Origin of the sequence: Rhizobium sp. CF142, assembly GCF_000281145.1 — a bacterium.
Lineage (GTDB): Bacteria > Pseudomonadota > Alphaproteobacteria > Rhizobiales > Rhizobiaceae > Rhizobium.
Window position 1 is genome coordinate 1 of sequence record NZ_AJWE01000029.1, and the last position, 45,228, is coordinate 45,228.

At 60.7% G+C, this 45,228-nt stretch carries 40 protein-coding genes and 3 pseudogenes; 24 read left to right on the forward strand and 19 right to left on the reverse strand.

Annotation, left to right across the window (positions count from 1 at the left end; translation table 11 throughout):
• Nucleotides 1-531: GNAT family N-acetyltransferase (locus tag PMI11_RS08750; RefSeq protein ID WP_007815699.1), on the reverse strand; the 531-nt coding region annotated here is incomplete at its 3' end.
• A 270-nt stretch (nt 532-801) separates the two neighbouring features.
• On the opposite strand from PMI11_RS08750, the gene argE reads away from it, so the two are divergent.
• The 6 genes from argE (at nt 802) to PMI11_RS08780 (ending at nt 7,390) form a co-directional block, all read left to right on the forward strand.
• Nucleotides 802-1,932: an acetylornithine deacetylase gene (gene argE, locus PMI11_RS08755; protein ID WP_037070997.1), complete on the forward strand. Its 1,131-nt coding sequence runs from the start codon at nt 802-804 to the stop codon at nt 1,930-1,932.
• A gap of 21 nt (nt 1,933-1,953) precedes the next feature.
• Nucleotides 1,954-2,877: a 2-hydroxyacid dehydrogenase gene (locus tag PMI11_RS08760; protein ID WP_007815703.1), complete on the forward strand. Its 924-nt coding sequence runs from the start codon at nt 1,954-1,956 to the stop codon at nt 2,875-2,877.
• A 24-nt stretch (nt 2,878-2,901) separates the two neighbouring features.
• A complete protein-coding gene (locus tag PMI11_RS08765) occupies nt 2,902-3,264 on the forward strand; it encodes a cupin domain-containing protein (RefSeq protein ID WP_007815705.1) in 363 nt (120 codons plus the stop codon).
• A 133-nt stretch (nt 3,265-3,397) separates the two neighbouring features.
• Entirely contained in the window at nt 3,398-4,861 is a 1,464-nt protein-coding gene (locus tag PMI11_RS08770) for an aldehyde dehydrogenase family protein (RefSeq protein WP_007815706.1), read from the forward strand.
• Between the two features lie 13 nt (nt 4,862-4,874).
• Nucleotides 4,875-5,915, forward strand: coding sequence for a tartrate dehydrogenase (locus PMI11_RS08775; protein ID WP_007815708.1), 1,041 nt, complete (start codon nt 4,875-4,877; stop codon nt 5,913-5,915).
• A 17-nt stretch (nt 5,916-5,932) separates the two neighbouring features.
• Nucleotides 5,933-7,390, forward strand: coding sequence for an NAD-dependent succinate-semialdehyde dehydrogenase (locus PMI11_RS08780; protein ID WP_007815712.1), 1,458 nt, complete (start codon nt 5,933-5,935; stop codon nt 7,388-7,390).
• Between the two features lie 84 nt (nt 7,391-7,474).
• Here PMI11_RS08780 and PMI11_RS08785 read toward each other — a convergent pair whose 3' ends face one another.
• Nucleotides 7,475-8,749 (reverse strand): NAD(P)/FAD-dependent oxidoreductase, encoded by a 1,275-nt coding sequence (locus PMI11_RS08785; protein WP_007815714.1) that lies wholly within the window; start codon nt 8,747-8,749, stop codon nt 7,475-7,477.
• Nucleotides 8,750-8,766: 17 nt separating this feature from the next.
• Nucleotides 8,767-9,435, reverse strand: coding sequence for a haloacid dehalogenase type II (locus PMI11_RS08790; RefSeq protein ID WP_007815716.1), 669 nt, complete (start codon nt 9,433-9,435; stop codon nt 8,767-8,769).
• 325 nt (nt 9,436-9,760) lie between these two features.
• Between PMI11_RS08790 and PMI11_RS08795 the strand changes: the two genes are divergently transcribed.
• From PMI11_RS08795 to PMI11_RS08825, 7 genes are all read left to right on the forward strand, one after another.
• Nucleotides 9,761-10,597, forward strand: coding sequence for a GNAT family N-acetyltransferase (locus PMI11_RS08795; RefSeq protein ID WP_007815718.1), 837 nt, complete (start codon nt 9,761-9,763; stop codon nt 10,595-10,597).
• A gap of 13 nt (nt 10,598-10,610) precedes the next feature.
• Complete coding sequence (locus PMI11_RS08800) at nt 10,611-11,987, forward strand: aspartate aminotransferase family protein (RefSeq protein ID WP_007815720.1); 1,377 nt, start codon at nt 10,611-10,613, stop codon at nt 11,985-11,987.
• Between the two features lie 240 nt (nt 11,988-12,227).
• A complete protein-coding gene (locus tag PMI11_RS08805; protein WP_037070998.1) occupies nt 12,228-12,941 on the forward strand; it encodes an HAD-IA family hydrolase in 714 nt (237 codons plus the stop codon).
• Nucleotides 12,942-13,021: 80 nt separating this feature from the next.
• Nucleotides 13,022-14,629 (forward strand): ABC transporter substrate-binding protein, encoded by a 1,608-nt coding sequence (locus tag PMI11_RS08810; protein WP_007815725.1) that lies wholly within the window; start codon nt 13,022-13,024, stop codon nt 14,627-14,629.
• 123 nt (nt 14,630-14,752) lie between these two features.
• Nucleotides 14,753-15,703, forward strand: coding sequence for an ABC transporter permease (locus PMI11_RS08815; protein ID WP_007815726.1), 951 nt, complete (start codon nt 14,753-14,755; stop codon nt 15,701-15,703).
• On the forward strand, nt 15,700-16,548 hold the full coding sequence (locus tag PMI11_RS08820; protein WP_037070999.1) for an ABC transporter permease: 849 nt from the start codon (nt 15,700-15,702) through the stop codon (nt 16,546-16,548). Before PMI11_RS08815 ends, PMI11_RS08820 begins: the two co-directional genes overlap by 4 nt.
• On the forward strand, nt 16,549-18,204 hold the full coding sequence (locus tag PMI11_RS08825; RefSeq protein WP_007815730.1) for an ABC transporter ATP-binding protein: 1,656 nt from the start codon (nt 16,549-16,551) through the stop codon (nt 18,202-18,204).
• Between the two features lie 43 nt (nt 18,205-18,247).
• On the opposite strand, the gene PMI11_RS08830 is transcribed toward PMI11_RS08825, so the two are convergent.
• Nucleotides 18,248-18,724: an Lrp/AsnC family transcriptional regulator gene (locus PMI11_RS08830; RefSeq protein WP_007815732.1), complete on the reverse strand. Its 477-nt coding sequence runs from the start codon at nt 18,722-18,724 to the stop codon at nt 18,248-18,250.
• 247 nt (nt 18,725-18,971) lie between these two features.
• Here PMI11_RS08830 and PMI11_RS08835 point away from each other — a divergent pair, with 247 nt between their 5' ends.
• Nucleotides 18,972-20,300 (forward strand): NAD(P)/FAD-dependent oxidoreductase, encoded by a 1,329-nt coding sequence (locus tag PMI11_RS08835; protein WP_007815734.1) that lies wholly within the window; start codon nt 18,972-18,974, stop codon nt 20,298-20,300.
• 59 nt (nt 20,301-20,359) lie between these two features.
• Complete coding sequence (locus PMI11_RS08840; protein WP_037070991.1) at nt 20,360-21,265, forward strand: LysR family transcriptional regulator; 906 nt, start codon at nt 20,360-20,362, stop codon at nt 21,263-21,265.
• 9 nt (nt 21,266-21,274) lie between these two features.
• Here the strand turns inward: PMI11_RS08840 and PMI11_RS08845 are convergent, their stop codons facing one another.
• Genes PMI11_RS08845 through PMI11_RS08860 form a run of 4 tightly spaced genes read right to left on the reverse strand, consistent with a single transcriptional unit; the run spans nt 21,275 to nt 27,038 of the window.
• Nucleotides 21,275-22,648, reverse strand: coding sequence for an FAD/NAD(P)-dependent oxidoreductase (locus PMI11_RS08845; protein WP_202803143.1), 1,374 nt, complete (start codon nt 22,646-22,648; stop codon nt 21,275-21,277).
• Complete coding sequence (locus PMI11_RS08850) at nt 22,639-22,962, reverse strand: (2Fe-2S)-binding protein (RefSeq protein ID WP_037070992.1); 324 nt, start codon at nt 22,960-22,962, stop codon at nt 22,639-22,641. Before PMI11_RS08850 ends, PMI11_RS08845 begins: the two co-directional genes overlap by 10 nt.
• On the reverse strand, nt 22,959-24,947 hold the full coding sequence (locus tag PMI11_RS08855; protein ID WP_007815744.1) for a hydantoinase B/oxoprolinase family protein: 1,989 nt from the start codon (nt 24,945-24,947) through the stop codon (nt 22,959-22,961). Before PMI11_RS08855 ends, PMI11_RS08850 begins: the two co-directional genes overlap by 4 nt.
• A 6-nt stretch (nt 24,948-24,953) precedes the next feature.
• A complete protein-coding gene (locus PMI11_RS08860) occupies nt 24,954-27,038 on the reverse strand; it encodes a hydantoinase/oxoprolinase family protein (RefSeq protein WP_007815746.1) in 2,085 nt (694 codons plus the stop codon).
• A gap of 213 nt (nt 27,039-27,251) precedes the next feature.
• On the opposite strand from PMI11_RS08860, the gene PMI11_RS08870 reads away from it, so the two are divergent.
• The 3 genes from PMI11_RS08870 to PMI11_RS08880 all read left to right on the forward strand — a co-directional run bounded on the left by PMI11_RS08870 (nt 27,252) and on the right by PMI11_RS08880 (nt 29,652).
• Nucleotides 27,252-28,373, forward strand: a complete 1,122-nt coding sequence (locus PMI11_RS08870; RefSeq protein ID WP_007815749.1) for an NAD(P)/FAD-dependent oxidoreductase — start codon at nt 27,252-27,254, stop codon at nt 28,371-28,373.
• A 188-nt stretch (nt 28,374-28,561) separates the two neighbouring features.
• A complete protein-coding gene (locus PMI11_RS08875; RefSeq protein WP_037070994.1) occupies nt 28,562-28,990 on the forward strand; it encodes a thiol-disulfide oxidoreductase DCC family protein in 429 nt (142 codons plus the stop codon).
• On the forward strand, nt 28,987-29,652 hold the full coding sequence (locus PMI11_RS08880) for a saccharopine dehydrogenase NADP-binding domain-containing protein (protein WP_051034547.1): 666 nt from the start codon (nt 28,987-28,989) through the stop codon (nt 29,650-29,652). Before PMI11_RS08875 ends, PMI11_RS08880 begins: the two co-directional genes overlap by 4 nt.
• Nucleotides 29,653-30,129: 477 nt before the next feature.
• Here PMI11_RS08880 and PMI11_RS08890 read toward each other — a convergent pair.
• The 9 genes and pseudogenes from PMI11_RS08890 to PMI11_RS08925 form a co-directional block, all read right to left on the reverse strand.
• Nucleotides 30,130-30,447 (reverse strand): annotated as a pseudogene (locus tag PMI11_RS08890) (nuclear transport factor 2 family protein); the annotation flags it as partial.
• Nucleotides 30,448-30,469: 22 nt separating this feature from the next.
• Nucleotides 30,470-30,763 (reverse strand): type II toxin-antitoxin system RelE/ParE family toxin, encoded by a 294-nt coding sequence (locus PMI11_RS36400; RefSeq protein ID WP_081493229.1) that lies wholly within the window; start codon nt 30,761-30,763, stop codon nt 30,470-30,472.
• A complete protein-coding gene (locus PMI11_RS08895) occupies nt 30,760-31,068 on the reverse strand; it encodes a type II toxin-antitoxin system RelB/DinJ family antitoxin (protein ID WP_007815759.1) in 309 nt (102 codons plus the stop codon). The genes PMI11_RS36400 and PMI11_RS08895 overlap by 4 nt, the downstream gene beginning before the upstream one ends.
• 183 nt (nt 31,069-31,251) lie before the next feature.
• The gene (locus tag PMI11_RS08900; RefSeq protein ID WP_007815761.1) at nt 31,252-31,914 is read right to left on the reverse strand and encodes a flavin reductase family protein; all 663 of its coding nucleotides are present in this window, start codon (nt 31,912-31,914) and stop codon (nt 31,252-31,254) included.
• Between the two features lies 1 nt (nt 31,915).
• Nucleotides 31,916-33,340 carry a Xaa-Pro peptidase family protein gene (locus PMI11_RS08905; RefSeq protein WP_007815763.1) on the reverse strand — a complete coding sequence of 475 codons (1,425 nt, stop codon included), beginning with the start codon at nt 33,338-33,340 and terminating at the stop codon, nt 31,916-31,918.
• Between the two features lie 33 nt (nt 33,341-33,373).
• Nucleotides 33,374-34,207: an ABC transporter permease gene (locus tag PMI11_RS08910; protein WP_007815766.1), complete on the reverse strand. Its 834-nt coding sequence runs from the start codon at nt 34,205-34,207 to the stop codon at nt 33,374-33,376.
• Nucleotides 34,200-35,027, reverse strand: coding sequence for an ABC transporter permease (locus tag PMI11_RS08915; RefSeq protein ID WP_007815768.1), 828 nt, complete (start codon nt 35,025-35,027; stop codon nt 34,200-34,202). The genes PMI11_RS08910 and PMI11_RS08915 overlap by 8 nt, the downstream gene beginning before the upstream one ends.
• Nucleotides 35,028-35,037: 10 nt before the next feature.
• Nucleotides 35,038-36,081 carry an extracellular solute-binding protein gene (locus PMI11_RS08920; RefSeq protein WP_007815771.1) on the reverse strand — a complete coding sequence of 348 codons (1,044 nt, stop codon included), beginning with the start codon at nt 36,079-36,081 and terminating at the stop codon, nt 35,038-35,040.
• 47 nt (nt 36,082-36,128) lie between these two features.
• Nucleotides 36,129-37,241, reverse strand: coding sequence for an ABC transporter ATP-binding protein (locus PMI11_RS08925; protein ID WP_007815772.1), 1,113 nt, complete (start codon nt 37,239-37,241; stop codon nt 36,129-36,131).
• Nucleotides 37,242-37,816: 575 nt separating this feature from the next.
• Between PMI11_RS08925 and PMI11_RS08930 the strand changes: the two genes are divergently transcribed.
• The 5 genes and pseudogenes from PMI11_RS08930 (at nt 37,817) to PMI11_RS08950 (ending at nt 42,923) form a co-directional block, all read left to right on the forward strand.
• Nucleotides 37,817-38,749, forward strand: a complete 933-nt coding sequence (locus PMI11_RS08930; protein ID WP_007815774.1) for an ABC transporter substrate-binding protein — start codon at nt 37,817-37,819, stop codon at nt 38,747-38,749.
• A gap of 5 nt (nt 38,750-38,754) precedes the next feature.
• Nucleotides 38,755-39,630: an amino acid ABC transporter permease gene (locus PMI11_RS08935; RefSeq protein ID WP_007815775.1), complete on the forward strand. Its 876-nt coding sequence runs from the start codon at nt 38,755-38,757 to the stop codon at nt 39,628-39,630.
• 70 nt (nt 39,631-39,700) lie between these two features.
• On the forward strand, nt 39,701-40,831 hold the full coding sequence (locus PMI11_RS08940) for a sugar phosphate isomerase/epimerase family protein (protein WP_007815777.1): 1,131 nt from the start codon (nt 39,701-39,703) through the stop codon (nt 40,829-40,831).
• A 166-nt stretch (nt 40,832-40,997) separates the two neighbouring features.
• Complete coding sequence (locus PMI11_RS08945; RefSeq protein ID WP_007815778.1) at nt 40,998-41,741, forward strand: GntR family transcriptional regulator; 744 nt, start codon at nt 40,998-41,000, stop codon at nt 41,739-41,741.
• Nucleotides 41,742-41,883: 142 nt separating this feature from the next.
• A pseudogene (locus PMI11_RS08950) lies at nt 41,884-42,923 on the forward strand (IS110 family transposase).
• A gap of 373 nt (nt 42,924-43,296) precedes the next feature.
• Here PMI11_RS08950 and PMI11_RS08955 read toward each other — a convergent pair.
• Nucleotides 43,297-44,520: an ATP-binding protein gene (locus PMI11_RS08955; RefSeq protein WP_037071004.1), complete on the reverse strand. Its 1,224-nt coding sequence runs from the start codon at nt 44,518-44,520 to the stop codon at nt 43,297-43,299.
• A gap of 355 nt (nt 44,521-44,875) precedes the next feature.
• Between PMI11_RS08955 and PMI11_RS38025 the strand changes: the two are divergent.
• A pseudogene (locus tag PMI11_RS38025) lies at nt 44,876-45,055 on the forward strand (ProQ/FINO family protein); the annotation flags it as partial.
• Here PMI11_RS38025 and PMI11_RS37925 read toward each other — a convergent pair.
• On the reverse strand, nt 45,037-45,228 hold a 192-nt coding region (locus PMI11_RS37925; protein WP_210161446.1), incomplete at its 5' end, for a hypothetical protein. The pseudogene PMI11_RS38025 and the gene PMI11_RS37925 overlap by 19 nt on opposite strands.

The following is a 45,228-nucleotide window of genomic DNA, read 5'->3' on the forward strand; positions in this document are numbered from 1 at the left end:
CTGGGGGGGAGCCGCACCGAAAGCCGGTGCGTCGAGCGCGATGATCGCTTCCAGATCGCCGCGATCGAGCCGCCGCAGGGCAAGCCCGGCCTCGATGGGCGCAATCGGCGCCGGCGCAAGCGCGGTTCCCTGGCACTGATAGACCGTGCCCTTGGGAATGAAGCCGAGTGAGACATAAAGCCGCCGGGCTTCGCGCGTGGAGTTCAGCCGGAGACAGTCGTGACCGCAATCGGTCATGATCCGCTGCATCAGCCATTTGGCCGCGCCATTGGCTTGCAGCCTGGGTGAGGTGACCAGCATTCCGAAGGTAGCGAAACTTTCGCCATGGGGAAACCACATGGCGGAGGCACCGACCCGACCAATTTCGTCCAGCGCGACATAGCCTTTGCCGATATCGAGCAGATGCTGCCAGTCGGCAGCCCGGTGCGGCCAGCCGACGGAAATCGACAGGGCCTGCAACTGGGAGATCTCAACATTCGCGACGTCGGCGAAGCGCATCTCGAAATTATCGACATTCAATGTCCGTGGCACATTGCTATCCATCATTCACCCAGCCGAGACGGCACACGCTCTTCCGGATCGTACGCCCGGATATCCCGATGGTCATCCTAACCACCATTCGGCGAAACATTTCACCGCTGAAGCGCGATGCAGCACAAGATTTGACCGTATCCCTTCCGCTTTCGGCAGCCATTTCATCTGCATCGCTCTAACCTTGATCCTTGAGATTGGTTCACCTGCTCCGCGCAAGCCCGGTTTGCGGAGGCAAGTTCACACTGTCTGGAGGCAGAAAAGATGGCGATGCGCGCCCTGGACATTCTGGAAAAGCTGGTCGGCTTTCCGTCCGTCGTCGGCACGCCGAATGGCGAGATCGTCGAATGGATCGCCGATTATCTCAAATCCTCCGGTATCCGGGCGCATGTCTTGCCGGGTCCGGAAGGCGACAGAGCGAATGTCTTTGCGACGATCGGACCGGATGACAGACCAGGTTACATCCTCTCCGGCCACATGGATGTCGTGCCTGCCGCCGAGGCGGGATGGAACAGCGATCCCTTCCGCATGCGGATCGAGGACGGCAGGATTTATGGCCGCGGCACGACCGACATGAAGGGATTTCTGGCGGGCGTTCTTGCTTCCGTGCCGACGATGGTCTCCAGGCCGCTTTCCCGTCCCATCCATCTCGCTTTCTCCTATGACGAGGAATCCGGTTGCCGCGGCGTGCCGCATCTGCTGACCCGCCTGCCCGATCTTTGCACGTCTCCCCTAGGCGCCATCATCGGCGAGCCGAGCGGAATGAAGGCAATCCTCGCGCATAAGGGCAAAGCCGCTGCCAGGTTGACGCTAAAAGGCCGTTCCGGCCACTCCTCCCGGCCGGATCTCGGCCTCAATGCGATCCATGCCATGACCGAAGTGCAGCAGGCTGCCGTTACCGCGGCCGAAACGCTGACCCGAGGCCCGTTCGAGGCGGAATTCGAACCGCCCTATTCGTCGCTCTCGATCGGCAGGATCAGCGGCGGCCAGGCCGTCAACATCATTCCCGAGCTTTGCAGCATCGAATTGGAAGCACGCGCAATCTCTTCCGCCGACCCGGAAACCCTGCTCCAGCCGGTGCGCGCCGCAGCCGAAAAGCTGGCGGCAAAGGGTTTCGACGTCGATTGGCAGATCTTGAGCAGCTATCCGGCGCTGCTTCTGCCTCCCACATCGCCGCTTGCCGGCCTCCTGCAGGATCTGACGGGATGCGCGCCGCTCGCCGCCGTCAGCTATGGAACCGAGGCCGGCCTTTACCAGCGGGCGGGCGTGGATGCGATCATCTGCGGCCCCGGCGACATTGCGCGGGCACACAAGCCGAACGAGTTCATCGAGACCGGCGAACTCACCGCCTGCCAGGCAATGATCGATGCCCTCGGCGACAGGTGCCGTGCCGAAACCTGACGCCCAGAACCGGAGCACAGAATGACATTCCTCTTCAACTCGGACACTGCCCGCGGCCAGGTCTTTCGCGACGTCTTCGCCCGCGAACTGCCGGGCCTGCCGTTTTCCATGGATGCCGCTTCGGTCGATCCGGACGCCGTCCGCTACATCATCACCTGGACGGTGCCTTCCGATCTGGCCCGCTACCGCAACCTGGAAGTGATCTTTTCGATCGGCGCCGGCGTTGATCAGTTTCAGGCAGCCAAGATCCCCGATCATATCCGGATCGTGAGGATGATCGAGGACGGCATCATCCGCATGATGCAGGAATATGTCACGCTCGGCGTGCTGGCCCTGCACCGCAACCTGCCCGTCTATATCCAGCAGAAAAAGACCGAGCTCTGGCAGTCCCTACCGCCGGTGCAGGCCAGCGACCGCCGGGTCGGCATATTGGGACTCGGCAGCCTGGCCCAGGCATCTTTTGACCGATTGAAGCCTTTCGGCTTTCCGCTTGCCGGCTGGAGCCGCTCGGCCCGCGAGATCGATGGGGTGCGCTGTTTCAGTGGTCCGGCCGGCCTGACGGCGATGCTGGCCGAAACTGATATCCTGATCTGCCTTCTTCCCCTCACCGACGAGACCCGCGGCTTCCTCAATGCCGATCTTTTCCGCCAGCTGCCGAAAGGCGCCGGCCTCGTTCAAGTGGGGCGCGGACCACAGCTGGATCACCAGGCGCTTCGGGATGCACTCGATAGCGGGCATCTGTCCGGCGCCGTCATCGACGTCACGGACCCGCAGCCTCTCCCGCCCGGTCATCCGCTCTGGCGGCATGAGCGGATCATCATCACGCCCTATACCGCCAGCGTCACCCAACCCCAGACCGCAGCCCTTACCGTCGCGGACAATATAAAGCGGCTTCGCGCCGGGCTCGATCCAGTCGGCCTCGTCGATCGCCAACGCGGCTATTGAACACTCAACCCCAAAGGAACAGCAATGTCGCTTCTCAAGACCATCGAACACGATCCGTCCTTCGCGCCGCGGGAAGACAAGCCGACAGCCGAACGGCTGATCTCCGGCAGCCCGGAATTCAAGACCTGGGCACAGGACGAGTCCCATGACGAACTCGTCCGCACCGGCGTCTGGGAGGCAACACCCGGCCTCACCCATTCGATCAAGGGAACCACCTTCGAATTCTGCCACATCATTTCGGGCGTCGTGGAAATCACGCCGACGGATGGCGAGCCGGTGATCTACAAGGCAGGCGACAGCTTCGTCATGAAGCCAGGCTTCGTCGGCACCTGGAAGACAATCGAAACGGTACGCAAGATCTACCTCGTCGTGACGCCCGAGGCTTGATCCGGCGGCTTGCCAAACAATACGTCGTATGGTGCGGCTAAAACGGATTTTTTAGCCGCGCCAATTCCCTCTACCGGATCACGCAGATGTGCCGATACGGTAGCATTCCCGTCAGATGACCGGAGATGGACCAATGAGCCTGAGTTTCGATCCCGACAGCCTTGCATTGCCGATGGGGCATTTCATCGACGGCCGGCTCCTGGCCGCCGAGGGCAGCATTCCGATGCATCGGCCCTCCGATGGCAAGGCTTATGCCGATTGTCCGATCGCCGACGCCGATCTGGTCGATCAGGCCATACAGACGGCCAAAAAGGCCCTGAAGGACAGCAATTGGGGCGGAATTCGCCCGCGCGAGCGGCTGAAGGCATTGCATCGCTGGGCGGATCTGATCGAACAGAACGCCGTGGAGATCGCAAAACTGGAGGCAGTCTCCTCGACGCGACCTGTCGGCCATCTGGTCGATGGCGACATCGGTATTTCGGCCGAACAGATCCGCTTCTTCGCGGAATTCGCCGACAAGGAAGGGAGCGCTCTCGTTCCGACCGATGACGGCAACCTCGGCATGATCATGACCGAGCCTTATGGCGTCGTCGGCGCCATCACGCCCTGGAATTTCCCGATCAACATGGCCGCCTGGAAGCTCGGCCCGGCGCTTGCGGCCGGCAATGCGGTCGTGCTGAAACCGTCCGAGATGACACCCTTCTCGACGCTTCGACTGGCGCAGCTTGCCGTAGATGCCGGCATTCCGGCCGGTCTGATCAATATCGTGCTTGGCGACGGCATGACGACCGGCAATGCGATGACCGGCCATCCGGATATCGCCAAGGTCAGCTTCACCGGTTCCACCCGCGCCGGCTCGGCGATCATGGAAAACATCGCCCGCACCGGTATCAAGCCGATGACGCTGGAGCTTGGTGGCAAGAGCCCGCAGCTCGTTTTTGCCGATGCCGATATCGACAAGGCCGCCGCGGCGGTGACCGCAAGTATCACCAGCAATGCCGGTCAGGCCTGTGTCGCCGGATCACGCCTGATCGTTGAGAAAAGCGTCGCACCCCAGTTGATCGAGGCCATCTTGAAGAAGATGGCCGGCATCGTTCCAGGCCCGACCTGGGATGCGGCGAGCCAGTATTCGCCGATCATTTCCGAGAGGCAGCGCCAGCGGATCGACGACATTATCGGCGCCTCGGTTTCCGCCGGTGCCGAATGCCTGACGGGCGGGCGCTCCATGGACGTGCCGGGATATTTCTATTCGCCGACGCTGATTGCCGGCATCGACCAGAATTCTCCTGCCGTCATCGAGGAAATCTTCGGACCCGTGCTGACGCTCCAGACCTTCGAAGACGAAGACGAGGGAATGAGCCTTGCCGACCATCCGAGTTATGGACTTGCCGCCGGCCTCTTTACCAGCAACCTGTCGCGCGCCATTCGCCTGACGCGAAGGCTGCAGGCCGGTACGATCTGGGTCAACCGCTACGGCCGCTCGCGCGACCACATCCTGCCGACCGGCGGCTACAAGCAGTCCGGCATCGGCAAGGATCTCGGACGGGAGGCTTTCCAGGCCAACCGCAAGAGCAAAAGCGTCCTGATCAGCCTTTGAGGATTTTGAAAACATGACAACACACAAGATTGCCCTCATCCCTGGCGACGGGATCGGCCACGACATGGTTTCCGCGGCATGGTCCGTGCTGGAGAAAGCCGCCGGCGCGCATGGCTTCGGCCTCGTAGGCACGAATTTTCCGTGGTCCTGCGCCTTCTACAAGGAAACCGGCGCGATGATGCCGGCAGACGGGATCGAGACGCTGCGCAGCTTCGACGCCATCCTGCTTGGCGCCGTCGGTTGGCCCGCGGAAGTGTCGGACTCGGTCTCGCTGCACGGCCTGCTCCTGCCGATCCGCAAGAGTTTTGTCCAATATGCGAATATCCGCCCGCACCGGCTGCTTTCCGGCGTCGAAGGACCGCTGAAGGCAACCGCTTTCGACATTCTCTGCATCCGCGAAAACACCGAGGGCGAATATTCCGGCGCCGGCGGCCGCATCCATCAGGGCAGCACGGACGAAGTGGCGGTCGAAACCTCGATCTTCACCCGCAAGGGCGTCGAGCGCATCCTGCGCTTCGCCTTCGAGCAGGCGCGCACACGGCGCAAGAAACTGGCCTCGGTCACCAAGTCGAACGCCCAAAAGTATTCGATGGTGTTTTGGGATGATGTGACGAAGCAGCTTTCGGCCGAATATCCCGATGTCGAGGTCACCAGCTATCACATCGACGCCATGGCGGCGCGCATGGTGATGGCGCCGGAAACGCTTGACGTGATCGTCGCCTCCAACCTGTTTGGCGATATCCTGACTGATCTCGGCGCGGCGATCCAGGGCGGCCTTGGTTTTGCAGCCTCGGCCAATATCAATCCGGAGCGCAATGCGCCGTCGATGTTCGAGCCGGTACATGGTTCGGCGCCGGATATCGCCCATCTCGGCATCGCCAACCCGATCGCCACCGTCTGGTCCGGCGCCATGATGCTCGATCATCTTGGTGAAAAGGATGCTGCCGCCGCCGTCATGAAGGCAATCGAGACCGTGACCGCCAGCGGCATCGGCACGGTTCCCGGCAAGGACAAGACGGACGCCATCACCGCAGCACTGCTCGCTGCGCTCTGAACTCGAGGAACGGATCCATGCAGAATTTGAAACTTGCCTCCCTGTTCCGCCAGCAAGGCCTGATCGGCGGCAACTGGCTTGCCGCCGGTTCCGGCAAGACGGTCGATGTTCTCGATCCCGCCAGCCAGACGGTGATCGGCACCGTGCCCGACATGGGCGGTGACGAGACCCGCGCAGCGATCGAGGCGGCCAACAGGGCCTATCCGGCATGGAAGAAGAAGACCCATGCCGAGCGCGCCGCGCTGCTCGAAACCTGGTACTGCCTGATGCACGAGCATCTGGAAGATCTCGCGCTGATCCTGACGACAGAGCAAGGCAAGCCGCTCGACGAGGCGCGCGGTGAAATCCGTTATGGCGCCTCCTTCGTCAAATGGTTCGCGGAAGAGGCGCGCCGCATCGGCGGCTCGACCATTCCCTCGCCAACGCCCGACCGCCGCATCATCGTTCTGAAGGAACCGGTCGGTGTCTGCGGCATCATCACGCCCTGGAACTTTCCGAATGCGATGATCACAAGGAAAATCGCGCCGGCGCTCGCAGCCGGGTGTACAGTGGTGGTGAAACCCTCGGAATTCACGCCCTATTCGGCGCTGGCGCTCGGCGTCCTCGCTGAGATGGCGGGCATTCCCGCCGGCGTCATCAATATCGTCACAGGCATGCCGAAGGAAATCGGCAACGAGATCATGGTCAATACGACGGTCAGAAAAATCTCGTTTACTGGTTCGACGCCGGTCGGTTCGCTGCTGATGCATGGGGCTGCCGACAGCATCAAGCGTCTGTCGCTCGAACTCGGCGGCAATGCGCCCTTCATCGTTTTCGACGATGCTGATCTCGATCTTGCGATCGAAGGCGCGATCATCTCGAAGTTCCGCAATGGCGGCCAGACCTGCGTCTGCGCCAACCGAATCCTCGTGCAGGCCGGCGTCTATGACCGGTTTGCCGAAAAGCTGACGGCGCGCGTCAATGCCATGAAGGTCGGCCCGGGCACGGAAGCCGGCGTTTCGATCGGCCCGATGATCAACGGTGCCGCGATCGCCAAGATCAACCGCCATGTCGAGGACGCGGTCGCTAAGGGCGCCAAAATCGTGACGGCGAAACCGAACCTGCCGGCAGGCAGCCAGTATACGGCTCCAGTCGTGTTGACCGGCGCCACGGCCGACATGCAGCTTGCCAGCGAAGAAACCTTCGGCCCGGTCGCCCCCCTCTTCCGCTTCGAGACGGAGGAAGAAGCGATCGCGATTGCCAACGGCACTCCGTTCGGCCTTGCCGCCTATTTCTACACGGAAAGCCTGAAGCGCGCTTGGCGTGTTGGCGAGGCACTGGAATTCGGCATGGTCGGGCTGAATACCGGTCTGATCTCGACCGAAGTCGCGCCCTTCGGCGGCGTCAAGCAATCGGGTCTTGGACGCGAAGGCTCGCAGCTTGGGATCGAAGAATATCTGGAAGTGAAGACGTTTCATATGGGCGGGCTCAACTGAGCCTGCCTTCGAAGAGACAAATAAAAAGCAGGGGCCGTGATCACAGCCCTGCTTTTTTGTTTCAGATGATGACGGCTGTTCCCGTTACTGAACCTTGTCGAGCATCTTGTAATAGAACCCGACGAACGGCAGGAACCAGGGTTTGCCGAAATGGCCCGGCACGGCCGGCCAGTCGAGCCCCTTTACCGGATTGCGGTCCGGACGGCCGAGGATCGCGTCGGCGATCGTCATGCCGAGATGGGTAGAAAGCTGCGCCCCGTGACCGGAATAGCCCATCGCGTACCAGAGCCCGTCATGAAAACCGGCGCGCGGATAACGGTCCTTGGTGATATCGACCAGACCGCCCCAGCAATAATCGATCTCGACATGTACAAGCTGCGGAAAGATCCGAGTCAGGCTTTCACGCAGAATGGCGCCGCTCTTGGCGTCCGAGCGCTGGTCCGAGGTCGCCGAAAAGCGCGCCCGGCCACCGAAGATCAGCCGATTGTCCGGCGAAAGCCGCCAGTAATTGCCGATATTCATGCTGTTGACGCAGGTGCGGTTGCCCGGCATCGTCGCCGCGACCTCTTGATCCGTCAGCGGCCGCGTAGCGATGATGAAACTGCCGACGGCCATGATCCGGCGGCGGAAATAGCCGAAATTCGGCGTCGTATAGGCGCCGCTCGCCATCAGCACATTGTCGGCGGTGACCGAACCCTTGGCGGTCTTCAGCACGTGCCGGCCGGCGGATTTCGAGATGTCGGTGACGGTCGCCTTTTCGACGATGACGGCACCGCGCCGCTTGGCCGCCTCGGCGAGGCCGACGACATAACGCCCCATATGCATCATCGCGCTCTTCTTCGACAACATGGCGCCGTGGAAGGACGAACCGATCTCGTTTTTGAGATCGGCAGGCGACAGAAGCGCCGTGTCCGGATCGACCTCCGCATGCACGGCCTCGAAATTCTTCGCCAATCCCTCGAAATGCTGCGGCTTGGAAGCAAGCTTCAGCTTGCCGGCACGGCGGAAATTGCAGTCTATGCCTTCTTCTGCAATGATCGCTTCCAGCGTCTCGATCGAAGCGTCGAGCGCCTTGTAGAGCGCGATTGCCCGCTCCTTGCCGAGCTCCTGCTTCGCCGACAGGTAGCTGTGGGCGAGGCCATTGTTCAGGTGTCCGCCATTGCGGCCGGATGCGCCGAACCCGACCATCTCCGCCTCCAGCACGATGACTTTGGCACCGGCCATCGCCAGCTGTCGTGCCGCACCGAGCCCGGTGAAGCCGCCGCCGACCACCGCGACATCGTAGTGACCTTCGATCGGCCCTTCGACGGCGCCTGTAAAACGGGGCGCCGTATCATGCCAGTAGGAGACGTATTTCATCGGCTTGCGCCTTTCCGTTAGAGACCGACGACGCCAGCAAGGCCGGAAATATCGGCGATTTCCGTATAGCCATAATAGGGATTGGCCGGCTCGTGGCCACGGTTGACCCAGACCTTGTTCTTGATGCCGAGATCATGCGCCGACATCAGATCGTAGCGGAAGGACGAGGAGCAATGAAGAATGTCTTCCGGGCCGCAGCCGAGCATGTCGAACATGTATTCGAAGGCCTGGAAGCGCGGCTTGTAGGCGTTCGCCTGCTCGGCGGTGTAGACGGCATGGAAGGGCGCGCCGAGCTTTGCGACGTTGGACGGGATCTGGTCGTTCATCGCGTTGGAGAGGATGACGAGCGGAATTTCCTTGGCGACCCTGGCAAGACCGGCCGGAACGTCGGCATGCGGACCCCAGGTCGGCACGCGCTCATAAACCATCCTGGCGTCTTCGTCCTTGAAGGTAACGCCGTTGCGCTTGCAGGTCCGCTCCAGCGAATTGTGGACGACGTCGGCGTAAGGCTTCCAGGCACCCATGATCTCGTCAACCCGGTAGCCCGCAAAGTTCTTGATGAATTCCAGGATGGCCGGTTCTTCGAGACGATCCCCGTAAAGATCGCGGGCGGCTTCGGCCATCTGGAAGTTGATGAGCGTGCCGTGGCAGTCGAAGGTGATGTATTTCGGGCGGAATGTCGTCATGCGCTTCGTCCTTGCGTGATGGCCCATCGAGCCTTGCGAGTGATGACACGATCATAAAGCCGCTTCCGGTACCATCGCCGACTGATTTGCAGGAATCCGAAGCAGAAAGTTTCGTATCACGGCGCCGGTTTGGCATTTGCTTGCACATCTGGCCCTCAGGAACGACTTTCGGAAGGGTTGATCCAGACCCTGTTCGCGGTCGCACGGCATAAGATGCGGTCCCACCCTGCTGCTTTGGCGAAAGATACCGCCACCGATACCGCCTTCGGATAATCTTCCGGTCCCTTCACCTCGAAACTTGCGGCAGAAAGGGAGAGCATTGTCCATGCAAGTCGGGGACATCGAAACCAGAGCCTTCGGAGGCGAGCACCTTGATGGCGCGGTCCGTCTTTCGCGCGAAGCCGGCTGGCCGCATCGTCTGCAAGATTGGCAGGTTGTGCTTGATATCAGCAAAGGCGTCGTGGCATTGGACGAGACCGGAAAGGTCGTCGGCACCACATTGATGACACCCTATGGCGATGACTGCGCCACGATCAATATGGTGATCGTGGATGCCCGCATGCGCGGCCGTGGCGTCGGCCGCCGGCTGATGGACGAGGCACTTGGCCTTGGTGGTGCACGCCCCCTCCGGCTCATCGCAACCGCTGACGGCTTGCCGCTTTACGAAAAGCTCGGCTTCCGCGAGACCGGCCGCTTGTTCCAACATCAGGGAGTGGTGGGCCACGTCCCGTATCCGGCCCATGTTGAGGCTGCAACGGCGGCTGATCTGGCTGAAATTACGGCCATCGACCGGGATGCTTTTGGCGCCGACCGTTCTTCCCTGATTTCCAAACTTGCCGAAATCGGGGAATTCGCCGTGATCCGCCGCGACGGCAGGATCACCGGCTTCGCCTGCATCCGTGCCTTCGGGCGGGGCGAGGTAATCGGGCCTGTCGCAGCGACCACGATTGAAGATGCCAAGGCGCTTGTGGCGCATTTCATGAGCGGCAGGACCGGAGCCTTCCTCAGGCTCGACACGGGCAATGCCGCGCTCGTGTCCTGGCTTTCGGAACATTCGCTTGCCCATGTCGGCGGCGGCGTCGCAATGGCGCGCCCTGCACCGACACGCGCCCGTATCTCGACCTTCACCACTTTCGCACTGGCCAACCAGGCCCTCGGCTGATCCGGAGAAAATCATGCTCAGCAATTCGCTCATCGAACTCGATCGTGCCCATCTGGTCCATCCCGTCGCGTCCTATCGCGGCCATGAGCAGCAGGGCGTGCGCGTTCTCTCGTCCGCCAAGGGTGCCACCGTCACCGATGCACAGGGCCGCCAGCTGGTCGACGGTTTTGCCGGCCTCTGGTGCGTCAACGCGGGTTATGGCCACGATTCCATCGTCGAGGCCGCAGCCCGCCAGATGCGCGAGCTTCCCTATGCGACCGCCTATTTCGGCCTCGGCTCTGAATCCGCCATCCGGCTTGCAGCGGAACTTGCCGAACGGGCGCCGGGCGATCTCGACCATGTCTATTTCACGCTTGGCGGTTCGGACGCCGTCGACAGCACGATCCGATTCATTCGCTATTACTGGTTTGCCAAGGGCCAGCCGCAGCGCGACCAGTTCATTTCTGTCGAACAGGGGTATCATGGTTCTTCGACTGTCGGCGCCGGCCTCACCGCCTTGCCGAACTTCCACGCCGGTTTCGGCATTCCCTTCGACTGGCAGCATAAGATTCCGTCGCCTTACCCTTATCGCAACCCGGTCGGCCAGGATCCGCGAGAAATCATCAACGCATCGCTTGCCGCGCTGAAGGCAAAGATCGATACCGTTGGTGCCGATCGGATCGCAGCCTTCTACATGGAGCCGATCCAGGGTTCCGGCGGCGTCATCGTTCCGCCGAAGGGCTGGATGAAGGCCATCCGCAACCTCTGCAAGGAATACGGGATCCTGTTCGTCGCAGACGAAGTGATCACCGGTTTCGGCCGCACCGGGCCGCTGTTTGCCTGCTCCGAGGACGATATCGTTCCCGATTTCATGACGACGGCAAAAGGCCTGACCTCGGGTTACGTGCCGATGGGCGCGGTCTTCATGGCCGACCACGTGTATCAGGTGATCGCCGATGGTGCCGGCGCATCGGCAGTCGGGCACGGCTACACCTATTCCGCCCATCCGGTCAGTGCAGCCGTTGGCCTCGAAGTGCTGAAACTCTACGAAGGCGGCCTGCTTGAAAATGGCGTCAAGGCCGGCGCGCGGCTGATGGCAGGTCTCGAAGCCCTGAAGGATCATCCGCTGGTCGGCGATGTCAGGGGGCGCGGCATGCTGGCGGCAGTCGAACTCGTGACTGACAAAGCCGCCAAGACGCCCCTTCCTGCGGAATCAGTGCCGGCCCGCCGAGTCTTCGACCGCGCCTGGAACAACGGGCTGATCATCCGCGCCTTTGCCAATGGCATCCTCGGTTACGCGCCACCGCTCTGCTGCACGGAAGCCGATATCGACGCAATCATCGACCGAACCAGGAAGACGCTGGACCAGACGCTGGAAGATCCGGATGTCCGCAAGGCGGTGAAGGCCTGATTCCCGGCTTCGGTGCTGGCGGCTGAAATACCGTCGGCAGCCCGAATTCGGAATTTTGTGCCGGTCCACCCACCCGATTCGGCGAAAACCGTTCTGCCGAACTGTCAGTATTCTAGTTAACAAGACCTTGAAGCCCCGAAAATCCGGGAATTTCTGCAAAAACGCCCAAGGTCGGGAACAGCATATTCTTTCGCAGACGGCCTTCGAGACCGCCCCGCGACATCAACTGGGGATATGGAATTGACGAAATCTCTACCGGAATTCAAATACATGAGCTTCGACGTGGTCGGAACGCTCATCGATTTTGAGGGCGGTCTGACGACCTGCCTGCAGGGCATTGCGGCCGAAGCGAATGTCAAGATCGACAGCGAGGAGGCGCTCTCTCTCTACCGCGCCGCCCGTTATTCGGAAAATGCCGATCTCTTTCCGGATGATCTTGTGCGCGTCTATCTGGCAATCGCGCCAAAGCTCGGACTGCCGGCAGAAGAGACCTATGGCATACGCCTCAGGGATTCCGCCAAAACCTGGAAGGCTTTCCCGGACAGTGCCGCGGCCATGGCCGATCTCGCGAAGAACTACCGCCTGATCGCGATGACGAATGCACGTCGCTGGGCTTTCGAGTATTTTTCCAAGGCGCTTGGCAATCCTTTCTATGCCGCCTTCACCGCCGACGATACCGGTACGGAAAAGCCAGATCCGGCCTTCTTCCGCAAGGTGTTCGACTTCGTCTCAAAGGACGGCGGCAGCAAGGACGATATCCTGCATGTCGCGCAGAGCCAGTATCACGACATCGGCGTTTCCCGCGAACTCGGCATGACGAACTGCTGGATCGAGCGCCGCCACGCGCAGAAGGGTTACGGCGGCACGATCGAGCCGGCTGAGTTCACCAAGCCCGACTACCATTTCACCTCGATGGCCGGACTGGCCCAAGCCGTGAGGAACGCCCGCGACTGACTGACTAAATTTTCGGTTTTCAAAGCATCGGGCCAAACCACGAAGAGGGTTGCCCGCCAACCAGCGAAAAGGGGAATGACATGAACGACAAGATCACCAACTGGACCGCGTCGGACGACGCCATGATCGAGAATGCCATTCGCCGGGGCGCAAGCCGCCGCGAACTGCTGACGATGATGCTGGCGGGCGGCATTGCCGCATCCGCTGGCGGCCTCATCCTCGGCCGCGCCTCCAACGCGGTTGCCGCAACTCCCAAATCCGGTGGCGCTCTCAAGGCGGCCGGCTGGTCGTCTTCGACCGCAGATACGCTCGACCCGGCCAAGGCTTCGCTGTCGACCGACTATGTCCGCTGCTGCGCCCTCTACAACCGCCTGACCTTCCTCGATCAGGCCGGCATCGTGCAGATGGAACTCGCCGAAAGCATCAAGAGCGGCGACGCCAAGGTCTGGACCGTCAAGATACGTTCCGGCGTTACCTTCCACGACGGCAAAACGCTGTCCTCGAAGGACGTCGTCTTCTCGCTGAAGCGGCATCTCGACCCTGCCGTCGGCTCCAAGGTCAATGCGATCGCCAAGCAGATCACTGACGTCAAGGATCTCGACGCCCTGACGGTCGAAATCACGCTTGCCAACCCGAATGCCGACCTGCCGACCATTCTGTCGCAGCATCATTTCATGATCGTTCAGGACGGCACGACCGACTTCTCCAAGGGCATCGGCACCGGCGCCTTCAAGATGGAAACCTTCCAGCCAGGCGCGAAGTCGATCTTCACGAAGAACCCGAACTACTTCAAGGGCGGCGCCCACGTCGACTCGTTCGAATTCTTCGCCATCAGTGACGACAATGCCCGCGTCAACGCCCTGCTTTCGGGCGACATTCATCTCGCTGCGTCGATCAAGCCGCGTTCGATGAAGCTCGTCGAAAGCCAGCCGGGCTTCGCGCTGTCGCAGACAACCTCCGGCAACTATACCGACCTCAACATCCGCCTCGACCTCGCCCCAGGCGACAAGGCCGATTTCGTGGCCGGCATGAAATACCTGATCAACCGCCAGCAGATCCAGAAATCGGTCCTGCGCGGTCTAGCCGAAATCGCCAACGACCAGCCGGTCTCGCCGGCCAGCGCCTATCACAATGCCGACCTGAAGCCGAAGGGCTATGACCCTGACAAGGCAAAGTTCCACTTCCAGAAGTCCGGTCTTCTCGGCCAGTCCATTCCGATGATCACGTCGGAAGCAGCGACCTCGGCCGTGGAGATGGCGACGATTGTACAGCAGTCGGGTGCAGAGATCGGCATGAAGTTCGACGTCCAGCGCGTACCTTCGGACGGCTACTGGTCGAACTACTGGCTGAAGGCACCGGTTCACTTCGGCAATATCAACCCGCGTCCGACGCCGGATATCCTCTTCTCGCTCCTCTACGCATCCAACGCGCCGTGGAACGAAAGCCAGTACAAGTCGGAAAAATTCGATAAGATGCTGGTCGAAGCACGCGGTCTCCTCGACGAGACCAAGCGCAAGGAGATCTACAACCAGATGCAGGTGATGATTTCCGAGGAAGCCGGCACCGTCATCCCCGTCTATATCTCGAACGTGGATGCGATCTCGGCGAAACTGAAGGGCCTTGAAGCCAATCCGCTCGGCGGCATGATGGGTTACGCCTTCGCCGAATACGTCTGGCTCGAAGCGTAAGGCCGATTGCCGGCGGCAGGGGGAGAACATTTCTCCTGCCGCCTTGCTGCGCCTGACAGCACCATTCCCGTTCTTGCGGGCGTGGTGCCGGCGAATTTGAACTCTTCAGGCAGGGAAATAATATTGCGCACCTATGTCCTCGGACTCATCGCGAATAGGCTCGGGAGCTCCGCCCTGACGCTGCTGATCGTGTCCTTCGCGGTCTTTTTCGCGACGGCCATGCTGCCGGGCGATACCGCGACGATCCTGCTAGGCCAGGCCGCCACTCCAGAAGCCGTTGCTGGCCTCAGGGCGGCAATGCATCTCGACGAGCCCGCCTTCTTCCGTTTCGCGCGCTGGCTGTTCGGACTGCTGCAGGGAGATCTGGGGACATCCTACGTCAACAACATGCCTGTGGCCGAACTGATCGGCGCGCGTTTCCTCAACACGATGCGCCTTGCCGGCATCGTCACCCTGATCGCCGTGCCGCTTTCGCTGGTACTCGGCATCACCTCCGCCATGTTCCGAGGCTCGGTTTATGACCGGATCGTTACTATCCTGACGATCGGCGTCATCTCCGTGCCGGAATTCATGATCGCGACTTCGGCCGTTCTTCTGTTTTCCGTCTATCTCAAATGGCTGCCGGCCCTTTCCTTCGCGGGTGACGTCGCCTCCTTCTGGCAGGTGCTAAAGATCTACGCCATGCCGGTCATCACGTTGACCTTCGTCGTTTCGGCGCAGATGATCCGCATGACGCGCGCCGCCGTGATCGACACGATCAACACGCCCTATGTCGAGGCGGCTATCCTAAAAGGCGCCTCGCGCTGGCGCGCCGTGATCATTCACGCGCTGCCCAACGCGGTCGGGCCGATCGCCAATGCGATCGCACTTGCTTTGTCCTATCTCGTCGGCGGCGTCATCATCGTCGAGACGATCTTCAATTATCCCGGCATCGCCAAGCTGATGGTCGACGGCGTCTCGACCCGCGACCTGCCGCTCATCCAGTCCTGCGCCATCATCTTTTGCATCGGTTATCTCGCGCTCATCACCTTTGCCGATATCGTTGCAATCCTGGCCAATCCGAGGGTGCGCTGACCATGACCATATCCACGACCATGCCCCGCCGCTTGAGCTATCGGTTCAGCTGGGTCGGAATAATCGGCCTTGCGATCATTCTCTTCTGGGCGGTGATCGCCTTCCTCGCACCGCATATCATTCCTTATCCGGTCGGCGAGATCGTCGATGAAGACTATTTCGGCCCGATGAGCAGCAAGTTCCTGCTGGGCTCCGATTATCTCGGCCGGGACATGCTCTCGCGCATCATCATGGGTGCGCGCTACACGGTCGGCATCTCGCTTGCCGCCGTGTGCATTGCCTGTTTCACCGGCGGTGCGCTCGGCATGGCGGCTGCCGTCATCGGCGGCTGGTTCGATACGGTCTTGAGCCGTTTCCTTGATGCCCTGAACTCCATACCGAGCAAGCTTTCCGGCCTCGTCATCGCCGCTGCCGTCGGATCGTCGCTCAGCGTCCTTATCGTCATGCTGGGCGTGATCTACATACCGGGCGCGTACCGTTTCGCCCGCTCCCTGGCGGTAAACATCAACACGATGGATTACATCACCGTTGCCCGCACCCGCGGCGAAGGCATTTCCTATGTCGTGTTCTCGGAAATCCTGCCAAACATTATCGGGCCGCTGCTTGCCGATTTCGGAATCCGCTTCGTCTTCATCGTCCTGCTTCTTTCCGGCCTGTCCTTCCTCGGGCTCGGCGTGCAGCCGCCCTATGCGGATTGGGGTGCGCTGGTTCACGAGAATATCGGCGGTCTACCCTTCGGCGCGCCGGCCGTCATCGTCCCTTCGCTGGCGATCGCGAGCCTCACCATCAGCGTCAACCTGCTGATCGACAATCTGCCCAAGAAGATTCGCGATCGGAGCGCGTGAATGCAAAATCTCGTTGAAATCCGCGATCTCAAGGTAGAGGCGACCACTGACGCGGGCCGCCGCATCGAGATCATCAAAGGTGTCGATCTCGAGATCGCACCGGGCGAAATCGTCGCACTGATCGGCGAAAGCGGATCGGGCAAGACGACAATCGCGCTGACGGTGATGGGTTATGCCCGCCCTGGCTGCAGGATATCGGCCGGCACCGTGACGGTGGCCGGCAAGAATATGGTGGCGCTCAGCGAAGGCCAGCGCGCCAAGATGCGCGGCCTCGAAGTGTCCTATGTGCCGCAATCGGCGGCGGCTGCCTTCAATCCAGCGAAGCGGATCATCGATCAGGTCATCGAAGTCACCCGCATCCACAAGCTCATGTCGCCGGCGGCAGCGAAAGAAAAGGCGATCGCGCTGTTCAAGGCGCTGTCGCTGCCGGATTCCGACGGCATCGGTAACCGTTATCCACACCAGGTGTCCGGTGGCCAGCTACAGCGCCTCGCTGCCGCTATGGCGCTGATCTCGGATCCGAAACTCGTCATTTTCGACGAACCGACCACAGCGCTCGACGTGACGACCCAGATCGAGGTGCTGCGCGCCTTCAAGGCCGTGATGAAGAAGAGCGGCATTGCCGGCGTCTACGTCTCGCACGATCTCGCGGTCGTCGCCCAGATCGCCGACCGCATCGTCGTCCTGCGCGGCGGCGAGGTCCAGGAAGTCGGAACCACGGCCGAGCTTCTGGCCGGTGCCAAACATCCCTATACGCGCGAACTCCTGTCGGCATTCGAACCGAAGGCGCGCGGCGAAAGCGCGGCGGCGGCGCCGGAAAGCCGGCCGCTCCTGCAGGTCAATGGCCTGATCGCCGGCTACGGCCCACTTCAGGCGGACGGCCTGCCGCTCGTCAAGGCGGTGCAGGAAGCGAGCCTGGTGCTGGAACGCGGCCGCAATCTCGGGATCATCGGCGAATCCGGCTGCGGGAAATCCACGCTCGCGCGCTCGATCGCCGGCATCCTGCCGGCCTCGGCCGGGAATCTGACCCTAGATGGGCATGAACTTGCCCGCTCCGCCCGCCAGAGAAGCCGCGAGCAGCTTCGCGAGCTGCAGATCGTTTTCCAGCACGCAGACACGTCGCTCAATCCAGCCAAGTCGATCGAGGAAATCCTCGGCCGGCCGCTGAAATTTTATCACGGCATGAAGGGCAAGGCGCGCGACGCGCGTGTCGACGAGCTGCTGGATATGGTGCGCCTGCCGAAGGCACTGCGCAGTCGCACGCCGGCCGAACTTTCAGGTGGACAGAAACAGCGCGTCAATTTTGCCCGTGCCCTTGCCGCCGAGCCGAAACTGATTGTCTGCGACGAAATCACGTCCGCACTCGATACCGTGGTTGCCGCCGCTGTCATCGATCTCCTGAAGGAGATGCAGCGCGAGCTTTCGCTCTCCTACATCTTCATCAGCCACGACCTGTCTGTCGTCGAAGCGATCTGTGACGAGATCGTCGTGATGTATAACGGCCGCAAGGTCGAGGAGATCACACCAGCCATCTCGAAAGTGCCGCAGCACCCCTATTCGAAACTCCTGTTCTCATCCGTACCAAAGCTCGATCCCGGCTGGCTCGATCGCCTGGAACGGGATCCGGAACTGGTAAAGTCCTATGTGCAGGGCTGAGGCGGCGTAAGCCGTCTCACTGTAACGGGGAGCTTGTTGTCGGTCAGACCGGGAACAGGCTTGTCAGCGGCATATGCGCCTTGACGATCGGCGACTTCAAAACGACGAAACTGAAGTATTTGTCGATGCCGATATCCATGTCGGTCAGCCGTTCCATGATCGTCTGGTATTCGCCGATGCCGGCAGTGACGAATTTCAGCATGTAGTCGTACCCGCCCGAAACCAGGTGGCATTCGATCACCTGATCGACCCGCTCGACGGCTGCGAGAAACCGGGCAAAATCGATCTGCCGGTGGTTCTTCAGCGTGACTTCGGTGAAAACTGTCAGCGTCTGGCCGAGCTTGCCAATATTGATCTGCGCCGAATATCCTTCGATATATCCTTCCTGCTGCAGCTTCTTGACGCGCATCAGACAGGGGCTCGGGGATAGATTGACCAGCTCGGCCAGCTCGACATTGGTGATACGGCCGTTCTTCTGCAACTCGTAGAGGATCTTGATGTCGATACGATCGAGCTTCATCTGCTGACACCTTCCAGGGTAGCCGGCGGCTTGCAGCATTTTATGCCGCAAATTTTCGAGATTGACTTTAATACTTTGGCTTCTCTTGTCTATTTCATTCTGCGTAGAGACGCTCGGCACAATAAGCTGGATGCATGCCCATTGTCGGAATCTTGTGCCGCCCCGCCAGGATGTGCGGTAACCACGGCGTCGGCAGCGCCCTTATGCTGATACATCGACCCGGTTGCGTCCCAGGAGATTGAACATCATGCCAGCACCGCTCACGTTCGTGGAAACTGACGCCGGATTGCCGCGCTCCGCCGACGCGGTGGTCATCGGCGCCGGTATCGTCGGCGTTTTCACGGCCTATTATCTCGCGAGACGCGGCCTGAAGGTGGTGCTGATCGAAAAGGGCCGGGTCGGCGCAGAACAGTCGAGCCGAAACTGGGGCTGGTGCCGTCAGCAGAACCGCGATGCGCGCGAACTTCCTATGGCGACTAAAAGCCTGGATCTCTGGGATCGTTTTGCCGCCGAAAGCGGCGAGGATACCGGCTTCCGGCGCTGCGGCCTGCTTTACCTGAGCGACAGCGAGGAAGAACTGGCCGGCTGGGCGCGCTGGCGCGATTTCGCCCGCACCGTCGGCGTCACGACCCATATGCTCGACAGTGCCGAGGCAAGCGCCCGCGGCAAGGCGACAGGCCGAACCTGGAAGGGCGGCGTCTTCTCGCCAACGGACGGCACCGCGGACCCGGCCAATGCCGCACCGGCCGTGGCAAGGGCGATAATCAAGTTCGGCGGCGCGGTGATCCAGAACTGCGCAGCACGTGGCATCGAGATGGAAGGCGGCAGACTTTCGGCCGTCGTCACCGAACACGGCACGATCAAAACTAAGGTTGCGATCCTCTCCGGCGGCGCCTGGGCTTCGTCCTTCTGCCGCCAGCTCGGCATCCGTTTCCCGCAGGCCTCGATCCGCTCCTCCATTCTCTCCGTCGGCCCCGGCGACGGCGAGCTGCCGGACGCGCTTCACACCGCCCGCGTTTCGGTGACCCGCCGCGGCGGTGGCGGCTATACGCTGGCGATCAGCGGCCGTGGCCGGGTCGACCTGACGCCCCAGAACATCCGTTTTGCGGGACAGTTCCTGCCGATGTTCATGCGCCGCTGGCGCAGCTTGTCGCCGGGCGGTCTCGAAGGGTTCCGCAGCGGCCACGAAACGCTCGCCCGCTGGCGGCTTGACCGGCCGACGCCCATGGAGCAGATGCGCATCCTCGATCCGGCCGTCGATGACGGAACGATCAGGCTGGTGCACCAGCGCGCCATCGAGCTTCTGCCGGCGATCGGCACACGCCACATCACTGCGCGCTGGGCGGGTTACATCGATTCCACCCCCGATGGCGTGCCGGCGATCGGCGAAGTGGCGAATGTGCCCGGCTTCATCCTGGCTGCCGGTTTCAGCGGCCATGGTTTCGGCATCGGGCCGGGCGCCGGCCACCTGATTGCCGATATCGTCACCGCGGCAGCCGAGCCGATCGTCGATCCCGTGCCCTACCATCCGAAACGCTTCGAAAGCTCCTCCTGGGGCAAGGTCGCCGACTTCTGAATCGTAATTCTGCGCGCTAGAGTGCCGGGGAGATCGCGACAGAAGCCAAGGGAATACCAATGCAGGCACGCCAGCTCGAGGTTTTTTGCATGCTGATGCGCACCGGAACGGTGACCGGCGCGGCTGCCATGCTCAACATATCGCAGCCAGCGCTGAGCCAGATCCTGCTGCATGCCGAGGACCAACTGGGTTTCAAGCTTTTCAGCCGGGTACGCGGCAAGCTAGTGCCGACCCGGGAGGCGGAAGAGCTTTATCCGGAGTGTGAGCGGATATTTTCCGAACTCAGCGCCCTTCGCCGCCGCACGACTGACATGCGTTTCGGGCGCACCGGGCTGATCCGGGTGGCCGCTTCCGCGCCCCCGGCGATGTCGATCATCCCCAAGGCCCTTTTCTCGTTCCGCGCCTCGCATCCCGAGATCGTCGTTCGCTCGCTGATCGCGCCACTCGTCAACGTCGTCGACATGATCCGCGACGGTGATGCGCCGCTCGGTATTGTCATGAACAACGCGGCCCGGCCGGGAATTGATGTCGAGACGCTCGGGCACGCGGAACTCGTCTGCATCATTCCCGAGAACCACCGCTTCGCTGAACTGGAGCGTATCGGCTTTGCCGACCTGCAGAACGAGATGCTGATCTCCTATCGCGCCGGCACCCTGCCCGGCCGATTACTGGTGAGTGCCGCCGCCGCCGAAAGGCAGATTTTCAATCCGGCCATCGAGATCGACATTTCCATCACCGCCCTCCCTTTCGTACGCGACGGTTTCGGCGTCGCCATCGTCGATGGGCTTTTGCCCTGGGAACAGTTTCCGGGCCTGGTCCGCCGGCCGCTGCAGCAGAAGATTTCAGTGCCGATCGCGCTTCTGACGAGCCGCGACCGGCCGCTGACCGGAAGCCATATCGACATGCGCGACAACCTTCGCGAGGCCTGTGCGGCGGTCCTGAAGGCGATAGAGACGGAGGCCTGAGCCTTCAGATCAGGAGTCGCGAACCCAGGCGCCTATCTGTAAAGGTCTTGCGGGCGCCTGTTCGCGAAGCCGTCCAGCATCACAGACTTCGATGCCGGCCTTGTCGGCGATCAGCTCCGCTCCAGCGATCTGGCAATAACGCCCCTGGCAACGCCCCATGCCGACGCGCGCCAACGACTTGACCCGGTTGGCCTCCGCCCCGCCATAAGAAACGCTCTCGCGCAACTGCCCCGCCGTCACGCCTTCGCAGCGACAGACGACCGTCTCGTCGGGGACGGAGCGAACGATGTGTCGCGGCCAGGGAAAGGCCCGCGCCATGCCACGGGCAAAACGCTCGAGGCGATCCAGCCGGCACAGATCCGATGCCGCATCCGGTGCGGGTAGGCCCATATCCGCAAGGCAGGCGGTCGCCGCAAGATGGCCGGACACCTCGGCTCCATCGGCGCCTAGAATGCGCAGACCATCACCGGCGAGGTAAAGCCTCTCGGCCGCCCTGCCCATACGATCGGTGCGCGGCAGCCATTGCGACCAGCTCTGATCATAGTCGAATGTGCAACCGGCTAGCCCTGCCAGATGCGTCTCTGCGCGCAGATGCCAGCCGAGCCCGACCATATCGCATTCCGTGACCTGCGCCCTGCCCCGCGCATCACGCCAATGCATGGCGACGGGGCCTTGCTCATCGCTTTCGATGCGGTCGAGCTTTACGCCGGCATGATAGAGCCGTCCTAGCTTCACACGCATCATCAGGCCGCGCAAAACGAGGCCCGGTCTTGCCAGCATGCCCGGCAGGCCGGCCATCTGGTCGCGCAGCGAGGATGTATCGAGAATGACTGAGATATCGGCGCCGGCCTTCAGCAATTGCGTCGCAACCAGCGTCAGCAGCGGGCCGGAACCGGCAAGAACGATTTTGTCGCCCAGCGCGACACCTTGCGCCTTCAGGGCGATCTGCGTTGCGCCCAGACTATAGACGCCGGGCGCCTGCCAACCGGGGATCGGCACCAGACGGTCCATCGCTCCGGTCGCCAGGATGAGGCGGTCATAAGTGAAATCCTTGCGACCATCGGGCGTCAACGCCTGCAGGAGATTGCCTGCGGTCGCCAGAACGGAGCTTTGCGAGTGATACTCGATCTCTCGGGCGGCAACCATTCGGTCGAACACCGTATGCAGCGCCACCGCCTTGTGTGCCTCAGATCCGTAAAGCTGTTTGGGCGGCCGCGTAAAACCCTGTGGTGGGCGCCGGTAGATCTGACCGCCGCCTTTCAGGCCCTCATCGATGACGACGGGTTTGATACCGGCCTTGACCACAAGCTCGGCGGCTCGGATCCCGGCCGGGCCGGCGCCGACGATCACGACCTTTTCTACGTTAGGAGGTGTCATCGCCATCCCTCCGGCGGCGCGGTCCGCAATTGCATGCCGTCGGCAATCAAGGTCGAACAGGCCCGCAGCCTGCCGCCGTCCTCGTACCAGAGCCAGCAGTCCTGACAGGCCCCCATCAGACAGAAGCCCGCGCGTTTTTCCGGGCCAAATTCCGATTGCCTGACGGCGGGAGCCGAGACCAGCACGGCGGTCAGGACGGTATCGCCGGAGAGCGCCTGGCAATCGGCGCCATCCAGCCTGAACCGGACCAGCGGCCTGCCCTTTTCCGTAAGGCGCACAATTCGCCCTCCTCGCCGGGCAGGCTGCAGATCCGCTGTCATTCGGCGGCTTCCTTGCGTGCGAGCGAAGGTTCCGGCATTTCCTTGAAACGCTCCCGGACGTCTGCGAAGGCGGCAGCCACGCCTTCCGGTCCGACGCGGCCCTTCATGCGACGAAAGATTTCCGTCTTGGTGAAAAAGCGCCAGTGGATGGGAAGGCCGGCCAGAAGCTCGGTCAGCAGATCATAGGCTGCCGGCGTCCACTGCGCCTCGTAGCCATCCCGCTCGGGACCGTAATGGAAATGCGCCTTCGGCAGCGCGCGTGCGATCCTCACCTTTTCCGTTTCCGCCTCGTCCACCACGCCGTCACGGATGATAACACCATATTCGCGCTCGGCGGCCTCCGCGGAAACGTAGCCGCGGGCGACGTCCTGTGCCACACGCCAGGTCTCGCGTTCGATCGGGTTGCCACGCCCTCCGCCCCCAGCGGAGCGGATTTCCAGCACGTCGCCGGGCTGCAGGATCGCCGTATCGATATTGCCGAGCCGCTTGAAATCGTCGCAGCCGGGGTTGAGCACCATGTCCGAAAGGCCGGCGGCCCGGCCGCCGAGCGTGCCCCAGGGCCGGAAGAAGCTTCGATCACGGTTGCGGGCGGTAATGCGGCTGCCTGGCGAAAAGACCCGGAAGGCCATTTCGGTGGCAAGCCCGCCGCGCCAGCGACCGGGGCCACCGCTATCCTTGGCTAGACCGTATTTGACGAATTCGATCGGCACTTCGGTCTCAGTGATCTCGATCGGCGTGTTCTTGAGATAGGCCGCATCGGCGCCGGAACCGTTCGTGCCGTCGCGATAAGGCATGCCGCCACCACCACCAACGACGGGGTTCACGGCTGCGATGATGGTGCGGCCGTTGCGTTCGTCGGTGGTCATGACGTTGACGATGCAGTTATTGCCGGCCGGTGCAGCCGGAAGCTTTTCCGGAACCGCCTGGTTGAAGGCGCCGAAGATGACCGAACGCAGGCGCGCGCAGGTCAGTGAACGCATGCCAACGGCGGCGGGCGCCATCGGGTTCAACACGCTGCCCTTTGGCGTGATGCAGGTGAACGGCCGGGTCAGGCCGGTATTCAGCAGGATTCTCGGGTTCAGGGTGTAAAGAACGTAATAGACGCCGACCAGCAGCATCGTGTGGCGTGGATCACCGCCCGAGGGCACGTTGAGCGAGGAGCCGAGCTGCGGGTCCGAGCCGGTGAAATCCAGCAAAGCCTCGTCGCCGCGGATCGTCAGCGTCAGCTTCAGGCGGCAGGGATTGGCTTCGACGGAATCCTCGTCGGCATAGTCGACGAATTCCCAGGTCCCGTCAGGCATGGAACGCAGAAGATCGCGCGCCTGCGCCTCGGCATGGTCGAGCAGAACTTCGGTGCCTTCCAGAAAAGCGTCCTTGCCGAACTTTTCCACCATGGCGAGGATTTTTCGCTCGCCAGTGTTGAGCGCTCCGACCAGCGCCTTCATGTCACCAATGTTGAGATCAGGCTTGCGGACGTTGGTCGTCATGATTTTGAGGATCTGTTCGTCGAAGACGCCTTCGTTGACGAGCTTCATCGGCGGGAAACGGATGCCTTCCTGATGGATCTCCGTCAGTGCTCGCGACAGTGAGGCGGGCACTGCGCCGCCCATGTCGGTATTGTGGATATGGCCACCCGTCCAGGCGATGATTTCGCCCTCGTAGAAGACCGGCTTCCATAAATGGGTGTCCGGCGCATGGGTGGCGACGAAGCAGGAATAGGGATCGTTGGTGAAGGCGACGTCACCCGGCTTGTAATCGTCGATCATCTCGATCGCGCGGGTATAGGTAAGGCCCGGATACCAGGTGGCACCGAGCCCCATCGGCACGCCAAAAGTCTCGCCCTTTCGGTTGATCAGCATGACGGTAAAATCTTCCGTCTCCTTGACGAAGGCGGAATGGGCGGTGCGCTGCAGCGTATAGGCCATGTTTTCGGCGGCAGCGCGGGTGTGGTTGGCGAACACCTGAAGGTTCAAGAGATCGAACATGAGCTGTTACTCCGAAAAGGTGAGATGCAGGTTCAGGTGGCTATCGACTTCGACATGCGCGCCGCCGGGAATGGCAAAGGTCGTGTCTTCCTGGGCGACCACCGCTGGGCCGGCAAAACGGCTGCCGGGGCGAAGGCGCTCACGTGGGTAAAGCCCAATCCACTCGAAATCCTTGCCGGTGAAGACCGGGATCTCCCGTTCCGGATCAACGGTCTCGCCGCCTTCACGGGTGTCGACCGGAAATTTCAGTGCCGGGCCGGCGCCGATTGCCGAGAGGCGCAGGTTGACGATCTCGATCGCGCCATCGGGATCGTGGAAATCGTAGAGCCTTGCATGCATGGCATGAAACGCTTCCTCGATTGCGCCGAGTTTTCCTTCGCTGATCCAGGCCGCCTGGACCGGCACTTCGATTTCAAAGCTCTGGCCGAGATACCGCATGTCGGCAGAGACGTTCAGCGTCGCGGCGCCAGCATGTCCCTGCTTAGAAAGCCAGTTGCGACCCTCGACGGCAAGCTCGTCCAGCGCAGCGCGCAATTGCGGCGCAGCCTCATCCGAGAGATGGGTGAACACGGTGCGGATGAAATCGCCGCGCAGGTCGGCGACGAGACCGCCCAGCGCCGAAACGACGCCCGGCCGTGGCGGGCCGATAACCTTCGCCATCTTGAATTCGCGGGCGAGGAAAGCGCCGAGCATCGGGCCGCCGCCGCCGAATGGCATCAGGGTGAATTCGCGCAGATCGACACCGGCACGTGAGGCGAGCTTCTCGACCTCGACGAACATTTCCGAGGTGGCAATGTCGAGAATGGCCTGGGCGGCTTCTTCCGCCGTGCGGCCGATCTTGTCGGCGAGGCGCGTGACAGCGGCGCGGGCGAGCGCCACGTCGATCTGCAGCTGTCCATAGGCCATCTGGCTGTGACCGAGCCAGCCGCAAACTGCCATGGCGTCGGTGACTGTCGCCTGCGTACCGCCCCGGCCGTAACAGGCCGGTCCGGGCGCGGAGCCAGCCGATTCCGGGCCAACCCTCAGCACGCCCTGCGCATCGACGCTGGCGATCGAACCGCCGCCGATGCCGATCGAGCTCACCGAGACCGATGGAATATGCAGCGGGAATTCGCCGATCAGTTCGCCGGTGCCGAATTGCGGCTCGCCGTCAATGATCAGCGCGAAGTCGGCCGAGGTACCACCGATATCGAGCGTAAGGATATGTTTTTCGCCGGCGCGGCGGGCGAGCCAGGCAGCGCCGATGACGCCCGAGGCGGTGCCCGAAAGCAGCATCTGCACGCAGGAGCGCTTGCCTTCGTCGGCATTCATGACGCCGCCATTCGACTTGGTCAGTAGCGCCGGCGCCGTGACGCCGCGTGACAGCAGCTTTTCTTCGAGCGCCGTCAGGTAACCGGAAACGCGCGGATGGACGTAACCGTTGAGGATGGCCGTGGTCGTGCGCTCGTATTCGCGGATGACCGGCCAGACCTCGCAGGAGGTGAAGACGAAGAGTTCCGGCGCGATCCGGGCGATCTCCTGCTTGACCGCCGCCTCATGGGCGTCGTTGCGCCAGGAATGCAGAAAGGAGATGATGATGCCGGCGGCACCATTGGCCTTCGCCTTTTCGACAGCGGTCGCGACGACGGCGAGATCTGGTGCCTGGGCCTCGCCACCGTCTGCCCGCAGGCGGGCTGGAATGCCGAATATCATGTCGCGGGCAATCAACTGGTCGGGCCGCGCGCAGAACAACGAATAGACATCCGGCATTCTCAGCCGCGCCAGTTCGATCACGTCTTCGAAACCGGCATTGGTCATCAGCGCCAGCGAGACGCCGCGGCGCTGGATGACCGTGTTGATGCCGACCGTCGTGCCATGCACGAAGCGGCTGACAGCCGAAGGTTCGAGCCCTTCGCGTTCGGCCAGAAGCGTCAGGCCGGTCATCAGCTCTGCGCCCGGATCGTCCGGTGTCGTCAGAACCTTGAGCGACGCGACACGGCCGGAGCGCGTTTCGAGCGCGCAGAAATCGATGAAGGTTCCGCCGATATCGACGCCGATCTTCCAGTCCTGCTGATCGTGGCCGCCTTTGCTATGCGAGGCCGCATTGTCCATGTGTTCAAGTCCCTTGCTGATCTATGTCATGAAGCTGACATGGATTGGGGAGCCCGGTCCAAGAGCGAAAATACTGGATCCCATAAGTGGCGCTTATGCCTTGTTGAGCGCGGTCCATAAGTGGGACTTATGGGCGGTCGAAATCCTCGACTTTGACACTCAGTGCGCGGACCTGAATGGTAGCCCTCATGACAGATATCGGGGGGCAGCCCAATGGATGTGATCGTGCTGGGTGGCGGTCTGATGGGAAGCGCTTCGGCCTATTTTCTGGCCAAGCGCGGCATGAATGTGACGCTGATAGAACGGAACCGCGTCGGCAGCGGAGCAACGGTTGCCTCCTTCGGCAATATCCGCCGTAGCGGCCGTTACCTGCCGCAGCTTCCGCTCGCCCGGCGTTCCCTGGACATCTGGAACAAGGCCCATGAAATGCTGGGGCGGGATGTGGAGTTCCGCGCGACTGGCCATGTCCGGCTGGTGTTTACCGAAAAGGGGCAGAAGGAAATGCGGACGTTTTCCGCCGCTGCCCGACCTTGGGGGCTAGATCTTGAAGAACTGACGCAGAAGGAGCTGCATGCCCGTTTTCCCCTTCTCGGGCCGGAGGCAATCGGCGCATCTTTTTCGCCGCAGGATGGCAGTGGCAATCCGCGGCTGATCGCGCCGGCCTTTGCCGATGCAGCAAGACGCCACGGCGCCAGGATCGTCGAGGAGGTCGACGTGAAGGCGGTCCGCAAGAGCGCTTACGGTTTCGAGGTGGAAACCTCCGCCGGCATTCATGCCGCCGCCAACCTGCTGAATACCGCCGGCGCCTGGGGCGCACAGGTATCGGCGCAATTCGGTGAAACCGTCCCGATCCGCGCCAGAGGTCCGCAGATGGGCGTGACGGAACCACTGCCGCATCGCATGCTGCCGGTTGTCGGCGTCTGGGCGCATGATCACGGCGGCGGCTACCTTCGCCAGGTCGAGCGCGGCAATATCGTTTTCGGCGGCGGTGCCGAGCGCACCGAGGTCTCGCTCGATACCGGCCTTGCCAAGGCGGACCCAACCCGCTTGCCAGGCCAATTGCGTTCTCTCCTGCCAATCCTGCCTGCACTCGCCAATGTGTCCGTTATCCGCACCTGGTCAGGTTGCGAAGGCTATGTCGAGGACGGGCTTCCGGTCATGGGCGCTTCCGCGACGACGCCGGGCCTTTTCCATGCCTTCGGCTTTTGCGGTCACGGGTTTCAGCTCGGCCCAGGCGTCGGCGACGTGATGGCCGAACTGATCGCGGGCGGCAAAACGGAGACACCGATCGACGATTTCCGGATCGGGCGGTTCAAATCGACTTGTTCGCCTTGAAGGGTATCGAACCGTCGACGCCTAAGTCGATCGGACCATATTCAAATCTTTAAGCCAAGTCCCTCTACGCCTCGCGACGAGGACGCTCGCGAGGCGTAGAGGGACTTGCTTGAAAAACTTCAATATAGCTGCCATTTCTCGGACGGTCGATGGTGCGGGGATATCAGCCATAGGTTGTTTTTTGTAAGATGACTGAAAGGTATGTAGCGGTGACCAGCAATGAAGGTGGGCCAGTCGTCGTATTCGACGCCATGTGCGTTCTTTGCTCGGCGAATGCCCAGTTTATTCTGAAACACGATCGAAATCATCATTTTCGGCTTGCCTCGATGCAGAATGAGGTCGGCGCCAACCTATATCGCAAATTTGGCATCGACCCCGCCGATCCGGAATCGATCATCGTCGTCGATGGCGAAAAACTCTATCGCGATAGTGATGCAGTCCTTGCCATCTATTACGGGCTTGGCGGGTTATGGAAGCTGGTTGCAGTCGGGAGGATCGTACCTCACTTCATCAGGGATCCGCTCTACCGCTGGGTTGCCAGGAACCGCTATCGCCTTTTTGGCAGGCGGGAGACCTGCTGGCTGCCATCCTCCGAACAAGCAGACCGCATATTGTGAAGAGCGTCATCGTCCTCGGCGGCTGTGGAGCGTTTGGTACACGCCTGTCGAGACGACTTAGCGCCGATGGATGGTCGGTTCTCGTCGCCGGCCGGAACCAGTCAAAGGCCGCCGAGCTGGCTTCGCAGCTTCCGTATGCGCGGCCGCTTGTTGCCGATCGGGAAAGAGATCTGTCTCCAGTTCTGTTGCGGCATCGGCCATTCCTGCTCATCGACGCGGCAGGTCCCTTCCAGGGTAGCAGCTATCAGGTTGCAGAAGCGTGCATTGCGAACGGCGTGCATTATATCGACCTAGCCGATGCGCGGGGCTTTGTCGCCGGAATGACAAGCCTGGACGCTGCTGCCCGTCGTGCCGGTATAACGGTCGTGACGGGCGCATCGAGCGTCCCCGCTCTGTCGGGCGCGGTAGTGCAGCGCCTTGCGGCTGACATGGACGATGTCCGCGTCGTGAACCTTTCGATCAGCGCATCAAACAAGGCGACAGCTGGAGCCTCGATCGCAGCAGCCATATTGAGCTATGTCGGCAGGCCGGTGCGGCTGTGGCGTGGCCGTCGATGGGTGCAGGAAATCGGATGGCGGATGCTGCGCTGGGAGACATACCGGGTCGCCGGCCAAAGCCCAATCCGCCGGCATGAAGTCGCTGTTGATCGAGCTCGCCGCTAGCGGAAGACATGCGGTCTTCATCTCCACGCACGTACCGGAAACCATACCGAACATTTGCAACCGAGCCATGTTCCTCGCCAAAGGCAAAGTCCCGCGATCATGGGAAAGTGACGATCTTGCCAAAATGCGGGCAACACCTGGCGCTTTCAGTCAGGCATTGGCAGAGAGGGCGGTCCCGAAGGGCTCGGAGCCATTCTTGAGACCAAGGCCGTCCTCTTCCCCGCGTCCTGATCAGACCATTGCAATGTCCTTCAGGCCCCTGCAAACATGCGACCAGTTCAAGGATCCCAAGCAGTGCTGCGCAGCGATCAATTCGTGCTCGAGTACTTTCACGTAATCCTCGCTGCGTCGCCGCCGGACGAACCTGTCTTCGATGAGGAGAAGGCTGGTGCGCGATGACGTTCGAGGATAGTCATCGCGCACTCGAGCCACACCCATAGGAGCGAAGGTCCTCGATTATCTCGATCTAGCCAAAGATTAGCCGCTGACAGTGGGCAGCATCTTGAGATTTTCAACGGAGCCATGATGGTGCAGTAGCCTCCACGAGCCTTGGTTACGTACGAACCATCAAGTGGTGCGAAAGGCAACTTCCATGCTCTTGCGCGGAGTCGTACACCGCCCTCGCTCGCGTCCGACGAAAAGATGCCAGTCAGCACCGCCCTGGCTCGTGAAATCATGGAATGTGACACGAACGTCGGCGGGACCGTCGAAGAGCTTGGAATACCCCTCGGCGATCGAGTTCCATCCCCGCCGGATGCCGCCGATCGGATTGTCCATGCTTGGCGCCTCCCCTTCAAACAGAGACGAAGTTCGAAGCCTAGCTGGTAGGGACGGTGTCTGGCCATTCCTGCGAGCCATGAAGTACGCGGAGAATACGAACCGCCGATTGCGTTACAGCATAAGCTGCGACGTATGGAGTACCGTTGATCACCAGTTCGCGCGTCCCGGCAATTCTGCCAACACGACCACTCGCCGGAAAATCAATTAACCGACGAGCAGCCGCGACGATCCGTTCGTCGACCATGACGGCAGCTGAGGGATTATCCGCCTCGATAAAGCTGAAAATGGCGTCTCGATCTGATAACGCAAACGCTGACCAAGTAAGCTTCACGACTTGCGCGCCGCTGCTTTAAGGCGCGCTGCCGCTCGCCGTTTCTCGAAATGAGCCTCGACTTCATCATCCGGAACGTCCGGTCGCGTGTCGTTCAGCGCTTCAAGTACCTTGCTGCGAAACCAAGCATCGTGAGCTTCGCTGCCTGATATAAGTTCGAGCGGTAATGCTCCCTCGTTCGCCGTCCGGGTGAGTAGGATACGAACTGCGTCCGACACCGTAAGACCCATGCTTTCAAGCACCGCAGAGGCGCGATCTCGAACTTCAGCATCGATGCGAGTTTGAACGAGTGCGTTCGAAGCCATAGTTATCTCCAACTGAAAGATCAATCGTAATGCATATGAATTACAAAGTCTATAGAAGGTTTCCGTGCGCGCCACGCCGCTGCGTTCTTCGCCTTGAAGGAATCTGAACCTTCGACCCATGCAACTGCTCGTTAGTCGCAATGCCTAACTCTCTGTATCTGCAGCAGTGGGCTAAGCGTTCTCTCATTCGGCTGCCGTCTTCGGCAAACTCTTCCGGTTTTCCCATTCCTGTGGCGTCAGCGTCTTGATATCAAACTGGTCACGCGTTCGGGCATAGGTATGGCCACCCATACGGCCGACCGCGCCCATCATCTGCTGATCGATATGCAGGTTCGATGCATTGACCGCATCACGGCGAACGAAGACACCGACGACTTGGCCAAGAACAATTTCGCGGGCCGGTCCGACCTGCAGCGTCGTGTGCCGACGGCATTCCAAAGCGGCGGGTGCCGCGAGAATACGTGGGCTCTTCACCATCTGGCCCGGCACTGTTGCAAGGCCAGCTTCCTCCATCTCGTTTATCTCCGGACCGAACTTGATGGCACAAACCTCCATCTGGTCGACTAGCACATTGTCGCAGATGTGGACGGTGAACTCGCCGGTCTCGCGGATATTGCGGGCGGTGTCCTTGAAGCGCATGTCGGCGTAGTTTTCGACGCCGATGGCGACGATAGCTGGATCGTGGGTCAAAACGTTGAAGAAGCTGAACGGGCCGGCGTTCGGCTGACCATCCTTGCTCACCGTCGTTACCAGCGCGATCGGGCGCGGAATCACGGTGCCGACCAGGATCTTGTAGCGCTCGCGCTCGGTGAGCCCGGAGAAGTCGAAATGGGTGTGGTCGTACATATCAGGCCTCGGCAGCAATGCGATGGGTTTCAAGCGGGGTGTGGCGGGAGAGATTCTCGAAGCCGTCCTTGGTGACGACATACATGTCGCCGACATTGCAGCCGGCCGAGAGCGGCTCCAACCACTGCGTATGCAGTACAAATACCATCCCCTCCTCCATCCGATCATAATTGTGGGACGAGATGTTGAAGCTGTTCTGCCCGCCGGCCATGCCGACCGAGTGGCCGAGGTTGGGATTATGCGGGCCGTGCGTTGCGGGATAAACGTGCATCAGCGTGCGACCCTGCGCCTCCCAGTCGATGTTCTTCACATACTGGCGCGGGATAAGACGGGCACTCCCATCGTCCATCGGCGCCCAGTTGTAAGGCATGGTGCGCGCCTCGGGCGATGGCAGCATGCCGCGCTCTATCATCGGCTCGAAGGCCGCATTGTTCACGTCGCGCATCAGGGCGCCAGGGCGGATGAGCTTCTCGGCACGCTTGACGCCTTCGGTGCAGGCGGCCAGCACCTCTTCTTGCCGCTTGGTGATCTGGCCGATTGCGATCATGCGGGCGGTCTGGGCGGTGTAGCCGCGATAGGTGACGTTGGAGACATAGAGATTGATCAGGTCTCCTGGTCGGACGACGTGGCCGTAGGGTTTGCCACAATGAGTGCCGAACTCGTTGATGCCGATCTGGTAGCCATCGCCAGTCTCGCCGCCATAAGAAAGCTGTGCCAGCGTAAAGGCCGCGTAGATTTCATGATCGGTGACGCCCGGCGTGGCGACGTAATAGGCCGCCTGGGTGGCGATGCTGATGAGCTGGGCGGCGGCGCGGAACATCGTGATCTCGCGCGGCGAACGGACCTTCTGCATCCTGTCGAGGATGGCGTTGTCGGCGACGAACTTCGTCTTCGGCATGAGCTCGTCGAGCGCCGACCAGAAAGTCAGCGATGTACGATCGCCGATGCGGCCAATCTGAGCCTTGGCGAGTCCCATGCCGGCCAAGAGTTCGGCGCATTTCTCGGCGGTCTTGACGACGCTGTCGCCCGGACGATCGGCATATTCGCGGCCGATCGGGCCGATCTGCCAGATATCCTCGACCAGAACGGGCTCACCGCCCGGCGGCAGCAGCACGGATTGGGTGAAGAAGGAGAGCAGCGTCAGTGGTTTGTCGCTGTCACTCGGGATGATCAGCACGCCTTCTCGCATCCAGTCGCAGATATAGCGCAGATAGTGGTTCGACGTGTGGAACCAACCGACACCGCCCGTATGGACGATGAGCGCGTCGTGCCCGGCCTCCACGGCCTGGCGACGGATGCGGCGCAGCCGGTCCTCGAACTCCTCGACCGGCAGGGGCAGAGGTGCCTCGAAGTCGAAATCGGGCTGAAAATCTGCAAGCAGTGCACCGACGCGATAGGAGCCTGATTTGGTCGCGCTAGATGTCATGGGTGTTTCCTTCCAGAATTTTCTTGAGTTTTGTCAGGCTTGACGCGGCGCCAGAACGGGCCGGGCGAGAAGCATGACGATCAGCGTGAGACCGATGAGGATGCCGGACATCGCGGCAACACGAACGTCGAGCGATTCCTCGATCAGTGCGAACATCCGAAGCGGCAGGACGGTCGTTTCGGCATCCGCGAGGAAGAGCGAGATCGAGACATTGTCCAGCGACTGGATGAAGATGAGAAATGCGCCGGCGAGAATGCCTGGCATCAAGAGTGGCAGGGTCACCCGGCGTAGTGTGGTGAACCACGTTGCGCCCATGACGGTCGATGCCTCGGCAAGCGATGGATTGAGGCCTTGCGCAACGACGGACGCGGCGCGGTACATCAGCGGCCCGAAGACCACGACATGGCCGGTGACGGTCAGCCAGAGCGACGGCTGGAACCCGACGAAATTGGCAACGATCAGGGCCGCCAGACCGTAGACGAGGCTCGGCAGTACGAGCGGCGACAAGAGCAGCGGTTCGATCGCGCCAACGGTGCCCTTGCGCATCCGGCTCATGCCGATCGTGGCGGGTACCGCAAAAAGCAGCGAACCCAGAACCGCAAGGCCCGCGATCTTCAGCGAGTTGAAGGCAGCCGCATGTTCCGTCGCCGAACGAACGGGATCGAGCAGCGCCTCGTACCAGCGAAGTGAAAAGCCCTCGGGCGGATATTTCAGGGTCTGGCCCGAGGTGAAGGACATGGTGAGCGCAATGACGATCGGCGCCACGAGATAGATCACACTGAGGCCGCCAAAGCCGAAAACGAAGAGCTTGTAGAGGACACTGGGGATCGGATTTTCGCTGACGCGATCACGTTTGGGATCAGCCATGGCCGACAAGCCTCCTCTGGCGGGAAATCATGGTCATTGCGACGAGCAGACAACCGGTGGACAGCAGCAGCACCACGGCGATCGCCGATGCCAGCGGCCAATCGAACAGCGTGCCGACCTCGCGATAGATCAGTTGCGGAACATAGACGTTGCGGGCGCCGCCGATGACGGCCTGGGTAACGAATGAGCTGCTGGTGCTGGCGAAGACGAGGATCCAGCCGGCCAGCAGGCCCGGTAGCATGAGGGGGATCAGCACCGTGACGAAGATGCGCCACGGCCCCGCCCCCGAAACCTGCGCAGCTTCAGTATATTGCACCGGCGTGCGCGACAGGATGGCGATAAGCGGCAGGATGATCAGCGGCAGATCGATCTGGCACATGGCCATGACGAGGCCGAGTTCGGTGAACATCAGCGTCATCGGTCGGCCGATCAGTCCGAGCCCGAGCAGCGCCTCGCTTATCGGCCCTTGCCGCCCGAGGATTACGATCCAGGCGAATGTGCGTACCACATTGCTGGTCAGCATCGGAATAAGCGTCAGGAAGATGATCACCTGGCGCGCCGTCCTGCCGCTATGCCAGTAGAGAAGCGCGATCGGCACCCCGAGCAGTGTCGTGGCAATAACCGTCTCCAACCCCAGCCGTGCGGTATTGACGAGGACGCGGAAATTGAACGCGTCCCCAAAGAACCTGATATAGTTGGCCAGCGAGGCCCCGTCCGGACCTGTGAAGCTGAAACCGACGAGAACGGCGAGCGGCGTCGCAAAGAACACCACCGACAGCAACAGCATCGGGATAACGTATGGAAAACCGCCCGCCTTCACCGTGCTCTCCTCAGCCTGCGACGAGAGCGTCGAACTGGCGGATCCAGTCGGCGCGGCTCTTGTTGATGGCGACCCAGTCCGGATAGACCATGTTGCCGAGCTGCTCGCGCGTCACATAGGCCTCGATCTCAGGGGTGAGCGCGACGCCCTTGTTGGTCGGGAACATCTCGGTCGGCGGCAGCTTCAGCTTGTCCTGCGCGGCTTTGGAGATGGCGGCATCCATATAGGCGTAGGCCGCATCGAGGTTCTTTGCGCCCTTGGTCAGGTGGATATTGACCGGGGCTGCCGGCGCGCCGGTTTCCGGAGCGACATATTCCGCCTTGAGGCCCATCGACTTCAGACGGGCGACATTGCCCGTCGAGCACATGAAGACAGCGATTTCGCCCTGCTGAAACAGCGTCATCTGGTGGTTGGTGCCGTCGACCACGCCCTTCAACTGTTCCGGATGATCCTTGAACACCTTGAAGACCGCATCCATGTCATCAGGACCGGAGCCGAAGATCTTTGCCATCTCCGTATAGGCCATGACGGCGGTGTTCGAGCCGAAACCGGTCCAGGAGACGAGGCCGCTATAGGCCGTGTTCTCGAACAGGTCGCGATAGCCCTTCGGGCGCGGCACGAGGTCGGAATTGTAGGCGATGCCGTTGACTTCGATCGTCACCGTCGGGCCGTATTCCCCCTGGAAGGCCGGATCGAGCATGCCCCAGTTCTTCAGGCGGCTCGGGTCGATCTTCTGGATGATGTCGTTTTCGATGGCGACGGCCATCTGGCCAGGCGACATCAGCAGCGTGTCGTAGGGCGGGTTGCCGGGGCTCGCCATGACCTTGGCCAGCTGGTCCTGCGCCATCGACGGTGCGATGGTCAGGCCGTAGCCGGCTTCCTTGACGAGCGGGCTCAGAACGGTGCGATAGCCGTCTTCCCAGTTGCCCGGAAAGGTCGCGGCAACAGCGGTTTCTCCTGCCGCCGCACGGGCCGCGAAAGGCATTGCGGAGGCTGCGGCGACGCCGGCAGCGAGAAGGCCGAAATGGCGGCGGGTCATTTTGAAGTCGTTCATGCTGTCACCTCTGTTGGTTGTTGTTGATGTTGTTCAGTTATTGGCATTCACTGGATGCTTTCCGGTTCGGCCGGAAATGCGTGACACCTGCGGGTGTCGATCTCTGCGAAAAGCTGGGCACCGATGTCAGGGATGGCCGTGCCGGGACCGCGGACCTCGGAGGCGCGCAGCCCCGTGCCGTCGTTCAGCAGAAGGTCGTGGATCAGCGTCGGGCCGAGCGGCACGGAAACGGTGACGCGCGCGGCAAGCGCGTTTACGCCTGGCTGCGTCATGAGGCGAACCTCTTCGGGCCGAAAGGTGATCGTGACGGCGGATCCCGTGGTGAAGCTCAAGCGACGCGGCAGGACGAGGTTTTCGCCGCTCCTCAGGGCGATGACCGTCCTGCCTTCGCCGAGTTCGGCCACGGTCCCTTGGACAACGTTGGTCTGACCGATGAAGGTATTGACGAACAGGGTTTTCGGGCGGTCGTAGACGGCCATGGGCGTGTCGATCTGCTCGACATTGCCCTTGTTCATCAGCACCAGGCGGCTGGCCAGGCTCTGGGCTTCTTCCTGGTCATGGGTGACGATTAGCGTGGTGATACCGAGCGTCTTCTGGAGATGAAGAAGCTCGACCTGAAGATCGAACCGCAATGCCCGGTCGAGCGCGCCGAAAGGTTCATCAAGGAGCAGCAGTGACGGCCGACCCGCGATCGCGCGGGCGACGGCGACACGCTGCTGCTGGCCACCGGAGAGTTCGCGCGGCAGGCGATTTCCATAGCCATCGAGCCGCACAAGTGACAACATCTCGGCGACACGTGCCTTTCGCTCAGCGCGCGGCGTCTTCTGGCAGGCGAGCGGATAAGCAATGTTTTCCGCAACAGTCAGATGCGGGAAGAGCGCGTAGTTCTGGAATACCATGCCGATCCCGCGGGCTCGGGCCGAGACGTTGGCGAGGTCGTCATCTCCGAGCATGATCCTGCCTGCCTTCGGCTGGATGAGGCCGGCAATCGCCCTCAGCACCGTCGACTTGCCGCACCCGCTCGGCCCGAGAAGTGCGACGATCTCTCCGGCTTCAATATCGAAGGAAATGTCGCTGACGGCATTTTTCCCACCATAACTATGGGTGACGCCTCGAACACTGAGCTGCTTGCGATCGGCGGTCTTTGCAATATCTAGCATCTGGCTTTCCTGATCTTTGCGTGGCCGTGACCCTGCTCCAGCGTCGGAGCATGTTCATGCAAGGAGATCTGCAAAGGCTATGCCAATTTGACGAAACGGTATGACGGCGAATTTTAATTGGCTGAAATAATTACGCTATTTATGCTTTATATAGTTACGTAAATTTGTAATATTTTTATTTTGGCGTACAGTTCTTAAGTTTATATGTCTAAAGTTTCGTCACATTTGCGTCTAGCTTCGCATGCATTTGCCTAATTATCGACCGTCAGCCGTGTGAGATCAGTATGAGAATGGCGATTTCAGCAAAGACCAGAAAGATGCAGGCAGCCACGCCGGCGCGCGCGAAACGAGGATTTCGTGTAAAATACGCTCAGAAAATCGGCCCACAGGCGGTTTTTTAATCACTTTAAATTCGAAACACAATGCGCAACTACATGCGAAACATAGTGCGAAAGCATCTGAATGTCATAATTGACACATAGTTTCAACTGGTTATGTTTCCGACATGCCATCTGGCACGATGATTGCTTCGATGATCCCAGGAATTCATCCAGTCAAAACAAAGAGGGGATCACATGAGAAACTTGCAGACAATCCTGAAGGCTGGCGTCGCGAGCATGCTTATTTCCCTCCTCTCTATGTCCGCCTATGCGGCAGAGGGGGCTGCCGAGAAAATGGAGGCAGGCGCCGACGTCAGCAAACTTCCGGGCGTGGTACTGACCAAGAAGCTTGCAGACGCTCTCCCCGCTTCCATCAAGGCGTCCGGCACATTGAAAGTGGCGACGGACCTGACGCCGCCGATCAGCTTTCATGATGACGACGGCAAGCTCGTTGGCATCGACGCCGATATCGCCGCGGCCCTTGGGGTCATCCTCGGCATCAATGTCCAGATGACGGATTTGGGAGCAGGTGCTGCCATCGTTCCCGCCATCCTGTCCAAGCGGTTCGACATGACGATCTCGGGCATCAACGACGACGTCGAGCTAGAGAAGCAGGTCGATGTCATCGACTACATGTACGACGCCACCACGATCATGACGATCAAGGACAACCCGCTCGGCATCAAGAGCATGGAAGACCTCTGCGGCAAGAAGGTCGCCGTCCCGGTCGGCACCTTCCAGGGCAAGATGGTCGAGGCCGCGTCAAGGAACTGCCAGACGCCAATCAACATCATGGCGATCCCGAAGATGCCCGATGTGCTGCAGGCGGTGCGCACCGGCCGCGCCGACGCTACCGTCAACGGTTATGCGACCAGCGTCTATACGACAGAACACCAGACCGGCAACGGCAAGGGCCTGCAGGCGCTTCCCGAGATCCGTCTCGCCGTCGGCTATCTCGGCATGCTGACGGCAAAGGACAATCCGAAGCTCCGCGACACCGTCGTCGCTGCATTGCAACAGATGGTGGACAGCGGAGCATACGAGACGATCATGAAGAAGTGGAGCCTCGGCCCACTGGCGGTCAAGACCGTCAAGGTCAACGACGCAGCCAGCATGCCTGCGGAGTGAACCTCATGGCACTGTTCACCACGCAGACAACGACAATCAGCCTGCCGCCACCGGCCATGAGGTCGATCAAGTGGGGACAGTTCGCAACCGGTGCCAGTGCGATCCTCGCACTGACCCTGCTTGGCAGCGTCGTCGCGCAGAGCCAGAGCGTTCAGTGGTCCGAGATTCCGCGCTACCTCGTGCATCCCTCGATTCTCCGCGGCGTTCTCCTCACGCTTGAACTGACGGCCGGCGCCATGGTCTTCGGCATAGGCCTTGGCTGCCTTCTCGCCGTCATGGCAACGTCGACGAACTTTGTGCTGAAGGCGATTGCTGCGGGCTTCGTCTGGTGGTTTCGCGGCGTACCACTGATCGTCCAGATTTTCCTCTGGTTCAACATCGCGCTCTTCATTCCGCAGGTTGGAGTGGGACACTACAGCATCTCGATCAACGATCTGGTCACGCCGGCGCTTGCGGGCTTCCTGGCGCTCGGACTTCACGAGGCCGCCAACATGTCGGAAATCATCCGCAGCGGCCTTCTTGCCATCGACCGCGGGCAGCGGGAGGCCGCGACGGCACTCGGATTGAAGTCCCGGCAGACATTCCGGACTGTCATCCTGCCGCAGGCCGCACGCCTGATCGTGCCCCCGACCGGCAACCAGGCGATCGGCATGCTGAAGGCGAGCGCCATCGTCTCCGTCATCGGCATGCAGGACCTGCTGACACAGGCGCAGGTCATCTACGCCCGCAACTTCCTGGTGATCGAACTCTTGTTCGTCGCCTCGATCTGGTACCTCGCGATCACGACAGTGGCGTCGATCGGCCAGCACTATCTCGAAAAGAGCCTTCAGCCCAAATACCGCAACGGCAAGGACAAGACAGGTGGCGTCAAACGCGCCTGAGGATTCAGCCAACAACCAAGGGCGTCGCCAGAGCAGCGAGGCCTATCAGGGAAGTAACAAGGAGCACAACATGAAGCTAGGCATCGACAATATCAAACTGCCGGAATCCAAGAAGCGCGGCCCGCTCGCCAGCCTCGACCACGTCAAGGAGCTCGGGCTTGCGGGCATCTTCTTCTCGACGGCGCTGGACATGAGCCCGACGCTCGACATCGGCGAACTGCGCGAGATCAGGGCGAAGGCCGACGAGCTTGGACTCTACCTGGAAAGCGGCGTCGGCAAGATCAATCCCTATTGCAGCGCCGAGGAACCGGCCCTTCGAGCCGCCGGCGGCGGCGACATCATCGCCGGCTTCACCCGCATGATCGAGGCGAGTGCCGCCATCGGATGTTTCGAGCTTTGGGTCGCGCCCGGCAACTTCAAGTCCGAATATCGCGGCCGGCTGGCCAATGACCGCTTCCGCACCGATATCACCTGGGAAGACCAGTTGATCGGCATCGAGAAGGTTCTGCAGAAGCTCGCGCCTGTTGCTCGTGCGCATGGCGCGCACCTGAACATCGAGACCCATGACGAGATCACCTCCTTCGAGATCCTGCGGCTGATCGAAAAGGTCGGTCCGGATTGCATCGGCGCCGTCTTCGACACCGCCAATGGCCTGCAGCGGGCGGAGCATCCGGTCTTTGCGGCGAAGCGGCTCGCCCCCTATGTCCGCCAGACGCATATCAAGGACGCCTATGTCGGCCGCGCTCCCGGTGGCCTCGACTTCCAGACCCGCCCCGTCGGTGGTGGCATCGTCGATTTCGCGACCATCCTTCCGATTCTCGCTGAAGCAAACCCCGCGCTGAACCTCTCGCTGGAGGTCGCGGCCTCCGTCGCCGATAAGCCGCGCAAGGCCAATCCACGTCAGTGCATCGAGATCGACAATCCAATCTGGCGCGCCGGTCATCCTGATCTCAACGCGGAAGAACGTGCCGCCTATATGGCGCTCGTCGATGCCTACGAGACACGCGTAACATCTGGCGACGTTCCGGACTGGGAGGCTTACGAGGCCAGCCAGTATGGTTATCCCACCTACGAGCACCAGTCCTACGGATTCGACCAAGCGATCGCCTTCATCAAGCAGTCGGCACGTCACATCGAGGCGATCTGCAAGGACAAGGGAATCCTTCTTAACTCGCCAGCCGCGAGCAAGAAGGCGGCCTGACTGCCTGATAGGTCGGCGGTTTCGGCCGCCGCCGACAGCCAGCTTTTGGGGGAAATATCGAGTTGCGCACAAACATTCTTATGGAAAATATTAGGGTGCACCGATATCGGATATGTCACGGTTTCCGGCACCCGCCGGGTGCTGCGGCAGAGCCTGGAGAAGAACGATGAAGAAGACGCGCCGCCAGAGCCTGAAATCACCCGCGACCGCGAACGGTCCGGCGGATAGTTCGGACAATGACGATGTTTCCGAGCGCATTCGTAACACGCTTGCCGCAGCAATCGGAGAAGGCGCGCTTAAGCCCGGAACCAAAATCCTCGAGGAGGCGATCGCGGAGCATTTCGGGGTGAGCCGCACTGTCGTTCGCGGCGCGCTGGGTGTGCTGGAAAGCGATCACCTGCTGGAACGCAAGCGAAACCGCGGGACATTCGTCGCGGAGCCGAGCATCGACCAGGCGAAGAGCCTCTTCGAGGCACGGCGCAAACTGGAACGGCTGTTGCTTGAACTCGTCATCTCGCGCGCCACGCGGGAGCAGCTCGATGCGCTGGAGCGCCTGACAGACGAGGAAGAGCACATCCACCAACACGGCGACGAGAAGTCGAAGACGGTGCTCTCGGGGAAATTCCACATCGTCCTCGCCGAACTCGCCGGAAATCCGGTGTTGACAGAAATGCTGTCCAAGATCGTCGCGCGCCTGTCGCTCGTCATGTCGCTCTACGAAGAAGATCGAAAGGACGACTGCGGTGCCGACCACCACCGCATGATCGTTACGGCGCTGAAGGCGAAAGACCTCGCCAAGGCACAGGACTTGATGGAGCATCATCTCGCAGACATTGAAGGGCGCGTACGCCTCACGGAGGGCCAGGGCGATCGGCATACGTTTCTGGCAGTGTTGGAGAACTTCTCATGAGCCTATCTGCTCGAGGCGGGGCAGTGGCGCTTCCTTGATAACACGTGTGCTTGTGTCGCCTTGATGTTGGAGTGGACGGCCCCTGAACGGCATCGAAATGTGCCAGAGTGAGCTGTTAAGATCTCAATCGAAGGGGCCGCCCATGGACAAGATTATTCGTATTGGCATGGATACGTCAAAACATGGTTTTCAGCTGCATGGCGTAAATACTGAAGAGAAGTCGGTCTTGCGTGAGAAAATGCGACGCAAGGAGATGATCGACTTCTTCACGACCTGCCCGCCAACTTTGGTCGCGATCGAGGCCTGTGGTGGTTCGCATCATTGGGCACGGCTGCTCGCCTCATTCGGGCATGCGGTAAAGATGATCGCACCACAACTTGCTAAGCCCTACGTCAAACGGAACAAGAACGACGCGGCCGATGCCGAAGGGCTTTGCGAAGCAGTGAGCCGCCCAACAATGCGATTTGTTCCGGTTAAGACAGTTGATGAACAAGCGGCACTCATGCTGATCAGCGTCCGTACCCGCCTCATCGCCAACCGCACCCAACTCGCCAACGCAATCCGGGGCTACGCCAATGAGTTTGGTGTTTCCGCAGCCAAGGGGCTGGCGCATATCCCTATGCTGCTTGAAAGGATACAGGCCGACGCGACTGTGCCAGAGCTCGCACAGGAATTGTTCATGAGCCAGGCCGAGGAATACGCTCAACTGGCAAAGAAGATTGCGGATGTGGAGGCCAAGTTAAAGGCATGGCAGCGTAACGACGAACGCAGCAGACGTCTCAGCACCATTCCCGGCATTGGCCCAATCGGTTCGGCTCTTTTGATCATGAAGACACCCGTTCCGGAGCTGTTCCAATCTGGCCGCCAGTTCGCAGCCTGGATAGGGTTGACGCCAAAAGATCACTCGACCGGCGGCAAGCTGCGGCTCGGTGGTATCACGCGAGAGCCGGCGATGAAGCTCTGCGGGCCGTCTTGGTGGCAGGAGCAACCGCTGTCATTCATCACGCGCGGCGATCTGGTAAGGCTTCTCAATGGTTGGCGGAACTGCTCAGACGTAAGCCGCCTAAACTGGCAGCTGTCGCACTTGCCAACAAGATGGCGCGCATAGCTTGGAAACTCATGATCTCTGGGCAAACATACAGCGCACAATCAGGAGCAGCTTTGACGGGATGCGCCACATGAAGATTGGCGAGCAAGAACCCTGGATATCCTGATCTTCACCACGTGTTGGTGATACAACAACTTGCAGGATAATAGCAGATGGTGTGATCGATCGATCCGGGACACAGGATACTCCGGAAATCCCTTTGGCTCCTCAAGGCCGCCTTGATGTTTGGGACCTGTGTTGCGGAAACCATCTTGGCCAGCGTTCATGTGCGGACGCAACAACACGCTGGACATATGGACGCAAGCGATCTGGTCAAATTATCTCGAGATATCTTGCAAGTCGGGGGCCGTCCACATAGGGGATATGAACCGGAGACCCATTTTTTATCGAAGCGGTCGAAGTTTCATGGATGTTCGAGTCTGGAGACTGAAGAGAAATCCCCACGCGCTAACGCCACAACGCCGAAATTGGTACGGCGGACAGGCGTTCCCCGAACGGGACCACCTTGTCATGGTCGTACAGGACAATGCCTGAAACAAACCGCTCCCCACATGCTTCGGCCAACATTCGCAATCCGGAAAAATCGGAAGTTGAGACGGATGCTGCCGCTTTTATCTCGATACCGACGACCCTCCCTCTTCTGTCTTCGATGACAATATCGACTTCGTTCTGCTGCTTGTCACGAAAGTGCGAAAACTCAAAGCGGGTTTGTCCGCTGCTTGCGAGTTTAAGGATCTCGCCAAAGACGAAAGTCTCCAGCAGCGCTCCGAACGGCCCCCTGTCATCCCGGAGTCTCTCGAGAGAGAGGTCACGAAGTGAAGCGAGAAGACCAGAATCGAGGAAATGTATTTTGGGGGTCTTGGTCAGGCGCTTCAGTTTGTTGGAAAACCAGGGTTGGATCGTTCTGGCGAGGAATAGGCTCTCGAATATGCCAACGTACTTTTGCGTTGTGACGTGGTTCATCCCGATGACAGAGCCAATTCCGGAATAGTTCACGAGTTGTCCCGAATGTTCTGCTAGAATGCGTAGCAGACGCGGCATCTGTGCGATCTGCTCGATTTGCGCAACATCGCGAACGTCGCGTTGAACGATCGCTTGGATATAATCCGCATACCAGTCCTGTCTGCGGTTTAAGTTTTTGCGACCTAGTGCCTCGGGATACCCACCTGCCAGAACTGCAGCCATCAGGTCGCCGCCGATGATTGGTTCTCCGGCTTTAGCTTCGTTTCGGAAGGCGTCGACCAAAAAGCTTCCAGCGGCCGTTCGAATTTCGCTTTGAGCGAGCGGCAGCAATCGGACGACTTCCATGCGCCCTGCGAGCGAGTCTGCCACGCGTGGCAGCGTCATGAGATTGGCTGAGCCGGTCAGGAGGAAACGCCCTGGACGCTCGTCGGTATCCACGCTTTCCTTGATCGCCAACAACAGCTCGGGAGCGCGCTGAATTTCGTCGAGAATGGCGCGATCCATTCCTCTTACAAAGCCAACTGGATCCCGTCGCGCGGCGTTGAGCGTCGTCGCATTGTCCAGCGTGTAATACTCCATCCCCTTGTTGGCCATCTTCTTGGCCAGCGTCGTTTTTCCGGATTGGCGAGGACCCACGATCAGCACGACCCGCGTATCTAACATGGCGTCGGAAATGCGTTGCTCAACGAGCCTTGGATACAGCGGTATAGCTTCATTCCTTTGATGACCGTTTGAAACTATGATAATGACCGATTGAAAGTCAAGGAATGACCAATTGAAATCAACATGGCGACTGATTGAAACCTGAGCCCAATAAAGGTGGCACGTCGATGTCGATGATGTCATCGCCCGAGGCGGTCGAATCCTCCCGGTTCCATGCGACACCGAGCCCGATCTTGAAGGCTACTCCTCTCACCTTCTTGAGTTCGAAGCCGCGGTTCAGCAAATCCTGTGTCCATCCCGGCACGAAGCCGAAGCGAAGACCGGTGGAGACAGGTGATACCAGCAAGAAGGTGTGAGCGCAGGTGTAAGCGACATTGTCGGTCAGATCATGCTCGTAAAACTTTGCGTCCGGTCGATCGGCGTGCTGCCGGAAAAGGCGGGCGACCAGATCCGTCCTTTCGCCCTTGGTCTCTTCAACGACATGCGCCCGTTGCTGAAGCCGGACACGCTCTTGATGAAGCTCCATCGCGCGATGGCCGTCTATGCGCATTCGAAACGCTACTATTTCGCAAGCGCCCAGCGACGGCATGAAAGTTGTAGAGACTGTGGGAGTTGCAGAGTGGTAGTAGCATATCCTAATTTCCCTTTAAGAGTGTAACTTTGAAATGATTCTGCTAAAAGGTTTTGGTGATAATTATCGGGCGAGCCGTTACGACGGATACGATTCCCATCGAAGGCTTTGATGTGGCTTTG

Bases quoted from the DNA above. Each gene is read 5' to 3' on its own strand.
- PMI11_RS08850 (WP_037070992.1), bottom strand. From the start codon at position 22,962: ATGACAGCGGATCTGCAGCCTGCCCGGCGAGGAGGGCGAATTGTGCGC.
- PMI11_RS08830 (WP_007815732.1), bottom strand. From the start codon at position 18,724: ATGAAGCTCGATCGTATCGACATCAAGATCCTCTACGAGTTGCAGAAG.
- PMI11_RS08790 (WP_007815716.1), bottom strand. From the start codon at position 9,435: ATGACGACATTCCGCCCGAAATACATCACCTTCGACTGCCACGGCACG.
- PMI11_RS08925 (WP_007815772.1), bottom strand. From the start codon at position 37,241: ATGCTAGATATTGCAAAGACCGCCGATCGCAAGCAGCTCAGTGTTCGA.
- PMI11_RS08780 (WP_007815712.1), top strand. From the start codon at position 5,933: ATGCAGAATTTGAAACTTGCCTCCCTGTTCCGCCAGCAAGGCCTGATC.
- PMI11_RS08795 (WP_007815718.1), top strand. From the start codon at position 9,761: ATGCAAGTCGGGGACATCGAAACCAGAGCCTTCGGAGGCGAGCACCTT.
- PMI11_RS08785 (WP_007815714.1), bottom strand. From the start codon at position 8,749: ATGAAATACGTCTCCTACTGGCATGATACGGCGCCCCGTTTTACAGGC.
- PMI11_RS08835 (WP_007815734.1), top strand. From the start codon at position 18,972: ATGCCAGCACCGCTCACGTTCGTGGAAACTGACGCCGGATTGCCGCGC.
- PMI11_RS08945 (WP_007815778.1), top strand. From the start codon at position 40,998: ATGAAGAAGACGCGCCGCCAGAGCCTGAAATCACCCGCGACCGCGAAC.
- PMI11_RS08840 (WP_037070991.1), top strand. From the start codon at position 20,360: ATGCAGGCACGCCAGCTCGAGGTTTTTTGCATGCTGATGCGCACCGGA.
- PMI11_RS08765 (WP_007815705.1), top strand. From the start codon at position 2,902: ATGTCGCTTCTCAAGACCATCGAACACGATCCGTCCTTCGCGCCGCGG.
- PMI11_RS08870 (WP_007815749.1), top strand. From the start codon at position 27,252: ATGGATGTGATCGTGCTGGGTGGCGGTCTGATGGGAAGCGCTTCGGCC.
- PMI11_RS08935 (WP_007815775.1), top strand. From the start codon at position 38,755: ATGGCACTGTTCACCACGCAGACAACGACAATCAGCCTGCCGCCACCG.
- PMI11_RS08760 (WP_007815703.1), top strand. From the start codon at position 1,954: ATGACATTCCTCTTCAACTCGGACACTGCCCGCGGCCAGGTCTTTCGC.
- PMI11_RS08800 (WP_007815720.1), top strand. From the start codon at position 10,611: ATGCTCAGCAATTCGCTCATCGAACTCGATCGTGCCCATCTGGTCCAT.
- PMI11_RS08940 (WP_007815777.1), top strand. From the start codon at position 39,701: ATGAAGCTAGGCATCGACAATATCAAACTGCCGGAATCCAAGAAGCGC.
- PMI11_RS08910 (WP_007815766.1), bottom strand. From the start codon at position 34,207: ATGGCTGATCCCAAACGTGATCGCGTCAGCGAAAATCCGATCCCCAGT.
- PMI11_RS08860 (WP_007815746.1), bottom strand. From the start codon at position 27,038: ATGGACAATGCGGCCTCGCATAGCAAAGGCGGCCACGATCAGCAGGAC.
- PMI11_RS08900 (WP_007815761.1), bottom strand. From the start codon at position 31,914: ATGTACGACCACACCCATTTCGACTTCTCCGGGCTCACCGAGCGCGAG.
- PMI11_RS08810 (WP_007815725.1), top strand. From the start codon at position 13,022: ATGAACGACAAGATCACCAACTGGACCGCGTCGGACGACGCCATGATC.
- PMI11_RS08920 (WP_007815771.1), bottom strand. From the start codon at position 36,081: ATGAACGACTTCAAAATGACCCGCCGCCATTTCGGCCTTCTCGCTGCC.
- PMI11_RS08845 (WP_202803143.1), bottom strand. From the start codon at position 22,648: ATGGCGATGACACCTCCTAACGTAGAAAAGGTCGTGATCGTCGGCGCC.
- PMI11_RS08825 (WP_007815730.1), top strand. From the start codon at position 16,549: ATGCAAAATCTCGTTGAAATCCGCGATCTCAAGGTAGAGGCGACCACT.
- PMI11_RS08930 (WP_007815774.1), top strand. From the start codon at position 37,817: ATGAGAAACTTGCAGACAATCCTGAAGGCTGGCGTCGCGAGCATGCTT.
- PMI11_RS08855 (WP_007815744.1), bottom strand. From the start codon at position 24,947: ATGTTCGATCTCTTGAACCTTCAGGTGTTCGCCAACCACACCCGCGCT.
- PMI11_RS08875 (WP_037070994.1), top strand. From the start codon at position 28,562: ATGACTGAAAGGTATGTAGCGGTGACCAGCAATGAAGGTGGGCCAGTC.
- PMI11_RS08770 (WP_007815706.1), top strand. From the start codon at position 3,398: ATGAGCCTGAGTTTCGATCCCGACAGCCTTGCATTGCCGATGGGGCAT.
- argE (WP_037070997.1), top strand. From the start codon at position 802: ATGCGCGCCCTGGACATTCTGGAAAAGCTGGTCGGCTTTCCGTCCGTC.
- PMI11_RS08775 (WP_007815708.1), top strand. From the start codon at position 4,875: ATGACAACACACAAGATTGCCCTCATCCCTGGCGACGGGATCGGCCAC.
- PMI11_RS08895 (WP_007815759.1), bottom strand. From the start codon at position 31,068: ATGGCTTCGAACGCACTCGTTCAAACTCGCATCGATGCTGAAGTTCGA.
- PMI11_RS08905 (WP_007815763.1), bottom strand. From the start codon at position 33,340: ATGACATCTAGCGCGACCAAATCAGGCTCCTATCGCGTCGGTGCACTG.